Here is a 41,227-nt window from a genome sequence, read left to right as displayed (position 1 = left end):
CGGGCGGGGATAAAAATCTGCCCGGCGGGGGTTGGAGGCAGGGGGCACCCCCAGCGGTAGCTGGGGGAGGGTCCGGGCGGACCCCGGGGAACGGTGGAAGGGCGGGTAGGGGACTCCGCCCCGCAGGGCTAGCGGGACGCAGGGCTAGAGGGTCAGGCCGTGGCCGTGCGGGAAGACCGGGTCGACCGTGTCGTTCGGGACGTCCGGGCGGGAGGCCGCCACGGCTGCCATCGAGCGCGGGAGCTCGAAGGGCAGGCGCCCCCCGGCAGCCGCCCGGCCGAAGGCCACGTCCAGGAGGGCCGCGTCCGAAGCCCCGTAGTCCGCGATCAGCGCAGCCGCCCGCTCCGCGATCTCGGGGATCACCGCGGCCCGCTCCAGGTTGATGCAGACCAGCGTCGGCACCGCGTCCAGGAGGGTCAGGATCTCCGTGAGCTCCGGCTCGGGGAAGGCCAGCGAACCCGAGTGGAAGAAGGACTCGAAGATGTTCGTGCGGGGCTCGTGCGGGGTGCGCAGCCGCAGCACGGCCAGGTCGGCCCCGGCCGGGTCGGACACGAGGTCCCCGTACCCGGCGGCGACGGCCTCGTCCACGCCCTTGACGTACAGCTTCGGCCGCCCGGCCACCGGCAGGGTCCCGCCGGTGTTCGTCAGGACGGTCAGCGACCGCCGCTGCGCCGCCGCGCCGGCCGCCGCGAAGTCGGCCCGGCCGACCGTCTCCGCCGCCGCGTCGGGGTCCACGTACGGGTTCTCGAACAGGCCGAGGACGAACTTCTCGCGCAGGAGACGGCGTACGGACTCGTCGATGCGGGACTCGGGGATCCGGCCCGAGCGGACCAGCTCCACGATGACCTCGGGGCACTGCTCGCCGCCGAACTGGTCCGAACCCGCCTCCAGGGAGCGCGCCGTCCGCTCGGCGACGCTCAGGTGCTCCACGCCCCAGGCGCGGGCCGGGTGCGCCTCGCCGAAGATCACCGAGTCGGTGAGCAGGCCCCAGTCGGTGCAGACGATGCCCTGGAAGCCGAGCTCCTCGCGGAGCAGGCCCGTGACCACGCCCTTGTTGAAGCCGAAGCCGACCTCTTCCCAGTCGGTGCCGATGGGCTGGCCGTAGTACGGCATCATCTGCGAGCAGCCGGCCGCGATAGCCGCCTTGAACGGCTCCAGGTGGTGCTCGCGCAGCCCGCCCGGGTAGATCTGCTCCTTGCCGTGCGCGAAGTGCGGGTCCTCGCCGTCCTTCTGCGGGCCGCCGCCCGGGAAGTGCTTGACCATCGCGGAGACCGAGCCGGCGCCGAGCTCCTCGCCCTGCAGGCCCCGTACGTACGCCCGGACCAGCTCGCCCGTCAGCTTCGCGTCTGAACCGAAGGTGCCCGACTGGCGCGCCCAGCGCGGTTCGGTCGCCAGGTCGATCTGCGGGTGCAGGGCGACGCGGAAGCCGACGGAGAGGTACTCGCGGCGCATGATGTCGGCGAACTCGAAGACCAGCTCCGGGTCGCCGATCGCGGCGAGGCCGATGGCCTCGGGCCAGGCGGAGAAGGCGCCGGCGTTGAAGGAGGCGCCGACGTTGTCCGTGAAGGAGTGCCGGGGGTCCGTGGACAGGGTCACCGGGATGCCGAGGCGGGTGGCGGCGGCCATCTCCTGGACGGAGTTCTGCCACATCGCCATCTCGCGGGCGCCGTAGGAGCCGAGGAGGTTGAAGTGAGTGAGGAAGCGGCCCTCGATGAGCTCGGGGGTGGTGAACGGGAGGATCGAGCCGTCGGTCTCGGTGACCGGGGTGCCGTCCGGGTTCATCATCAGCATCGAGTGGAAGAGCTGGCCGGCCTTCTCCTCCAGGGTCATCCGGGAGAGCAGGTCCTCGACGCGCCGGTCCACGGGGAGCGCGGAGTCCTTGTAGGCGGGCAGGCCGTGGGAGGTGAGCGTCATGGGGTACTCCAGCGTTCGCGCGGTCGGTCTCGTCGCCGACCCGGCTTTTTCACCGTAAGCGCGAAAACCGCGCACCCACTAGGTTTTGGTTTGGTGACCTGGATCACTCTCTCCGCGTGGCCGGAAACGCGCTGCGTCTAGGGTGTTCGGCATGGCAGAGGACAAGGCCCGAACGGCACGGGACAAGGACCGGACGGTCCCGAACGCGACGGCGGCCAGGGGCCGGGGCAGCTACGCGGTGGGCGACGCCCGGCGTCAGAAGATCCTCGACACGGCGGTCGAGCACTTCGCGAGGTGGGGGTTCCACGCCTCCTCGCTGGCCCGGATCGCCAACGACTGCGGGATCACCCAGGGCGGCCTGCTGCACCACTTCCGCAGCAAGGAGGACCTGCTGCTGTCGGTCCTGGGTCAGAGCGAGCAGCACGACACGGACCGGCTCTTCGCCGAACCGGCCGAGGACGTTTCTTCGGTCGCCGCGCACTTCGCGGCCGTGGTCGCCCTCGCGGAGGACAACGCCCGCCGGCCCGGCATCGTGCGGATGTTCAACACGCTGGTCGGGGAGTCCGGGAACCCGGGCCACCCCGCGCACGAGTACTTCCGCCGCCGCTACGCCCGGGTCCTCGGCTACAGCGTCGCCCTGCTGGAGGCGGGAGTCGCGCGCGGCGAGCTACGGCCCGGGACGGACTGCGAGGCCGTCTGCCGGGAAATCCTCGCCGTGATGGACGGGTTCCAGATCCAGTGGGTCCTGGACCCGGAGGGCGTGGACATGGCGGTCCTGCTGCGCGGGTACCTGGACCGGCGGCTGCGGGAGATCACGGTGGCGGGGACGGGGCTCTAGCGGGGCGGTGGCGGGGCGGCTGGGGTTCCGGCGCGGCGGGTGGTTGCCGTGCGGGGCTCATCGCGGGTCGAAGGGCGGCAGTGCGTCCAGGACCTTCGACAAGGCGGGCGGGAGCGTGGTCTGGGCGGCGGCGACCTCGTAGCCGCCGTAAGCGAAGGCGTACGTGAACGCGTCGGCCACGGGCTTGTCGGGCATCGAGATCCGGGGCAGGTGGGCGAAGTCCGCCTCCCGGAGGGCGGTGCGCAGCTTCGCCAGGGCCGCCGCCGAGAGCTTGTCCCCGGAGACCGCCTTGGACTGGGAGTCGAGGCGCAGGAACGATCCGTCGCCCTTGATGACCAGACCGCTCGTCTGCCCCTTCATGCCCCCGCTCCGGGTGACCGTGACCAGGGTCGCGGTGGAGGAGGGCCCCGAGGCGCTGGGGGCGGGAGCGGGCACGGAGCCGCCCGCGGAAGGCTGCGGGGCCGTGCCGGTCGTGCCGGAGCCCGGGCCCGGGGTCGGGCTCGCGCTCACGGTCCCGCCGGGGCCGGGCGTGGCCGTCGCGGTGCCGGAGCCGCCGCTCGGACCCGTACTCAGGCTCTGGCTCGGCGTCGCCTTCGGGCCGGCCCCGTTCTTCGACCCGCCGGAGGAACACCCGGCCAGGGCCGGTGCAAGGGCCAGCGCCACGGTCGCCGCGACCAGACCCACTCGCCATCCACGCGCTCGCACGCCCCACCCCCGCAGGTAATCCGGCTCGAACCCCGAGTATGGAGTCGGCACCACCCGCACGGATAGCACCCGGAGGCCCGACATCCGCCGCTTCGCCCTTTGGCGCTGGCTGCCGCCCCTCGTCGCCCTCGCGCTCGGCCTCTGGGGCCTCTCGCGCGGTGGCGCGATGTGGCGCGACGAGTCCGTCACCTGGCAGGTCGCGCACCGCCCGCTCGGCGGGCTGTGGGAACTCCTCGGCCAGGTGGACGCCGTGCACGGGCTCTACTACCTGCTGATGCACGCGGTCTACGCCGTCCACGCGGTCGCGGGCGCCGATGCCGACGGATCCGCCGGCCTGTGGGCGCTGCGCCTGCCCTCCGTCGCCGCCACCGCCCTCGCCACGGCCGGGGTGGCCGCGGTGGCGCACCGGCTGACGGGTGCCTCGGAGGGCGGGGCGCCGGGGGAGCGGGCCTTCGCGGAGCGGACCCCCGCCGAGCGGGCCGGGCTGTTCGCCGGGCTCGGGTACGCCGTGCTGCCGCCCGTGCAGATGTACGCCCAGGAGGGGCGCTCGTACGCCCTCGTCGCCGCCGCCGTGATCTGGGCGACGTACCTGATGCTGCGCGAACGGTGGCTCGGCTACGCCCTGGTCATGGTGGTGGGCTGCTGGCTGCACGAGTTCGCCGTACTGGCCCTGCCCGCGCACGCCTTCACCGCGTGGCGCTCGCGCGGCTGGCGGTGGGGCGCGGCCGCCGTCGTGGCCGCGCTGCTGCCGCTCGCCCTGGTCAGCGCGCGGCAGGCGCAGCAGCAGCTGGGCTGGCTCGGACGGCCGGGCTGGCAGGACTGGGCGGCGTACGGGGTCCTCGCGGCGGCAGCGCTGGCGTTGGCCAGGGGGGCCGCGCCGGGCCTCGTACGCGTGGCGCTGCCGCTCGCGCTGCTGCCGCCCGGGGTGCTGCTCGCGGTCTCGCTGGTGCACCCCTGGTACGTGGACCGGTACGTGCTCTACGCGCTCGCCGGTCTCGCCCTCCTCGCGGGGAACCGGCTCGCGCGGGTACGGCGGCCCGTGCGGGCCCGGGACTGGTGGCCCTGGCTGCTGGCCGGGGCGCTCCTGGTCCCCGTGGGGTTCTGGTCCGCGTGGCTGCGTACCCCCGAGAGCCGCAAGGACGACGTGCTCGCCGTGGCGGCGGCGGTGCGCGAGCGGGCCCGGCCGGGGGACGCGGTGCTCTTCCTCCCCGCCCGGCGGCGCGAATGGCTGCTGTCCTCGCCGGAGGTCTACGGGTCCCTGCGCGACCTCGCCCTGTCCCGCACCCCGGCGGCTTCGCGGAGCCTCCAGGGGGTGGAGGGGACCGCGCGGCAGATCCGCGAGGCCCTGCTCGACCCGTCCACCGAGCGGGTGGTGGCCCTGCTGGACCCCCCGGGCCAGCCACTGGACGGAGACCCGGCGGAGTCGGTGAAACGGCAGACCCTGGTCTCCTCCTTCGACCTGTGCTCGGTGACGGAGGTCCGCGGCGCCCGCGTGGCCCTCTTCGCCCGGCCGGGGGGCTGCGCGCAGGAGCCGTAGGAGGATGAGCCGGAGGGGGCCGGTGAGCCGGGGCCCGTCGACTTCTGCCGGAGGTGTCGTATGACAACCGCATCCCGTTCCCACCCCCACCCCCACCTCCACTCCCTGGTGCCGCCCGGCCCGCTCGTCGGCGGCGACTGGCTCGCGGAGCGCCTCGGGGCTCCCGGGCTGGTCGTCTTCGACGCCTCCGTCGGCGGTCACCGGGACACCGCCCGCCGCATCCCGGGCGCCCGGCCGTTCGACCTCGACGGCGACCTGTCCGACCACGGAGCCGCCGCCCCGCACACCATGCCGGGCGCCGAGGCCTTCGCCGGGGCGATGCGCGCCCTCGGCGTCGACGACGGCAGCACGGTCGTCGCGTACGACGGCGCCGGGATCTACTCCAGCGCTCGCGCCTGGTGGATGCTGCGCGCCATGGGCTTCGACCGGATCGCCGTCCTCGACGGCGGGCTCCCCGCGTGGCTCGCCGCGGGGCGGCCGGTGGAGGAGCGCGCGGCGGCGTACGAGGGCCCCCGCGGCTCCTTCACCGCCCGCCCCCGCGCCGGGCTCCTGGTGGACGCCGCCACCGTCTCGGCGGCCCTGGCCGATCCGGCCGCCGCCGTGCTCGACGCCCGCACCCGCGAACGCTTCGCCGGTACCGCCCCCGAACCGCGCCCGGGCCTGCGAGGCGGCCACATGCCGGGCGCGGTCAGCCTCCCCTTCGGGGAACTCCAGGACGCCGACGGCCTGATGCGCCCCGCCGCCGAGCTCCGCGAGGCGATCGGGGCGGTGGCGGGGGACCGGGAGCGGCTCTACTTCAGCTGCGGATCCGGGGTCACGGCGTGCGTGCTCGCCCTCGGCGCGGAACTCGCCGGGTACGGGCGGCTCGCGGTGTACGACGGCTCCTGGAGCGAGTGGGGCATGCCGTCACCGGACCGGCCGGTGGTGACGGGGGCCGAAGCCGGTCCGTAGCGGCGGGGGGTGCCTGGGTCCGGCTCCGGGGTGGTGCTAACCCCACCAGGATTCGGGCACGGGCACCATGGCCGCCGTACCCGCCCCGCGGGCACGATCGTAGACATGACGCTGACTGTTCGTACCGCCGCCGCCTCCACCGCCGTCGCCCTCGCCGCGGGCCTCCTCCTCACCGGTTGCTCCCTCTCCATCGGCCCGCAGAAGAGCGCGAGTTCCGACGCCACCGTCTCGGAGGCCGTCACCGCGGTCGCCGTGCCGGATGCCCGCAGCGGTGACATCAAGGTCACCGTCGGCTCCGGTCCGGGGGTCGTCGTCCACCGCACCGTCCACTACCGCGGCGACACCAAGCCCGAGCCCGCCCAGCAGGTCTCGGGGGGCGTGCTGACCCTCACCAACGGGGACTGCTCGAACCAGTGCTCCGTCGACTACCGCCTGGAGGTGCCGGCCTCGGCCAAGGTCGAACTCCACAGCGACAGCGGGGACATCACGGTGACCGGGGTGGCCGCGGCCGGCCTCGAATCCTCCTCGGGCGAGGTCAAGGCCGACGGGATCGCCGGCCCGCTGAAGATCCGTACCTCCTCGGGGGAGATCACCGCCGGGAACCTGTCCGGTCAGGCCGTGGAGGCCCGATCCGATTCCGGCGCCGTCACCCTGGCCTTCGCGAAGGCCCCGGCCTCGGTCGCGGTGGAATCCACCTCGGGCAGCGCGAAGCTGAAGGTCCCTTCGGCCCCGTACCGGGTCGATGTCTCCACCGATTCCGGCGCCCGCAAGATCACCATCCCCACGGACCCGTCCGCCCCGTCCCACCTCTCGGCGAAGACCACCTCGGGCGACATCCAGATATCGGCGGCCTGAGGCCTCCGGCTACCGCCTCAGGGGGCGAACCGCGGAGCCCTACGCCTGCTGCGGCGCGAGGACGGCCCGCAGTTCACCTATCCCGGCCCGCCAAGGCCCGGGCCGTTCCGTCTCCTCCCAGAGCTCCATGAGCTCGGAGGGCCCGGTGACCACCCGGTCGAGGGCTCTGACGGCAACCGTGCGCAGGTCACCGGAGAGCCGGGGCAGGGGCAGATCCGGGCCGTAGGCCGTGGTGACGGGCGTGCCGTCGGGGCACTGCGCGGCAACCAGCGCAGCCGCGGCGACCGCCTTCGCCGCGATGTCCTGGTCGAGGTAGTCAAGAGTGTCGACCACTTCCGCGAGGGCGCCGCGGATGCGGGCCTCGCGCTCGTTCTCCGGCGCGTCGTCGAGGCCTCCGCAGAAGTCCGCGGCGGTGTCGTTGTCGAAGGGGCCGACGTCCCAGGTGCCCATGTTCTTCTCCCGTTCGTGGTGCTCGTGGTGATGTCCGTGGATCGTCGCAGCGGCCACTGACAACGCCGCGGGTTCCTGTGCACCGATGACCGCGACGGTCCGCAGCGGTGCGCGCGCCGGGCGGCCCCTCAGGAATCGGCTGGCGAGCCGGTCTCGGTTCCGGGCAGATCGACCTCGCACCTCTCGGGAGGTGATGGGGGATCAGGCGATGTCCGGCATGCCTTGGACGGGTGACGACCGCGGCCACGACGACGAGGTCCAAGGGCGCCGGCTGCGCCTGCTGAACCGGTCCACGGGCGAGCCCGGCTACCGGGACGACCGGTACTCCGAGCAATGCGGGGAGTGCCGGTTCTGGCTCGCGCTCGGCGGGTAGCACCCGCGCGCGGGGTTACTCGTGGCGGGCGAGCTTGACGGCGGAGACCAGCAGGATCGCGGCCAGCGCGGGGATGAGGAGCACGTCGGGGAAGACTCCGAGCAGCAGCCCGCCCAGGACCGCCCCAGCGATCGAGCCCGCGACCATGACCAAGGCGAAGCGGCGGTTGGCGCCCAGTACGGCGAAGCTGCCGTCGCGGCTGTAGCGGGCGAAGGCCACCAACATCGTCGGCAGCGACACCAGCAGGGACAGGCTCCCCGCGGTCTTGATGTCCTGCCCGAAGAGCAACACGATCGTCGGGATCAGCAGCTCGCCGCCGGCCACGCCCATGATGGCCGCGACCACCCCGATGCCGAACCCGGCCGTCACCCCGAGCGGCACCTGTGCCCACAGCGGCAGGTCGAGGGTCCCCAGCGTGGAGAAGTGCGTGAACAGCAGGGCCCCGGCCATCAGCACCATCAGCGCGGCCAGCACCTCGTAGAGGGTGGAGGAGCGCATCCGCACCGCCCACGAGGCCCCGGCCCAGGCGCCCAGCAGGCTCCCGGCGAGCAGGTTGACCGCCACGCCGATCGCCGCCCCGGCTCCGAACACCACGGGCATCGAGTGCGTCGAGCGCAACGGAGCGAGGGGCCGGTCAGTGGCCATGGCAGGAATCCTCCCCGGTGGTGACCCCCGCCTACTACCAACGGCCCGCACCTTCGGGGGAAGGCACCGCGACCCCTGTTCGCCCCGGGCGAACGGGGGTTGGGGAACATTGGGGGGCGCATGTGCATTGAGTCGGCATAGCTCAACTTCACTGCCGGAGGGAAGATCATGGCTTCGACGTCCGTAACGCTCACTCTGCCCGTGCTGCCGCTCGACGACGAGGTCGTGCTGCCTGGAATGGTCGTACCGCTGGACCTGACCGACTCCGAGGCCCGGGGGGCCGTGGAGGCGGCGCAGGCCGCCGCCGGGAGCGGGAAGCCGCGGGTGCTGCTCGTGCCGCGGGTCGACGGGAAGTACACCGGGACCGGGGTGCTCGGCACCGTCGAGCAGGTGGGACGGCTGTCGGACGGGGACCCGGGGGCGCTGATCCGGGGGCGCGGGCGGGTCCGCATCGGGGCCGGGACCACCGGGCCCGGGGCGGCGCTCTGGGTCGAGGGCGAGACCGTGGACGAGAGCGTCCCGGATCCGCTGCCCGGGGCCGTCACCGAGCTCATCAAGGAGTACAAGGCGCTCGCCACCAGCTGGCTCAAGAAGCGCGGGGCCTGGCAGGTCGTCGACCGGGTCCAACAGATCGAAGGGGTGTCTGCGCTCGCCGACAACTCCGGCTACTCGCCCTTCCTGAGCGTGGCTCAGAAGGTGGAGCTCCTGGAGACCGCCGACCCGGTCGCGCGGCTCAAGCTCGCGGTCAAGGCGCTCAGCGACCACCTCGCCGAACAGGACGTCGCCGAGTCCATCGCCAAGGACGTCCAGGACGGGGTCGACAAGCAGCAGCGGGAGTTCCTGCTCAAGCGTCAGCTGGAGGCGGTCCGCAAGGAACTGCGCGAGCTCGGCGGCGAGAAGGAGGGCGAGGAGTCCGACGACTACCGCGTCCGCGTCGAGGCCGCCGACCTGCCCGAGAAGGTACGGGAGGCCGCGCTCAAGGAGGTCGACAAGCTGGAGCGGTCCAGCGACCAGTCCCCCGAGGGCTCCTGGATCCGCACCTGGCTGGACACCGTGCTCGAACTGCCCTGGAACGAGCGGACCGAGGACGAGTACGACATCCGCGGCGCCCGGGCCGTCCTGGACGCAGAGCACGCCGGGCTGGGCGACGTGAAGGACCGGATCACCGAGTACCTCGCGGTGCGCAAGCGCCGCTCCGAGCGGGGTATGGGAGTCGTGGGCGGCCGCCGCGGCGGGGCCGTGCTGGCGCTCGTGGGCCCTCCGGGGGTCGGCAAGACCTCCCTCGGCGAGTCCGTGGCCCACGCCATGGGACGCAAGTTCGTCCGCGTCGCGCTGGGCGGGGTCCGGGACGAGGCCGAGATCCGCGGCCACCGGCGTACGTACGTGGGCGCGCTGCCCGGCCGGATCGTCCGGGCCATCAAGGAGGCCGGGTCGATGAACCCGGTCGTGCTCCTCGACGAGATCGACAAGGTCGGCTCCGACTTCCGCGGGGACCCGGCGGCGGCGCTGCTGGAGGTGCTCGACCCTGCCCAGAACCACACCTTCCGGGACCACTACCTGGAGGTCGAACTCGACCTGAGCGATGTCGTGTTCCTGGCCACCGCCAATGTCCTGGAGGCCATCCCCGAGGCCCTCGCCGACCGCATGGAGCTCGTCCGGCTCGACGGCTACACCGAGGACGAGAAGGTGGTCATCGCCCGTGACCACCTGCTGCCCCGCCAGCTGGAGCGCGCCGGCCTCGGCGCGGAGGAAGTGGTGCTGGAGGAGGGCGCGCTGCGCAAGCTGGCGGGGGAGTACACCCGCGAGGCGGGCGTACGCACCCTGGAGCGTTCCATCGCCCGGCTGCTGCGCAAGGTGGCCTCCCAGCACGAACTCGGGGAGCGGGAGCTGCCGCTGCGGATCGGGGCCGGCGAGCTGCGGGCGCTGATCGGGCGGCCGCACCACGTACCGGAGTCCGCGCAGGACCCGGCCGAGCGGCGCACCTCCGTGCCCGGCGTGGCCACCGGCCTCGCCGTGACCGGGGCGGGCGGGGACGTGCTGTTCGTGGAGGCCTCGCTGGCCGACCCGGAGACCGGGGCGGCGGGCCTGACCCTGACCGGGCAGCTCGGCGACGTGATGAAGGAGTCGGCGCAGATCGCGCTCAGCTTCCTGCGCTCGCACGGCGCGGAGCTGGAGCTCCCGGTCGCCGACCTGAAGGACCGGGGCGTGCACATCCACTTCCCGGCGGGCGCGGTGCCGAAGGACGGCCCGAGCGCGGGCGTCACGATGACCACGGCGCTGGCCTCGCTGCTGTCCGGACGGCAGGTCCGCACGGACGTGGCGATGACGGGCGAGGTCTCGCTGACCGGGCGGGTGCTGCCCATCGGCGGGGTCAAGCAGAAGCTGCTGGCCGCGCACCGGGCCGGGCTGACCACCGTCATCATCCCGAAGCGCAACGAGGCCGACCTGGACGACGTCCCGGCCGAGGTGCTGGAGGGGCTGGAGGTGCACCCGGTGACGGATGTCCGCCAGGTGCTGGCGCTGGCCCTCGTCGCCGACGCGGTGGCGGTGACCGCGGTCGCCTGATCCGTCGCCTGGCTCGACGCCTGGCCCGACGGCCTGATCCGTCGCCTGGTCCGCCCACGTCACAGGGCCCGGGACTCCGCTCCGGCGGGGTCCCGGGCCCGTGGCGTACCCGCTGCGAAATACTGGTGCCCCACACACCACCGAAGGAGCGGGACACGTGCACGGGAGCGAAGACCAGGAGATCCTTGCCCTGGAGCGGGAGCTGTCCGTCTTCCTCCGGCGGGCCCGCGCCTCTTCCGGGGAGATGGCGCGCGAACTGCACCCCGAGCTGGAACCGGCCGCGTACGGGCTCCTCGTCCGCCTGGAGGCCGCCGGCCAGCAGCGGGCGACCGAGCTGGCCGGGTACTTCGGGGTCGGCAAGGCCACGATGAGCCGCCAGCTGCGGGCCCTGGAGGTGCTGGGCCTGGTGGCCCGCGAACCGGACCCGGCGGACGGCCGCGCCTTCCTGGTCGGGCTCACGGACGAGGGGCGGGAGCGCTTCCTGCGGGTCCGCGGCGCCCGGCGCGAGCAGTACATGCGCAAGCTCGCGGACTGGGACCGCGGGGAGGTCGCGGAGCTGGCCCGGCTGCTGAACCAGCTGAACGCGGGCGCGGAATAGGAGGAGGGGCCGGATTCCCCGCCCCCTACAGCTCCGCGTACACCGCCGACGCGTCGTCGTGCCGTTTGCCGCGCCGGTGCGGCCGGTCCGGATCCGTTTCCAGGGTCCGGACGCGCTGGATCAGGGACCGGGCGCCCTCCTTGCGCAGCACCGCCAGGCACTCGGCCCAGTCGCCCTCCTCGAAGGTGTCCGTCCACCGGCTCGCCCCGTCCGTGAGCGCCGCCACCGCCCGGACCTCCTCGCGGGGGGTGCGCCCGGTCACCGCGCGGGCCGCCACCGCCGGGTCCGCGGCGGCCGTGAAGAAGCCGCCCTCCGCGTTGCGCAGCAGGTCCGCCGAGGCGTTCGTGCGCAGCCGCTCGCGCGGGATCCGGTCCAGCCGGTCGTCGACGACCGCGCGCACCTCGCCCCCGGGCGCCTGGAGGAGGAGTACGGAGTCCGAGAGCACCAGGTGCTCCACGTAGGACTCGTCCCAGCGGACGATGACCACCGTCGCCTGCGGAGTCCGCACGTGAGAAAGGTCACAGGTGTCGCGGTGGGCGTCGGCAGTGGTGCCGATGGCCTCCGCGAGGACCCGGTCGAGGGGCATGTCCCGTCGCGATCCGGACAGTTCGGTCAATCGGCCGCCGAGCCGGGCCGCGAACCAGGGGACTCCGTGCGTGCATCCGACCTCGCCCGGTGGCGGGGTGACCCCGTCGAGGGCGACCAGGACTCCGCCGCCCGACGCGGGTATCGCGGCCGACAGCCAGTCCTCGTTGGGGCGTTCCGGGTCGCCGGGGGCGGAGGAGAGATCGATGCGCATGCGGACATTCTGCCCGTGCGGGGCGCCGGAGGGGCGGGACGGGCCGGGACGGGCCGGGGCGAGTGCGGATCAAAGCGGTACGGGTGGGGCGGAAGGGAATTCCCGGGCCCAGTGGGGTGACCGTCGGTATGTGGGCGGGCATCCTGCCAAACGCCGCATCCATCTTTCAACCACCTGTCCATGGACGGGCACTGACGGCCGTTCGCCGAGTTGGCCGCCAACTCCTCCGTGATGTTCACTCCTTCGTGTGGCCGGGCGGGCGATGTGCGGCCCTCTTCCCGGGGCACTGCGAAGGTCTGAGGCGGTACGGCGGCACAGCAGAGCAAGACGACGGGGGCAGGGGGCGTTTACTTGTTGACCGGCCGTTACCTCGGCCACACGAGTAGACGAGCACGAGCAGCACACGTACAGGATTGCGAGCACCGGTGCAGAAGAAGCGGCCTCGGAAGAACGGCACCGTCGCGAACGGCACCGCACCCGGTGGCACCGCGACCGACCGACCAGCCTCCGACGGCACCGCCACCGACCACGCCCGCAAGGGAGTCCCCGCGGGAGCTCCCGCTGGGCGCCGGGTGCGCGTGCGCCGCAGGCTGGTCATCGGGGTCGCAGTCGCCGGGCTCGCCGTCCTCGCGGCCGGGGCGCCCGCCGTCCTGTCCGCCTCGGCGGACCTGAAGGACTCCCAGCACCTGGTCACCCTCGCCGAGCAGACCGGGGCCACCCTCACCCTCGCGCACCTCCTCGGCGACGAACGCGACGCCGTCACCGAGTACGTGGCCAAGGGCCGCCCCGGCGGAACCCAGGGCGCGCAGGCCGCCGTCCAGGAGCGCACCGCGGGCACCGACCGCCAGCTCGCCGAGGTCCGGGCCGACGCCGACGAGGAACTGGCCCGCGCCCTCGGCCGGGTCCGCACCGTGCGCACCCAGGCCCTCGAAGGCAAGGGCAGCGCCCTCGCCGCCCACCAGGCCTACTCCGGGGTCATCGCCGAACTCCTCGCCCCCGGCGGCCGGCTCGCCGAGCTGACCCCGCCGCGGGCCGCCGACGCCCTCGTCACCACCCGCCCGCTGGCCCCCCTCGGCCAGGCCGTGGAACAGGCCTCCGCCACCCGCGGACTGCTCCTCGCCGCGCTGGACGTGCCCCGCGGCGACCAGTCCCAGAGCTCCGCCGCCATGGACGAACTCACCACCGCCGCCCAGCGGGCGCGGGTACGGGAGCTGGGCGCCCTCGACGACTTCGCGCGGGCCGCGCGCCCCGACGTGCGCCAGACCCTCACCGCCACCGTCGCCGGACCCGAGGTCAAGACGGCCGACGAGTACCTCAAGCGGCTCACCGACCGGCCGACCCTCTCCTCCGCCGACCGCAAGCTCGACTCCGCCACCGTCGGCCCGTCCCTCACCGCCCGCATCGACCGGATGCGCTCGGTCGAGGCCACCCTCGCCGGCCAGCGCGCCACCGCCCTCGCCACGTTGCGGGACGACGACGTGACCGCGCTGGAGACCCTGCTGGCCTTCCTCGGCGTGCTGTTCCTGGTCACCGTCGGCGTGGCCACGGCCATCGCCCGCTCGCTGACCCGCCCGCTGTCGGTCCTGCGGCGCGGCGCGGCGCGGCTGGCGACCCCCGAGGGCTCGGTGGAGCCGGTCCGGTTCACCGGCCGCAACGACGAGTTCGCGGAGGTCGTGCGGAGCCTCAACTCCGTGCGGGACCAGACGGTCTCCCTGCACACCCGGATCGCCGGGCTCGACGCCGACCGCCGCCGCCTGATCGGTCGCAACGAGGCGCTGACCTCGGGCCGCGAGGCGCTGGAGGAGGAACTCGCGCAGCTGCGGGCGGGGCTGGAAGAGCACCGCCGCATCATGTCGACCACGTCCGTGTCGCTGTCCCTGCGCACCCTCGGGCTCGTCGAGCGCCAACTCGCCGTCATCGAGGAGCTGGAGTCCGAGGAGCAGGACCCGGACCGGCTCGCCACCCTCTTCAAGCTCGACCACCTGGCGACCGTGATGCGCCGCCACAACGAGAACCTCCTGGTCCTCGCCGGCCAGGAGCACGGCCACGGGCAGGGCCTGCCGGTGCCGCTGGTCGACGTGATGCGGGCGGCGGTCAGTGAGATCGAGCGCTACGAGCGCGTCGACCTCGGGGCGCTGCCCTCGTACACGCAGATCGCCGGGCACGCGGCCGACGACATCTCGCACGTGCTCGCGGAACTGCTGGAGAACGCGACGACCTTCTCGCCGCCGGACGCCAAGGTGAAGGTGTCCGGCTGGCTGCTGGACTCCGGCGACGTGGTGCTGTCCGTCGTGGACGAGGGCATCGGGGTCACGGGGGACCGGCTGGAGACGCTGAACTCCCGCCTGGCCACGCCGGACGCGTACGACGAGGAGCCGGAGTCGGAACACGGCCTGGGCCTCGGCCTGTACGTGGCCGGGCGGCTCGCGGCCCGGCACGGCGTCACGGCCGAGCTGCGGACCTCGCGGCACGGGGGCACGGAGGCGCTGGTCGCCGTACCGGCGTCCCTGCTGCCGAGTGCTCCGCCGGTTTCGCCGGTCCACACCCTGGGTACCCCGGGGGCCCCCGCGCTGCACCTGCCCGGCGTGGTCGCGGAGGCGAACGAGAACACCCTCCCGTCCCGCCTACGGGGCCTTGCCGCTGCGGCCGCTGCCGACGCCGCCACCGAGCCCGAGACGGCTCCGGCGGAGCAGCGGCCGAGCTGGGCTTCGGAGCCCGAGGAGGCTCCCGAGGAGGCTCCCGAGCCCGAGGCGGTCCCCGAGCCCGAGGCGGTTCCCGCGGAGCAGCCGCGCTGGATCACCGAGCCGATCGGGGAGCCCGCGCCGGTCGACGAGCCCGAGCCGGTCCACGAGTCCGCGCCCGCTCCGGCCGAGGAGCTGCTGGCCCGGGTGGTCCCGGAGCCCGCTCCGGCGGCGTTCGCACCCCCGGCGGACCAGCTGCCCCCGGCCGAGCAGGTCTTCCGCGTCCCGGCCCCGGCCGAGGAGCAGGTCCCCGCCGACCAGGTGTTCACCGTCCGGGCTCCTGCCCAGGAGGCGGACCCCGCCGAGCAGGAGTTCGCCCTTCAGGCTCCGGCCGAGGTACCCGCCGAGCAGGTCTTCCGCGTCCCGGCCCCCGCCGAGGCACCCGTACCCGTACCCGTAGAGGACGAGGGCCTCACCGACAAGGGCCTGCCCAAGCGGACCCCCCGCGCGGTGGCCGCCGGGCGGGGAGGCGACGTACCGGCCCCGCCGCGACGGGTGGACGCCGACGAGCTGCGCCGCCGGCTCGGCGGGTTCTACCGCGGCGCCCAGGACGGGCGGCGCGTCGTGGAGGCCGAGCTCGCCCAGGACCCACGGCAGGGCGGGCCGCAAGGCCAACCGCACGACCAGGGGCAGACCGACCGGGGGGACACCGCACAGGAGGCACGCACATGACCGCGCCCAGTACGTACGGACTGAGCACCCAGGCCCGCAACCTTCAGTGGCTGCTGACCGACCTGGTCGAGGAGGTCCCCGGGGTCAACTCCGTGGCCGTCGTGTCCTCGGACGGGCTCCTGTTGCTGTCCTCCGAGCCGGTGGCACCCGACACGCCCCCGGCCGAGGCCACCGCCGGGGCCCCGCCGGTCCGCCCCAAGGGCCCCCGCGGCGCTTCCGCCGACCTCGCGACCATCGTCTCCGGCCTCGGCTCCCTCACCACGGGCGCGGCCGCCCTGATGGACGGCGGCGCGGTCAAGCAGACGATGGTGGCGATGGAGCACGGCTCCGTGTTCGTCATGTCCATCAGCGACGGCTCGCTCCTCGGAGTGCACGCCACGCCCGACTGCGACATGAGCGTCGTCGCCTACCACATGGCCTTGTTCGTGGGCCGCGCCGGCCACGTCCTGACCCCCGAAGTCCGCAGTGAGCTGCGCCAGTCGATGGAGAAAACCCCGTGAGGAGTCCGGCCTCCGACCGGCTGCCGATACGCGGCGCCGACCGCCGCCCCGCGCGTGTACGCCCGTACTCGCTCACGGGCGGCCGCACCCGTTTCACCCAGGTCCTCAACGTCGAGACCTTCGTCGCCGCCCTCGACACCAAGGTGTCCGCGCCGCGGAAGCCCGACCGGATGCCCGAGATGCCGGCCATAGTCGAGGTCTGCCGCCGCATGCGCACGATCGCCGAGATCGCCGCGCTGCTGAAGCTGCCGCTCGGTGTGGTGCGCGTCCTCGTCAGCGATCTCGCCGACCAGGGAAGGATCCGCGTCTACGGAACCGGGCACGGCTCCGGCCGTCCCGACCGCGCGCTACTCGAAAGGGTGCTCAGTGGGCTCCGCCGTCTCTGAAACCGGCCTCCTCCCGACGGGCGGCCTCTTCTCCCCGAACGGGGCCGGCGCCGCGCAGGACGAACCCGTACAGCCCTGGCAGTACGACCGCTCGCGCGCGCCCGTGGCCGTGAAGGTGCTGGTGGCGGGCGGGTTCGGGGTGGGCAAGACCACCTTCGTCGGGTCCGTCTCCGAGATCACGCCGCTCCGTACCGAGGCGGTGATGACCCAGGCCAGCGTCCCGACCGACGACCTGTCCTCGACCCCGGACAAGCACACCACCACCGTCGCGATGGACTTCGGACGCGTCACGCTCGACGACGACCTCGTCCTGTACGTGTACGGGACTCCGGGCCAGGAGCGCTTCTGGTTCATGTGGGACGACCTGGTGCGCGGGGCCATCGGCGGGATCGTCCTCGCCGACACCCGCCGGCTGCGCGACTGCTTCCCGGCCCTCGACTACTTCGAGAGCTGCGGGCTGCCGTACGCCGTCGCCGTCAACCACTTCGAGGGCACCCGCTCGTACGAACCGGAAGACGTGCGGGAGGCGCTGACCATACCGGCCGGCGTGCCCGTGGTGATCATGGACGCCCGGCGCCGGGTCACGGTAGTTGAAGCCCTGCTGACCCTCGTGGGCCACGCCCTCGACTCGACTCCCGAATAGAGAACGCGCACATGCGGAAGATACTCGTCGTCGGCGCCGGCCAGTCCGGCCTCCAGCTCGCCCTCGGACTCCAGTCGAAGGGGTACGAGGTCACCCTCATGTCCAACCGGACGGCGGACGAGATACGCACCGGGCGGGTCATGTCCACCCAGTGCATGTTCGACACCGCGCTCCGGCACGAGCGGGACCTCCAGCTGAACCTCTGGGAGCAGCGGGCCCCGAAGATCGAGGGTCTGGGCGTCTCGGTCGCCGCCCCCGACGCCGGCCGCGCCGTCGACTGGCTCGGCAGGCTGAAGGGCTTCGCCCAGTCCGTGGACCAGCGCGTGAAGATGTCCGGCTGGCTCGACACCTTCGCGCAGCGCGGCGGCCAGCTGGTCATCCACGGGGCGTCCGTCTCCGACCTGGACTTCTTCTCCCGCACGTACGACCTGGTGCTGGTCGCGGCCGGAAAGGGCGAGCTGGTCTCGCTGTTCGGCCGCAACGCCGCCCGCTCCCCGTACGACGCCCCGCAGCGCGCGCTGGCCGTCAGCTACGTGCACGGCCTCGGCCCGCGCCCGGAGCACCCGGAGACGGAGGCCGTGCGCTGCAACCTGGTCCCGGGCGTCGGCGAGCTGTTCGTCATGCCGACGCTGACCACCTCCGGCCGGGCCGACATCCTGTTCTGGGAGGGTGTCCCGGGCGGTCCGGTGGACGCGTTCACGGGGGTGCGGGACCCGGCCGACCACCTGGCGCTGACGCTGGAACTGATGGAGAAGTTCACGCCCTGGGAGTACGCGCGGGCCACGAAGGTGGAGCTGACGGACGCGGGCGCCACGCTCGCCGGCCGCTACGCCCCCGTCGTGCGCAACCCGATCGGCCGGCTGCCCGGCGGCGGCCTGGTGCTGGGCGTCGCGGACGTGGTCGTCGCGAACGACCCGATCACCGGGCAGGGTTCGAACTCCGCCGCCAAGTGCGCGGCCTCGTACCTGTCGTCGATCATCATGCACGGGGACAACCCGTTCGACGAGGCGTGGATGAAGGCCACCTTCGACAAGTACTGGTTCACCAACGGCCGGCCGACGACCCAGTGGACCAACGCCATGCTCGGCGTCCCGCCGGAGCACGTGCTGAACCTGATCGGCGCGGCCGGGCAGCTCCAGCCGGTGGCGGACCGTTTCGCCAACGGCTTCGACAACCCGGCCGACTTCGACTCGTTCTTCTACGACCCCGAGGACGCGGGCGACTACCTCGCCGAGGTCACGGCCTCGGTCGCGGGTTCCGACGCCGATGGGGACGAGGGCGCTTCGGCCTCCGAGTAACCCGTGTCGTCCCCCGCCGCCCCGCCCGGGGTCTCGGGCAGCGGCGGCGGGGTGAAGGCGGGCAGCGGCGCCCCGTCGGGGTCCGGCCGCACCGCGCCGAGCAGCGGGTTCGCCGCGATCGGCGAGACCTTGACCTTCGCACCCGGCCGCGGCGCCTGGATCACCTTGCCCTCGCCCACGTACAGGGCCACGTGCGTGGCGGTCGGGAAGTACACCACCAGATCCCCCGGACGGAGCTCGTCGAGCGGCACCCTGGGCAGCTGCGCCCACTGCTCCTGGCTGGTCCGGGGGATCGCGCGGCCCGCGTGCGCCCAGGCCTGCGAGGTCAGCCCGGAGCAGTCGAAGGACGCCGGGCCCTCGGCGCCCCAGACGTACGGCTTGCCGAGCTGCGCGGCCGCGTAGGTGAGCGCCGAGCCGCCGGCCGCCGTGGGATTACGGGGCTTCGCGCCGAGCTTCCCCGAATCGACCAGCTCCCGCTGCGCGGTGGCGGTGTCCTCGGCCTCGCGGGTGCGGAGCTCGCCGAGCTGGGCGGGGGTGAGGGAAGCGAGCATCCGCTCGACCTCCTTGAGCTGCGCGGCGGCCGTCTCCTTGCGCTTCTTCGTCTCGGCGGCCAGCTTCTGCTCGGAATCCAGGGCCTTGCGGGCGGCGACGGCGAGCACGTCGGCCTGCTGCTCGCCCCGGCCCAGCCGCTCCAGCGCGGCGGCCCGCAGGACACCCTCGCGCTCCGCGACCCGCCGCTGGTCCAGGGCCCCCTGGGGTTCCTCGGCGAACAGCATCCGGGCGAGCGGGGAGAGCCCCCGGGCCCCCTTGTACTGCTCCCGCGCCAGCCGGCCTGTGGCGGCCCGGGCCTCGGTGACGGCGGTACGGGCCTTCCCGAGCTCGGCGGCGAGCCGGCGCTCCTCGCCCTGGCGGGCGGTCAGCGCGGTCTCGGCGGCGTTGTAGGCCTCGGTGGCCTGCTCGGCCTGCTGGTAGAGGCCCTGGAGCCGCGAGAGGAGCACCCCGACGGGCTCGGCCGGGGCGCCGGGTGCGCCGGGGGTTTCGGGCGCGGCGGGCGCTTCGGGTGCGGCCGGTGCCGCGGGTGCTTCTCGCCCCGCGGGGGCCGCGCCCGCGCCGGGTGCTTCGAGTCCGGCGGGTTCCGCCCGGGTGCCGGGTGCCGCGTGGACGCCGGGGGCGAGCGGCTCGGCCGGCTCGCCGGGTGCGGCCTGTGCGGCGGGGAGCGGGCCCGCCGTGGCGAGGACTGCGGCGACGCAGGCGGCGCGAAGCAGCCGACGCCGAGGTCGACGTGACATGTGGTCACCTCCAGGCGGCCGATGCTGCCACGCCCGGTATGACAATTCGCCCACCCGGGTCGGCCGTGCCGCGCCGCTCACCCGGTCGGCTCAGCCTCCCGGGCTCAGCCTCCTGGGCTCAGCCTCCCGGGCCCAGCAGCCGGGCCTTGGCCGTCGAGAACTCCTCCGTGGTCAGCAGCCCTTCGCGGGCCAGGGCGGCCAGCCGGGTCAGCTGGTCGGTGAGTTCGGCCCCGGCGGGGGTCTGTCCGGAGCCTCGCGGACCGGCACCGGAGGCCGAGGCGGAGGGGACGGGCGAGGTGGCGGGTGAGGCGCCGTACGAGGCGGCGGGCGAGGTGGCAGTCGAGGTGGCGGGCGCGGCCTTCGGCCGGGCCGTGTCCCAGACGTACGCGCCGCGCTTCAGGATCCCGCGCAGCAGCGGGTTGCCCTCCGGGCGCCGGGAGGGGTTGACCACCGAGCCGATGGGGCGGATGAACATCAGGCCACCCCCAGCCGGTCGGCCGGGAGCCGGACCGCGCCCGCGATCCGGCCGCCCGCCGCGCGCACCGCGACGGCCGCGTCCTCGGCCCAGACGTGCTCGATCACCAGGAGGAGGGCGCAGCTGCCGCGTTCCAGCAGGTCCGCCGCTTCCGTGACGTCCTCCGGGCCGATCAGCGGGGCCGCCTCGCGGTGCGCGAGCAGGCCCCTGAGCTCGACGAACTCGTCGAACTCCGCCGCCAGCACCTCGCCGGCCGCCGTCTTGGTGGCCACCAGCCCGTCGATCAGCCGCACCACGCCGGCCTTGCGCAGCCCCATCACCGCTTCGACCGCCGCGACCCGCAGCTGTTCTTCCGGAAAGGCCAGGACGATGAACTCCGCAGGTCCCATGGAAGGCGACTCCTGATCCGCTTACTTCGGCTACTTCGCTTACTTCGCTTCCGACCGGTTCTGACGACTCTTCGGCACACTATGACATAAGCGGACATACGGGCCGCCTGCTTGCTACGTTTCCCCGTATGACCGCTCTGACGGCAAAGGTGGCGGAGCCCGCCCCGCCCTCGCCACCCGGCGCCCACGCCCCCAAGCGTCGCGGTGTCGAGCTGTCGCTGCTCTTCGGCGCCGTGTCGATCGCGGTCCTCGGGCACCTCTACGTGGGCCTCACCACCACCGGCCACATCCCGCGCCCCGCAGCCCACTACGCCGCCGGCCTCGCCGTGGCCGCGCTCGCCGCGCACCTCGCCGTCCGGCTCCGCGCCCCGTACGCCGATCCGCTGCTGCTCCCGATCGCCGTCCTGCTCAACGGGCTCGGCCTCGTCCTCATCCAGCGGCTCGACGCCACCACCCCCGGCCACGTCACCGCCGGGGAGCAACTGCGCTGGTCGGCGCTCGGGATGGCGCTGTTCGTTCTCGCAGTGGTTCTGCTCCGGGACCACCGGGTGCTCCAGAAGTGCGCGTACCTCGCCGCGGCCGTGGCGCTCGCGCTGATGCTCGTACCCGTCTTCTTCCCGGCCGTGAACGGCGCGCACATCTGGATCCGGTTCGGCGGACTTTCCTTCCAGCCGGGGGAGTTCGCCAAGATCCTGCTCGCCGTGTTCTTCGCCGCCTACCTCGCCGCGAACCGCACGGCCCTGGCCCTCACGGGACGCACCCTCTTCTGGAAGCTGAGGCTGCTTCCCGGCCGGGTCCTCGGGCCGATCCTCGCCGTCTGGCTGCTGTCGGTCGGCGTGCTCGTCCTGGAGCGCGATCTGGGGACCTCGCTGCTCTTCTTCGGCCTCTTCGTCATCATGCTGTTCACCGCCACCGGCCGGATCGGCTGGATCGCCATCGGGCTGCTGCTCGCCGCCGTGGGCGCGTACGCCGTCGGGACGTTCGAGCCGCACGTGAACAGCCGCGTGGACGACTGGCTGAATCCTTTCGCCTCCATCGAACGCGGCGACGGCCCCGGCCAGCTCGCCCAGTCCCTCTTCGCCTTCGGCGCAGGCGGGCTCCTCGGCGCGGGCCTCGGCCACGGCCAGTCCTTCCTCATCGGCTTCGCCGCCAAATCCGACTTCATCCTCGCCACCGCAGGCGAGGAGCTCGGCCTCGTCGGCCTCACCGCGATCCTGCTCCTCTACGGGCTCCTCGTCTCCCGCGGTTTCCGCGCCGGACTCGCGCTGCGCGACCCCTTCGGCCGCCTCCTCGCCACCGGACTCGCCTCGATCCTCGCGCTCCAGGTGTTCGTCATCGCCGGCGGAGTCACCGGCCTGATCCCGCTCACCGGCATGGCCATGCCCTTCCTCGCGCAGGGCGGCTCCTCCGTCGTCACCAACTGGATCATCGTCGCCCTGCTGATCCGGCTCAGCGACAGCGCCCGCAGACCCCGGCCCGACCGGGAGCCCGAGGAGGCCGACGCGTGATCCGCTACATCCGCTGGTGCGCGTACTTCTGCGCCCTGCTGCTCGTCGCCCTGCTGGTCAACGTGGCCCGCGTGCAGGTCTGGGAATCCGCCGCCTACGGCGCGAACCCGGCCAACAAACGCCCCGCCATCGAGCGCTACGCCGAACCGCGCGGCGACATCACGGTCGACGGCCGGCCCGTCACCGGCTCCCGGGACAGCCGCCAACTCCTGCGCTACGAGCGGACGTACAAGAACGGCCCGCTCTACGCGCCCGTCACCGGCTTCTCCTCCCAGACCTACGGCACCAGCTTCCTGGAGCGCGCCGAGGACCGGGTCCTGTCCGGCACCGACCCCGGGCTCTCGGCCTTCCCGCTCTGGTACGACCTCGCGCGCGGCCGCCCCGGCGGCGGCAACGCCGTCACCACCATCCGGGCGAACGTGCAGCTGGCCGCGTTCACCGGGCTGGCCGGCAAGAGGGGCGCGGTCGCGGCGGTCGAACCGGCCACGGGCAAGATCCTCGCGCTGGTCAGCAGCCCCTCCTACGATCCGGCGCTGCTCTCCGGCACCGGTGCGAAGGTCAAGGAGGCCTGGGAGAAGCTCAACGCGGACCCGGCCAAGCCCATGCTCAACCGCGCGCTGCGCGAGACGTACCCGCCCGGCTCCACCTTCAAGATCGTGACGGCGGCGGCCGCCCTCGACGCGGGGGTGGTCACCGACGTGGACGCGCCGACCGAGACCCCGGACCCCTACCCGCTGCCGGGTACGAACACCCTGCTGCCGAACGCGGGCACCGGCTGCGCCGACGCCTCGATGGCCGACGCCGTGCAGTGGTCGTGCAACACGGTGATGGCGAAGATCGGCGTACAGGTCGGCCTGCGCGGGATGACGGAGGCCGCGCGCCGGTTCGGGTTCAACGACGGCGGGCTGCGGGTGCCGGCCTGGGTCTCGCGCTCGAACTTCGACACCGACATGAGCCCGGACCAGCTGGCCCTGTCCTCCATCGGGCAGTTCAACACCAAGGCCACGCCCTTGCAGATGGCGATGGTGGCGGCCGCCGTGGCCAACGGCGGCGTGCTCAAGACCCCCTACCTGGTGGACCGTACGACGCAGGACGACGGCCGCCCGGTCCGCCGCACCGACCAGCACACCCTCGGCCGGGCCATGACCCCGCTGACCGCCATGCGGATGCAGGAGCTGATGGTGAAGGTGGTGGAGAACGGCACCGGCAAGAACGCGGAGATCCCCGGCGCGGTGGTCGGTGGCAAGACCGGCACCGCCCAGCACGGGGTCGGCAACGCGGGCACCCCCTACGCCTGGTTCATCTCCTGGGCGGCCAAGGCGCAGGGCGGGGCCCCGCCGGCGGTCGCGGTGGCGGTGGTCGTGGAGGACGCCTCGGCGGTGCGCGGGGACATCAGCGGCAACGGCGCGGCCGCGCCGATCGCGCGGGCGGTGATGGAGGCGGCGCTGTCCACCCCCTGAAACGGCCGGGTGGGGTAGGGGAGTTCCTGGTACTCGTAGGAAATGACCTACGAACTCGCACAGGTGAACATATCCCGCCTCAAGTACCCCCTGGACTCCCCGGAACTGAAGGACTTCGTCGACGGCCTCGAACCCGTCAACGCGATCGCGGACGCGGCGGAGGGCTTCGTCTGGCGGCTGGAGGGCGAGGGGGGCGACGCGACGGACGTGGCCGTCTTCGGCGACGAGTGGATCATCATCAACATGTCGGTCTGGCGGGACTTCGACTCCCTGAACACCTTCATGTACGCGGGGTTCCACCGGGAGCTGATGGCCAGGCGCCGCGAGTGGTTCGAGCACGTCAAGGAGGCCATGACCGCCCTGTGGTGGGTTCCGGCGGGGGAGCGCCCCACGGTCGCGGACGCCGAGGAGCGCCTGACCCACCTGCGGGAACACGGCCCGACCCCGTACGCGTTCACCCTGCGCGAGCGGTTCCCGGCGGGCGGGGCCGCGTAGCCCGTCCGCCTCCCGCGGACCAGTCGGCTCCCCGCGACCCGTCAGCCTCCGGCGGACCCGTCGGCGATGGCCTCGGCCACCTCCGCCACCCGCTCCGCCTCCTCGGCCGCGAACCGCTCGCGGTCGAGGGTCTCGGCTATCTCCTCGTCCTGGCTCATCAGCAGGTCCAGGTTGGAGTTGCCCATCTCGAAGACGCCCATGTCCAGGTACGCCTTCTGGAGCCGCTCGCCCCACAGCCCGATGTCCTTCACGCACGGCACGATCCGGCTGAACAGCAGCTTGCGGAAGAGCGCCAGGAACTCCGACTGCTCGCTGAACTCCTCCGCCTCCTTGCGGGAGATGCCGAAGTTCTCCAGCACCTCCACCCCGCGCAGCCGGTCGCGCATCAGGTAGCAGCCCTCGATCACGAACTCCTCGCGCTCGCGCAGTTCGGCGTCCGACAGCTGTTTGTAGTAGTCGCGCAGCGCCATCCGCCCGAACGCCACGTGCCGTGCCTCGTCCTGCATCACGTAGGCCAGGATCTGCTTGGGCAGCGGCTTGTCGGTGGTGTCGCGGATCATGCCGAAGGCGGCCAGCGCCAGCCCCTCGATGAGCACCTGCATGCCCAGGTACGGCATGTCCCAGCGGGAGTCGCGCAGGGTGTCGCCGAGGAGGCCCTTGAGGTTGTCGTTGATCGGGTAGAGCATCCCGACCTTCTCGTGCAGGAACCGTCCGAAGATCTCGGCGTGCCGGGCCTCGTCCATGGTCTGGGTGGCCGAGTAGAACTTCGCGTCCAGGTCCGGCACCGACTCGACGATGCGCGCCGCGCACACCATCGCGCCCTGCTCGCCGTGCAGGAACTGGCTGAAGTTCCAGGCGCTGTAGTGCCGGCGCAGCTCACCCTTGTCCCGCTCCGAGAGCTTGGCCCAGTGTCGGGTTCCGTAGAGCGTCAGCGCCTCGTCGGGGGTGCCGAGCGGATCGTACGGATCCACCTCCATGTCCCAGGCGATGCGCTTGGCGCCGTCCCACTGCTTGTCCTTGCCCTTCTGGTACAGGGCCAGCAGCCGTTCGCGGCCGCCGTCGTACTCCCAGCTGAAGCGGGCGTCGCCGGACGCGGGGACCGGCCAGACGGTCCCGCCCGGGTCACCGGTGTAGAGCTCGTGCGTCGACACTGACGCCCCCTCGTCTCACGTGGCCGTGTACTTCCGTACAGGACTGGACAGTTGGCAGCGTCACACGTTGGTAGACGCGCGGTCAACAAGTCGGGTGCGAGGGATTGACGGTCTTGCTGACAGGCAGTCTCATAAGGAGTGACCGCCGGTAACTCGACGACGAGGTGTCCGAAGCCATGACCACCGTGACCGAACGTGCCGAGCTGCGCGACGCCCTCGGCCTGCTCAAGGACCGCGAACAGACAGCCGAACGACTCCTCGAATCCTCGGTCAAGCACTCCTTCGACCCGGACCGGGAACTCGACTGGGACGCCCCGCCGATCGAGGGCAAGTACTACTGGCCGCCCGAGTTGCTCTCCCTCTTCGACACCCCGCTCTGGAAGAAGATGGGCGAGGAACAGCGCATCGAACTCTCCCGCCACGAGGCCGCCGCGCTCGGCTCGCTCGGCATCTGGTTCGAGATCATCCTCATGCAGCTGCTGGTCCGCCACATCTACGACAAGTCCCTGACCAGCAACCACGTCCGGTACGCGCTCACCGAGATCGCCGACGAGTGCCGCCACTCGATGATGTTCGCCCGCATGATCAAGAGGGACGGCGCCCCCGAGTACCCGGTCTCCCGCACCAACCACAACCTCGGCCGCGTCCTCAAGACCATCTCCACCACCCCCGGTTCCTTCGCCTGCACCCTCCTCGGCGAGGAGGTCCTCGACTGGATGCAGCGGCTGACCTTCCCGGACGAGCGGATCCAGCCCCTCGTCCGCGGAGTCACCCGCATCCACGTCATCGAGGAGGCGCGCCACGTCCGCTACGCCCGCGAGGAACTGCGCCGCCAGATGCTCACCGCCCCGCGCTGGGAACAGGAACTCACCCGCGTCAGCTGCGGCCAGGCCGCCCGCGTCTTCTCGCAGGCCTTCGTGAACCCCCAGGTCTACGACAACATCGGCCTCGACCGGCGCGAGGCGCTAGCCCAGGTCAAGGCCAGCGGCCACCGCCGGGAGGTCATGCAGACCGGAGCCAAGCGGCTCACCGACTTCCTGGACGACATCGGCGTGATGCGCGGTGTCGGGCGCAGGCTCTGGAAGGCCTCGGGGCTGCTGGCGTGAATTCCGGGGCGGGGATGGCGGCGTGGCTTCGGCCCCGGGACCGCTCGGGTGAATACCTGCCCGGGGCTGCTTGAGTGCGGTCCGGCCGGGACCGCTCGGGTGAAATTCCGGCCCGGGACTTCCCCGCCTGAAGGACACCGGGTCGGGCTACCCTGCGGACATGACCACCGTGCGCGCGTACCGCAGGCTGAGCGTCGAGGAGCGGCGGGCCCAGCTCCTCGACGCGGCCCTGTCGCTGTTCGCGCACCGGGCGCCGGAGGAGGTCTCGCTGGACGACGTGGCCGAGGCCGCCGGAGTCTCGCGCCCCCTCGTCTACCGCTACTTCCCGGGCGGGAAGCAGCAGCTCTACGAGGCCGCCCTGCGCTCGGCGGCCGACGTCCTGCGGCTCTGCTTCGCCGAACCCCAGGCCGGCCCGCTGACCCAGCGGCTCTCCCGGGCCCTGGACCGGTACCTGGCCTTCGTGGACGAACACGACGCCGGATTTTCCGCCCTCCTCCAGGGCGGCAGCGTCGTCGAAACCTCCCGCACCACCGCCACCGTCGACGGCATCCGCCGGGCGGCGGCCGAGGCGATCCTCTTCCACCTCGGCGTCCCGGCGCCGGGCGCGCGGCTGCGGATGATGGTGCGTACGTGGATCACGGCGGTCGAGGCCGCCTCGCTGATCTGGATCGACGAGGGCAAACAGCCGGAGGTCTCCTCGCTCCGGGACTGGCTGGTGGACCAGTTCATCGCCCTCCTGACGGCGACCGCCGCCACCGACGCGGAGACGGCGGCGGCGGCCCGCGCGGCCCTCGCCCTGGAATCGGCGGAAGGCCCGGTCGGGGTGCTGGCCCGGCGGGTGATCCCGGTGGTCTCCGAGGCGGCCCACCTGCTGTGACCCCGGAACCGCGGTGATTTCCGGACTCCTGTGAGACTGGGGGTGTGAGAAGCGAACCCACCTCCTTCGAGGGCGGCCCGATGGACGGCCGGACCCTCCCGATCCTCCTCGGCCCGACCGGCCATCCGCCGAAGTGGTACGAGATCCCGGTCCCGGACCCGGACGGCGGCGCCCCGACGGTGCTGCTCTACGAGCGGGTCCCGGCCGGGTACTCGAAGCGGCTGGGGCTCCAGAAGGGCTGGAAGTACGTCCACTCGCCCGCGGGCGTAAAGCCCCGCCCGCGCTGGCCCTGGACGAAGCCGAAGCCGGAGCCGGAGCAGGAGGCGCAGCCGGAGGGGTGACGGGGAGGGGCGGAGCTCTCGGCCGGGCCTAGGACACCCTGGCCTCGACCAGCGTGAGCACGGCCTCCGCCCCGCCCCCGCCGTCCCGCGCCTGCCGGAACACCAGCCGGGCCCCGATGACCTCGGCCTGCCCGACCGCGATCGTCAGCCCCAGCCCGTGCCCCTTGCCCGCGCCCTCGGTCCGGAACCGCTGGGGCCCGTGGGTCATCAGGTAGTCGGGATAGCCGTCCCCGTGGTCCCGTACCGTCACCACCGGCCCGTCCACCGTCAGCACCACCGGCGCCCGTCCGTGCTTGTGGGCGTTGGCAACCAGGTTCCCGAGCACCCGCTCCAGGCGCCGCCGGTCCGTCTCCACGTGCGCGTCCCGCACCACGACCACCTCCGTGACCGTCCCCGAGGCCCGCACCACCCGCTGCGCGAGGCGTCCCAGCTGGTGCAGGTCGGTCTCCACGACCTCGCGGCCCGAGTCGAGCCGGGAGATCTCCAGCAGGTCTTCCGTCAGCTGCCGCATCGTGCGGACCCGCTCCTGCACCAGTTCCGTGGCCCGGCTGTCCGGCAGCAGCTCCGAGGCCGCCTGGAGTCCCGTCAGCGGAGTGCGCAGCTCGTGTGCGACGTCCGCGGTGAACCGCTGCTCGCTCTGGAGCTTCGCCTGGAGACTGCCCGCCATCGTGTCCAGGGCCCCGGCCACGATGGCCACCTCGTCCTGGCGGCGCGAGGGGTCCTTCGTGCGCGGGTCTCCGACCCGTGCGTCCAGGTCGCCCTGGGTGATCCGCCGGGCCACCGTCGCCGTCTGGTGCAGCCGGCGCGTCACTCGGGTCACGGCGAAGGCACCGACCAGCAGGGTGCCGCCGATCGCCAGCACCGAAGACCCGATGATCGCGTTGTCCAGTCCGTTGATGGCCCGCGCGTTCTGCTCGTAGTCGATGGAGGTGGCCAGCGCCTGCCCGTCGGCGGGGGCCGCCGCCCACATCGTCGGCCGGCCGTCGTGGTCGGCCACGATCGTCCCGCGCTGCCCGGACAGGGCCAGCGCCCGCAGCCTCGCCGGCAGCCCGGCCGGATCCAGCCCGGACTCGGGGGGCAGGGGCTCGCCGGCCTCGTAGGCGCTCACGGCGTCGGTCAGCTTCCCGAGCGCCTTGTCCCGGGACGCCGCCACGGTCTGCCGGGTCACCTCCACGTGCACCAGCGCGCCCAGCACCGCCGCGAGCGAGCAGCACATCACCGCGATGAAGCACGCCGACTTCCAGGTCAGCGTGGCCGTCCAGGAGGGCAGCCGGAGCCTCACGGCGAAGTTCCCGCGGAGGTGGGGGCGGGGCGGGGGCTGGTGGCGGCGCTGGTGCCAGGGCTGGGGCTGGTGCTCGGACCGGTCGCGGGATTTGCGGGATTCGCGGGATTCGGAGGGTTCGGGGGGTTCACTCGTACGATCTGCTCGTAGGTCGGCAGCATCGAGCGCTGCTTGGCGTCCCAGGACCAGGTGGTGTTCACCTCGTAGCCCGCGTTGGCGCTGGGAACGTGCAGGATCACGTCCTCGTCGGCGAGTCCGACGCTGATGACGGTGTCGGTGGTCGCCATGATCCGGTTGAGGCGGCCCGCTTCGTCCGCCGTGTAGACCCGTACGGACATCATCTGATCGGGGAGCTCGATGCCGACGATCAGCTCGTCCTTGCCGTTGCCGGTGAGGTCCTGGTAGTACGGCGTCAGCACCGGGCACTTGGCGGGATCCGAGCCGGGCTTCCCGCACGCCTTGATCGCGGCGGCGGTCTCCCTGGGCATCCCGTCGGGGCCCGTCACGGCGTCCGGGTGCGCCCGTACCTCCGCCTGGATGAGGGTCACCGGGTCGATGCCGTGCACGTTCTGGTCCTGGACGGGCGGGATGCCGGTCACGTACTCGGGCGGCGCGCCCCCCGGATCGGCGGGCGGCACCACGGCACCCTTGCGCCCCGGCCACAGCTGTACGGGCCCGCTCGCGGTCGGGGTCGGCCCGGCCCCGGCCAGGCCGCCGGCGTCACCGCAGCCGGTGGCCAGCGGCAGCAGGAGCGGAGCCAGCAGGCAGAGGGCGAGGCGGCGGCGGGAGGGGACGGGGCCGGGATGGGGGGTGGGATCGGGGCCGGGATCGGGGTTGGGGGTCACGATGGATATGTCCTCCTCTCCCGTGGCCGTGTGAGTGTCCACAGTATGCGGAGGAACATCGTTTCTGCCCGTGTTGCCCCTGCCGTGCGACGGCCGTGCGACGGCTGCGGGGCGGCTGCGGGGAGGTTCGAGACCAGGTCCGGCGGGACGGCCTAAGCCTCTTCCGTGCGCCCCCGGCGCAGCATCGCGAAGCCCAGCCCCGCGGCGCCGATCGCCGCGATGCCGCCGCCCGCGCCGAGCAGCAGCACGCCGCCGCCGGGGCCGTCGGCCAGGGTGTGCAGGCGCAGCGCCTCGGCGGGACGGGAGGAGCCCGCGCGGACGGCCACGGAGGAGGCGGGTACGACCACCCCGTCCCGGCTCGCGGTCTTGTGCCCGGCGCCGCCGACCGCGTGCCCGGCGGTGGGCACGTCGTCCCCGACCCAGGAGCTGAGCCGCCCGTCGGCCTGCAGCGCGAGGTGCAGCTTTCCGGCGTCGCCGAAGCCCGCGATGCCGTCGCTGCTGGTCAGGGTGGCGGTCTTGGTCCCGTCGGCGGTGAGCACGTCGGCCTGGAAGGCGCCCTTGGCTACGCGGTAGACCTTCGCCTTGGAGAAGCCGTCCGCGAGGGAGAGGGTCTGGACCAGGGTCCGCTGAGGAGTCGCGGCGTGCGCGGAAGAAGCGGCCGGCACCCCCTCGGCGAGCGCGGCGGCCGTCGGGAACGCCAGCAACGTGCCGGCGCACGCGGCCACGGCGGCGGCGCGTACGAGAGTGCGGCGGCTGCGGCTCACGGTGTTCACGGGGGCGCCCTTCGGTATTGGTCAGGCCCTGGTCAGGCCCTGGTCGGGCCCTGGTGTGTCCAGGTGGGATAAACGTAAGCAACGGCCGTTGCGGTTGGGCCGCGCATTTGTAACAGCCGTACGGCAGCGACCCGACGGAGTCGTTACACGGCGGGATGTCGGGCCGCGCCCTCGGCGACGGGACATGACATGGCGCGACCGGGGGATTGCCGCCGGGCGCCGGGGCTGCTCCCATGGACGGCGGGGGTGAGGACGATGGCTACGCGGGGACTCGCAGTGGCGCCGGGCGGCCGGCCCGGCCGGGGGCGGTTGTACGTCAATCTGCCCGACGGCCGGGCGGTGGCCTGGTACGACCGGAAGGCCAACCGGATCAGCGTGCTGGCGGACGAGCGCAGGGAGGAGATCCTGACGGCCCTGCGCCCGTACCTGAGCGGAACGGTCTCCATCGGCCCGCCCCCGGTTCCCACGGCCGCGGACCTGCGTCGCCTGGCCCTGCGGCCCGACGACGACCTGGCCCCGAACCGTCCCGGGGAGGCCCTGCTCGGCGAGCTGGCCCACGGCTCCGCCGGCACCCGCGCCCGGCTCCGGCTCCGCCAGGAACTCGCGGCGCAGCAGCGGATCGGCGAGGTGCTGGACGGGCTGTCGGAGTCCGATGACTGGCGGGTCCTTCACTCCCTCGGCGGGATCACGGACCACCTGGTGATCGGCCCGCCGGGCGTCTTCTGCGTCCGCGCGGTGCCGGGGCGCCGGCAGCGCGTAGTGGTCGGCGACCTCCTCCTCACGGTGGGCCGCGCCGAACCCCGCCCGGACCCGCGCGCATGCCGCCGAGCGGCGGCGTATGCGACCCGCGCCCTGTCGGCCACGGTGACCCCGATCCTGGTGGTGGCCGACGCGTCCCGGGTGGACGTGGCCCCCACGCTCCGCGACGTCCGGGTCCTGACCCCGCCGACGCTGACTCCCTTCCTGACGGCTGCTCCCACGACGCTCAAACCTCCGGACGTGGAGGCCCTGTTCGCGGCGGCGCGCGACTGGACGACTTGGTCGTAGCCGCGCCGTCGTTGCCTGGGGATTCCGTTCCCGCCTGCGGCGGTGGCCTTGCGGACCGGGCTGCTGCGGCGCCGTTTCCGTCTGCGGCGCCGTGGCCGCGCCTCAATCGCCGGCGGGGCTTGATTTTGGTGCCGCGCCGCTGCCCTGGTGCGGGGCCGCGCCTGTGCCACTGCCGCACCGTTGCCAGGTGCGGGCCGCGCCTGTGCCGCTGGCGCGCCGCCGCCTGGTGCGGGCCGTGCCTGTGCCGCTGGCGCGCCGTGCCCGTCTGCCGCGCCGTTGCCGGGGGCGCTGCCCCCGGGCCCCCGCGCCTCACCACGCCGGCGGGGCTGACCTGGCTTCGTTGGTGGGCCGGGGCCGCTGCGGATGTTCGTCTCGGCTCGCGGAGCCTCTCGGAGTCGGACAGTGCCTGCGGTGGTGCCCGCTCGGCCTCGACTCACAACCGCAGCACCCCCGACCCACCAGCCACACCTTCGAAACCCGTCGGCCAACTCCCTTCGGGAGCAGCCCACACGACCAGAGACCGGCCCGACAAATTTCAGCCCCGCCGGCGTTTGAGGCGCGGGGTCTGGGGCGGAGCCCCGCCTTCAGCCCGTCCCGGGGGCACCTCCCAGCGGTAGCTGGGGGAGTTTGAGGACCGGGTCCGGGCAGCGCCCGGGGAACGGTGGAAGGGCGGGTAGGGGACACGCCCCGCGCAGCGGAACACCCGCAGCCCGGCGCCGGCATCGCGCAGCGACAGACGGCCGGGGGCCCGTAGCTCCGCGCTGGCCGGGGCAGGTCCCGCGGCGGCGGCACCCGCACGCGCAGCAACCGGCGGCGGCATCCGCAGCGGCCGAGTCGGGCTCCGCGCAGCGGGGTGGCGGCGGGGTCAGGCCCCGACGGCATCCGGCCCCGGAGCCGCCGGCAGCGGCGTCGGTACGACATCCGCGTGTTGGACGTTCGCCGTCGCCGGCGGCAAGCCGTCCGGCCAGTCCTGGCCCCAGCCACTGGCCATGGCCACACCCAGCGCAAGCGCACTCAGTGCCGCCACGGCAAGGTACATCCGAGGTGTCGTCATGCGCGGAGCATCCCAGCCGACTGCCGTCGGAGGGAAGGGTTCGGGCGTAGCGGGCCGCAACCGCGGCCACCGCCCGCGTCCACCCCGCCGGTTCGGGATCCGGAGTGCCGGCGGTGGCGAGCTCCCCGCACGCAGACCCGTACCTCGGGCTCCGTCGGATCAGAGCGGTCCGATCGCCTCGGTCAGCGCCTGCGGGCGCTGGTCGACCGGCAGGTGGTCGACGAACCGGACCCGGCAGCCCAGCGCGGCGGCCCCCGCGTCCGCGACGCGGTCGTCGCCGACCATGAGGACGTCGGCGGGAGCCGGTCCGAGCGCGTCGCAGGCGGCCTGGAAGAGCCGGGGGTCCGGCTTCTGGACCCCGTGTTCGAAGGAGAGCAGGTAGGCGTCGACCAGGTGGTCGATGCCGTGGGCGCGGAAGACGGGGCGCAGGTCCCAGCCGATGTTGCTGACGATGGCCACCGGGATGCCGCGCTCGCGCAGGGTGGTGAGGGTGCGCACCGTGTCGGCGTAGGGCCGCCAGGCCGCGGGGGTGCGGTGGCGGTCGTACAAGGCCTCGTACAGGGCGTCTTGGCCAGCCTCGTGCCCGGCTTCGGACGGGTCCGCGCGGGGCAGCTCCACCTGGCGGGCCAGGGCGGTGTACACGGCCCGGTGCTGCTCGTCGCCCAGGTCGCGCTCCCGCCACAGGGAGGCCAGGTGGGGCGGCAGCGCGCGGGGGTTGGCGCCGCCGGGCAGGGCTCCGGCCTCCTCCAGGCGGGCGGCGCAGGCGAGGAGTTCGGCCTCGGGCACGGAGATCGCGGCCTCCGTCAGCACCGCGCGGAGCCAGTCCTCGGTGGGTTCGATGCGGAAGAGGGTTCCGGAGAAGTCGAACATCACGCCCTTGATCATGTCGCCGATCCTCGTCGCGGCACCGGTCCCGCGCAAGGGTGCGTGAAGTGGACGGTCTCAAGTCGGCGCAATGGGTGGTGGGTTGAGGTGGGTTGGGGCGGGTCTCCGGTGGGCGGGAATCGGTTCCGGAAAATCATGCAAGCACGCTTGATTGTTTTCTCGCGGGCTGTCACGCTTCCCCCACGCCGAGAAGGGGAGCGCACCCGTGCCCGATCCGTCCGTTGTCGCCGTCTTCGTCGATCTCCGCGAGGAGGGTCGTGAACTCGACGCCCTCGTCGCGGAGTTGTCCCCGCCGGGCTGGGCCGAGCCCACGCCCGCACCCGGCTGGAGCGTCGCCCACCAGATCGCCCACCTGCACTGGACCGACCGGGCCGCGCTGCTCTCCCTCACCGATGCCGCCGCCTTCGCGGGCATGGTCGAGGAGGCGCTGAAGGCCCCCGACTCCTTCGTCGACGCGGGCGCCGAGGAGGGTGCCGCGCTGGCGCCCGCCGAGTTGCTGGCCCGCTGGCGGGCCGGTCGTACCGCCCTCGACGCGGCCCTCGCGACGGCCTCGCCCGAAGCCCGGTTCCCCTGGTACGGGCCGCCGATGAAGGCCGCGTCGATGGCGAGCGCCCGTCTGATGGAGACCTGGGCGCACGGCCAGGACGTGGCCGACGCGCTCGGCGTGCGCCGCGTCGCGACGGACCGGCTGCGGCACGTGGCACGGATCGGGGTGCGGGCGCGCGACTACGCGTACGCGGTACGGGGGCTGGCGGCGCCCGTGGGGGAGTTCCGGGTCGAGCTGACGGCACCGGAGGGGGCCGCCGCCCCCGACGAGCTGTGGACGTACGGGCCCGCCGACGCGCCCCAGCGCATCACCGGCCCGGCGCTCGACTTCTGCCTCCTGGTGACCCAGCGGGCCCACCGCGCCGACCTGGCCCTGACGGCGACCGGCCCCGACGCCGAACGCTGGCTCGACATCGCCCAGGCCTTCGCGGGCCCGGCGGGTCCGGGCCGCGAGCCGGGGGCCTCCCGATGACGACGGGACCCGGCGGCCCCCGCCGGCGGCCCGGCAGGCCGCTGCTGATCGGCAACGCGTCCGGCTTCTACGGGGACCGCTTCGGCGCGCTCCGCGAGATGCTGACCGGCGGCCCGCTCGACGTGGTCACCGGGGACTACCTGGCCGAGCTCACCATGCTGATCCTCGGCCGCGACCGTCTGAAGGACCCGGACCTCGGCTACGCCAAGACCTTCCTGCGCCAGCTGGAGGAGAGCCTGGCCCTCGCGCACGAGCGGGGCGTACGGATCGTCGCGAACGCGGGCGGGCTGAACCCGGCGGGACTGGCCGAAGCCGTACGGGCGCTGGCCGCGAAGCTGTCCCTGCCCGTCACGGTCGCGCACGTGGACGGCGACGACCTGATGCGGCAGCAAGGGAACACCGGTGGGTACGGGGAGAGCGGCGCGCTCACCGCGAACGCCTACCTCGGCGGCGCCGGAATCACCGCCTGTCTGCGCGCGGGCGCGGACGTGGTGGTGACCGGCCGGGTCACGGACGCGGCGCTGGTGAGCGGTCCGGCGGCATGGTGGTTCGACTGGGCTCCGGATGACCACGACCGGCTCGCGGGGGCGGTGGTGGCCGGCCACGTGCTGGAGTGCGGGACGCAGGCGACGGGCGGCAACTACGCCTTCTTCACCCGGCACGACGTGTCCCGGCCCGGGTTCCCGCTGGCGGAGATCGCGCGGGACGGGTCTTCGGTCATCACCAAGCACCCGGGCACGGGCGGCGCCGTGACGGTCGGCACGGTCACGGCGCAACTGCTGTACGAGACCCAGGGCGTCCGCTACCTCGGCCCGGACGTGACGGCCCGTCTGGACACGGTCCGGCTGTCCCAGGCCGGTCCGGACCGGGTCGCCGTCTCGGGCGTACGGGGCGAGGCGCCGCCGGAGACCCTGAAGGTGGGCGTGACCCGGATCGGCGGCTGGCGCAACGAGGTGGTCTTCGTGCTGACGGGCCTGGACATCGAGGCGAAGTCGGCGCTGGTCCGGGCGCAGCTGGCGCCGCTCCTCTCCTCCGTGGCTTCCGTCGCCTGGACCCTGTCCCGCACGGACCACGAGGACGCGCGGACGGAGGAGACGGCCAGCGCGCTGCTCCGGCTGGTGGTCCGCGACCCCGATCCGGACCGGGTGGGCCGGGGGCTCACCTCGGCGGCGGTCGAGCTGGCGCTCGGCAGCTACCCGGGCTTCCACGTCACCGCCCCGCCGGGACCGGCCCAGCCGTACGGGGTCTTCGCCTCGGACTCCGTCCCCGCCGCCGACGTCCCCCACACGGCCACCCTCCCGGACGGCACCCGCCTGGATCTTCAAGCCCCGCCGGAGTTTGAGGCGCGGGGGCCCGGGGGCGGAGCCCCACAAGGGGTCGGGGCGGAGCCCCGGCCCGGGGGTCCGGGGGCCGTGCCCCCGGATTCGGGAAGGGGCGGGGCGGGGGAGAGCCCCGCAGGGCCCACCACCCGCGCCCCCCTCGGGGCACTGGCCGGGGCCCGCAGCGGCGACAAGGGCGGGGACGCCAACGTCGGGGTGTGGGTCGAGACCGACGCCGCCTGGAGCTGGCTCCGCGACACCCTCACCGTCGAGGCCTTCCGGGCGCTGCTCCCCGAGACGGCCCCACTGGAAGTGACCCGGCACGTGCTGGCGAACCTCCGCGCCCTGAACTTCACCATCACCGGCGTCCTCGGCGACGGCGTCGCCTCCGGCCACCGCTTCGACCCCCAGGCCAAGGCCCTCGGCGAATGGCTCCGAGCCCGCCACCTCGACATCCCCGTCCACCTGCTGCGCGAAGCCGCGCTTCCCGAAGCCGAAGCCCCGCTCCCGGAAGCCGGGGCCCCGCTCTCCGAGGCCCCGCTCCCCGAGACCGACCCGGAGGGGACCCCGTGACCCGCCTCAAGACCGCCGTCGACCCGCTCGCCCCCGAGCACGCGCAGGCCCGTAGCGCCGCCCTGGAGCGGATCGCCGAGCTCGACTCCGCGCACGGGGCGGCCCTCCAGGGGGGCGGGGAGAAGTACACCGCCCGCCACAAGGCCCGGGGCAAGCTCCTGGCACGGGAGCGGGTCGAGCTGCTGCTCGATCCGGACACGCCCTTCCTGGAGCTGTCCCCGCTGGCGGCCTGGGGCAGCGACTACCCGGTCGGCGCCTCCATGGTCACCGGCATCGGCACGGTCGAGGGCGTCGAGTGCCTGGTCACCGCCAACGATCCGACCGTGCGCGGCGGGGCGAGCAATCCGTGGACGCTCAAGAAGGCCCTGCGGGCCAATGAGATCGCCCGCCAGAACCGGCTCCCCTGCATCAGCCTCGTCGAGTCCGGCGGCGCCGATCTCCCGTCCCAGAAGGAGATCTTCATCCCGGGCGGCGCGATCTTCCGCGACATCACCCGGCTTTCGGCGGAGGGCATCCCGACCGTCGCCGTGGTCTTCGGCAACTCCACCGCCGGGGGCGCGTACATCCCCGGCATGTCCGACCACACCATCATGATCAAGGACCGTTCCAAGGTGTTCCTCGGCGGTCCGCCGCTGGTCAAGATGGCCACCGGCGAGGAGAGCGACGACGAGTCCCTCGGCGGAGCCGACATGCACGCCCGGACCTCCGGCCTCGCCGACTACTACGCCCTCGACGAGTACGACGCCATCCGCCAGGCCCGCCGGGTCGTCGCCCGCCTCAACCACCGCAAGGCCCACCCCGATCCGGACCGGGCGCAGGAGCCGCTGCACGATCCCGAGGAGCTCCTCGGGATCGTCCCGGCCGACCTGAAGACCCCCTTCGACCCCCGTGAGGTCATCGCCCGCATCGTCGACGCCTCCGACTTCGACGAGTTCAAGCCGCTCTACGGCACCAGCCTGGTCACCGGCTGGGCCACCCTCCACGGCTATCCGGTCGGCATCCTCGCCAACGCCCAGGGGGTGCTGTTCAGCGCGGAGTCGCAGAAGGCCGCCCAGTTCATCCAGCTCGCCAACCAGCGCGACATCCCGCTCCTCTTCCTCCACAACACCACCGGCTACATGGTCGGCAAGGAGTACGAGCAGGGCGGCATCATCAAGCACGGCTCGATGATGATCAACGCGGTCTCCAACTCCCGGGTCCCGCACCTGTCCGTCCTCATCGGGGCGAGCTACGGAGCCGGCCACTACGGCATGTGCGGCCGCGCCTACGAGCCCCGCTTCCTCTTCGCCTGGCCCAGCGCCAAGTCCGCCGTCATGGGGCCCGCGCAGCTCGCCGGGGTGCTGTCCATCGTGTCCCGGCAGTCCGCCGCCGCGAAGGGGCTGCCATACGACGACAAGGCTGCGGAGGCCGACGCCGGCATGCGCGCCTTCGTCGAGGCCCAGATCGAGGCGGAGTCCCTGCCGATGTTCCTGTCCGGGCGGCTGTACGACGACGGGGTCATCGACCCGCGCGACACCCGCACGATCCTCGGCCTGTGCCTGTCGGCCGTCCACAACGCCCCCGTCGAGGGCGCCCGTGGCGGCTTCGGCGTCTTCCGGATGTGAGCCCCCAGATGACCCTGACCCCGAAATCCGTGACCCTGAACTCCGTCCTCGTCGCCAACCGCGGCGAGATCGCCGTCCGTGTCTTCCGCACCGCCCGCGCGCTCGGCCTGGCCACCGTCGCCGTCCACTCCGACCCCGACTCCGAGGCCCTGCACGTCCGCGCGGCCGACGCCGCCGTACGGCTGCCGGGCGCGGCCCCCGCCGACACCTACCTGCGCGGCGACCTGGTCATCAAGGCCGCCCTCGCGGCGGGCGCCGACGCGGTCCACCCCGGCTACGGGTTCCTCTCCGAGAACGCCGGCTTCGCCCGCGAGGTCCAGGCCGCCGGGCTCGTCTGGGTCGGCCCGCCGCCCGCCGCCATCGAGGCCATGGCGTCCAAGACCCGGGCCAAGGAGCTGATGCGCGCCGCCGGGGTCCCGCTCCTGGACCCCGTCGACCCGGCGACCGCCACCCCCGCCGACCTGCCCCTCCTCCTCAAGGCCGCGGCGGGCGGCGGAGGGCGCGGGATGCGGGTCGTACGGGACCTGGACGCGCTCAAGGAGGAACTGGAGGCCGCCTCCGCCGAGGCCCGTTCCGCCTTCGGTGACGGCGAGGTCTTCGCGGAGCCCTACGTGGAGCGGGGCCGGCACGTCGAGGTGCAGATCCTCGCCGACTCCCACGGCACCGTCTGGGCGCTCGGCACCCGCGACTGCTCCCTCCAGCGGCGCCACCAGAAGGTCATCGAGGAGGCCCCGGCGCCCGCCCTGCCCGAGGCCCTGCGCGCGAGCCTGCACGAGGCGGCCGTGGCCGCCGCGCGCGCGGTCTCGTACCAGGGCGCGGGCACCGTGGAGTTCCTCGTCACCGCCGACGGGCGTCCGTACTTCCTGGAGATGAACACCCGCCTCCAGGTGGAACACCCGGTCACCGAGGCCGTCTTCGGGCTCGACCTCGTCGCGCTCCAGCTGCGGATCGCCGAGGGCGCGGCCCTGCCGCTGACCCCGCCGCAGGCCGTGGGCCATGCCGTCGAGGCCCGCCTCTACGCCGAGGATCCCGCCCTGGACTGGCGTCCGCAGACCGGGGTGCTGCACACCCTGGCCGTCCCCGGAGAGGTCCGGGTGGACACCGGGTTCGCCGACGGGGACACCGTATCCGTCCACTACGACCCGATGCTCGCCAAGGTCGTCGCCCACGCCCTGACCCGCGCCGAGGCCGTCCGCGCCCTCGCCTCGGCCCTCGCCGGAGCCCGGATCCACGGGGTCACCACCAACCGCGAGCTCCTCGTACGGTCCCTGCGGCACCCGGAGTTCGCGGCCGCGCGCCTCGACACCGGGTTCTACGAGCGCCACCTGCCTCTCCTCACCGAAACCGACCCGGAAGACCCGGCGCCCGCCCTCTCCGCACTGGCCGCGGCCCTCGCCGAGGCGGCCCCCGCCCCGCACGCCCCGCTCGCCGTCCGGCTCGGCGGCTGGCGCAACCTCCGCTCCCAGCCGCAGAGCCGCCGGTACACGGTGGGCGGGACGGAGCACGAGGTCCGGTACCACCCCGCCCGCAGCGGCCCCCCGGAGCTCGTGGACCGGCCCGGGATCCGGGTCCTGGCTGCCACGCCGGAGCTGGTCACCCTCGAAGTCGAGGGCGTCCGGCGCGTGTTCCACGTGAAACGTAATTCGAACACCTCGGGTGCAGGGAGCGTCGTCGGGGCCGAGATCTACGTCGACTCGGTGCTCGGCGCCCACACCCTGACCCCCGTACCTCGGTTCGCGGACCCCCAGGACCGCACCGAACCGGGCTCCCTGCTCGCCCCCATGCCCGGCACCGTCGTCCGAGTCGCCGAGGGCCTCGCCCCCGGCAGCCCCGTCACCGCCGGGCAGCCCCTGCTCTGGCTGGAGGCGATGAAGATGGAACACCGCATCCTCGCGCCCGCCTCCGGCACGCTCACCGCGCTCCACGCCGTCACCGGCCAACAGGTCGAATTCGGCGCCCTGCTCGCCGTCGTCCAGGAGGAATCGTCAGCATGAGCAACACCGTTGTTGCACCTTTTGTCCTCGAAACTGAAGAGCACCAGGCCCTGCGCGCCGCCGTAGCCGCCCTCGGGCAGCGCTACGGCCGCGAATACCTCGCCCGCGTAGCCCGCGAGGGCGGCCACCCCGACGAGCTGTGGGCGGACGCCGCCAAGCTCGGCTACCTCGGCGTCAACCTCCCCGAGGAGTACGGCGGCGGAGGCGGTGGCATCGCCGAGCTGTCCATCGTCCTGGAGGAGCTCGGCGCCGCCGGCTGTCCGCTGCTGATGATGGTGGTCTCGCCCGCCATCTGCGGCACGGTCATCGCCCGCTTCGGCACCGAGGCCCAGAAGCGGGAATGGCTCCCCGGCCTCGCCGACGGTACCCGCACCATGGCCTTCGGCATCACCGAACCCGACGCCGGCTCCAACTCCCACCGCATCACCACCACCGCCCGCCGCGACGGCGACGACTGGATCCTGACCGGCCGGAAGGTCTTCATCTCCGGCGTGGACATCGCCGACGCCACCCTCGTCGTCGGCCGCACCGAAGACGCGAAGACGGGCCGGCTCAAGCCGTGCCTGTTCATCGTCCCGCGCGATGCCCCCGGCTTCTCCCGCTCCGTCATCGACATGGAGCTCCAGGCCGCGGAGAAGCAGTTCGAGCTGGTCCTGGACGAGGTGCGGCTCCCCTCCTCCGCCCTGGTGGGGGACGAGGACGCGGGCCTCCTCCAGCTCTTCGCCGGCCTCAACCCCGAGCGCGTCATGACCGCCGCCTTCGCCATCGGCATGGGCCGCTACGCCCTGGCCAGGGCGGTGGACTACGCGAAGACCCGCCAGGTGTGGAAGGACCCCATCGGCGCCCACCAGGCCATCGCCCACCCGCTCGCGGCCTCCCACATCGAGCTGGAGCTCGCCCGCCTGATGATGCAGAAGGCTGCCCGCCTGTACGACGCGGGCGACGACATGGGCGCGGGCGAGGCCGCGAACATGGCCAAGTATGCGGCTGCCGAGGCCTGCGTCCGGGCGGTGGACCAGTCCGTCCACACCCTGGGCGGCAACGGCCTCACCCGCGAGTACGGCCTGGCCGCCCTGATCGTCGCCTCCAGGGTCGCCCGGATCGCCCCCGTGAGCCGCGAGATGATCCTGAACTTCGTCTCCCACCAAACCCTGGGCCTGCCGAAGTCGTACTAGCCGCGTGCGGCGCCGTCGCCGGGGACCAGCCCCCGGACCCCCGCGCCTCAAACGCCGGCGGGGCTGGATTTTGGCCGGCGCTGGCTGATTCCAGCCT

General features: G+C 73.4%; 37 protein-coding genes. 24 read left to right on the top strand and 13 right to left on the bottom strand.

What is annotated here, in order from left to right; translation table 11 throughout:
* Window positions 1-144: 144 nt before the first annotated feature.
* Window positions 145-1,914 carry a glycoside hydrolase family 3 protein gene (locus ACFXDJ_RS29330; RefSeq protein WP_384850863.1) on the bottom strand — a complete coding sequence of 590 codons (1,770 nt, stop codon included), beginning with the start codon at window positions 1,912-1,914 and terminating at the stop codon, window positions 145-147.
* 151 nt (window positions 1,915-2,065) lie between these two features.
* Here ACFXDJ_RS29330 and ACFXDJ_RS29325 point away from each other — a divergent pair, with 151 nt between their 5' ends.
* Window positions 2,066-2,752: a TetR/AcrR family transcriptional regulator gene (locus tag ACFXDJ_RS29325; protein ID WP_384658587.1), complete on the top strand. Its 687-nt coding sequence runs from the start codon at window positions 2,066-2,068 to the stop codon at window positions 2,750-2,752.
* A 57-nt stretch (window positions 2,753-2,809) separates the two neighbouring features.
* Here the strand turns inward: ACFXDJ_RS29325 and ACFXDJ_RS29320 are convergent, their stop codons facing one another.
* Window positions 2,810-3,436 carry a hypothetical protein gene (locus ACFXDJ_RS29320; protein WP_384658588.1) on the bottom strand — a complete coding sequence of 209 codons (627 nt, stop codon included), beginning with the start codon at window positions 3,434-3,436 and terminating at the stop codon, window positions 2,810-2,812.
* 187 nt (window positions 3,437-3,623) lie between these two features.
* Here ACFXDJ_RS29320 and ACFXDJ_RS29315 point away from each other — a divergent pair, with 187 nt between their 5' ends.
* The 3 genes from ACFXDJ_RS29315 to ACFXDJ_RS29305 all read left to right on the top strand — a co-directional run bounded on the left by ACFXDJ_RS29315 (window position 3,624) and on the right by ACFXDJ_RS29305 (window position 6,800).
* Window positions 3,624-4,994 carry a hypothetical protein gene (locus tag ACFXDJ_RS29315; RefSeq protein WP_384658591.1) on the top strand — a complete coding sequence of 457 codons (1,371 nt, stop codon included), beginning with the start codon at window positions 3,624-3,626 and terminating at the stop codon, window positions 4,992-4,994.
* A 60-nt stretch (window positions 4,995-5,054) separates the two neighbouring features.
* Window positions 5,055-5,945 carry a sulfurtransferase gene (locus ACFXDJ_RS29310; protein WP_384850861.1) on the top strand — a complete coding sequence of 297 codons (891 nt, stop codon included), beginning with the start codon at window positions 5,055-5,057 and terminating at the stop codon, window positions 5,943-5,945.
* A gap of 105 nt (window positions 5,946-6,050) precedes the next feature.
* Window positions 6,051-6,800, top strand: coding sequence for a DUF4097 family beta strand repeat-containing protein (locus ACFXDJ_RS29305; protein WP_384658597.1), 750 nt, complete (start codon window positions 6,051-6,053; stop codon window positions 6,798-6,800).
* A gap of 39 nt (window positions 6,801-6,839) precedes the next feature.
* On the opposite strand, the gene ACFXDJ_RS29300 is transcribed toward ACFXDJ_RS29305, so the two are convergent.
* On the bottom strand, window positions 6,840-7,250 hold the full coding sequence (locus tag ACFXDJ_RS29300; RefSeq protein WP_384658615.1) for a DUF4259 domain-containing protein: 411 nt from the start codon (window positions 7,248-7,250) through the stop codon (window positions 6,840-6,842).
* A 208-nt stretch (window positions 7,251-7,458) separates the two neighbouring features.
* Here ACFXDJ_RS29300 and ACFXDJ_RS29295 point away from each other — a divergent pair, with 208 nt between their 5' ends.
* Window positions 7,459-7,623: a hypothetical protein gene (locus ACFXDJ_RS29295; protein WP_384658600.1), complete on the top strand. Its 165-nt coding sequence runs from the start codon at window positions 7,459-7,461 to the stop codon at window positions 7,621-7,623.
* 15 nt (window positions 7,624-7,638) lie between these two features.
* Here the strand turns inward: ACFXDJ_RS29295 and ACFXDJ_RS29290 are convergent, their stop codons facing one another.
* On the bottom strand, window positions 7,639-8,268 hold the full coding sequence (locus tag ACFXDJ_RS29290) for a sulfite exporter TauE/SafE family protein (protein WP_384850859.1): 630 nt from the start codon (window positions 8,266-8,268) through the stop codon (window positions 7,639-7,641).
* Between the two features lie 168 nt (window positions 8,269-8,436).
* On the opposite strand from ACFXDJ_RS29290, the gene lon reads away from it, so the two are divergent.
* Window positions 8,437-10,833 carry an endopeptidase La gene (lon, locus tag ACFXDJ_RS29285; protein ID WP_384850857.1) on the top strand — a complete coding sequence of 799 codons (2,397 nt, stop codon included), beginning with the start codon at window positions 8,437-8,439 and terminating at the stop codon, window positions 10,831-10,833.
* A gap of 157 nt (window positions 10,834-10,990) precedes the next feature.
* A complete protein-coding gene (locus ACFXDJ_RS29280) occupies window positions 10,991-11,431 on the top strand; it encodes a MarR family winged helix-turn-helix transcriptional regulator (protein ID WP_384658608.1) in 441 nt (146 codons plus the stop codon).
* 25 nt (window positions 11,432-11,456) lie between these two features.
* Here the strand turns inward: ACFXDJ_RS29280 and ACFXDJ_RS29275 are convergent, their stop codons facing one another.
* A complete protein-coding gene (locus ACFXDJ_RS29275) occupies window positions 11,457-12,230 on the bottom strand; it encodes a protein phosphatase 2C domain-containing protein (protein ID WP_384850855.1) in 774 nt (257 codons plus the stop codon).
* A 425-nt stretch (window positions 12,231-12,655) separates the two neighbouring features.
* Between ACFXDJ_RS29275 and ACFXDJ_RS29270 the strand changes: the two genes are divergently transcribed.
* Genes ACFXDJ_RS29270 through ACFXDJ_RS29250 form a run of 5 tightly spaced genes read left to right on the top strand, consistent with a single transcriptional unit; the run spans window position 12,656 to window position 18,470 of the window.
* Window positions 12,656-15,643 (top strand): nitrate- and nitrite sensing domain-containing protein, encoded by a 2,988-nt coding sequence (locus tag ACFXDJ_RS29270; protein ID WP_384850853.1) that lies wholly within the window; start codon window positions 12,656-12,658, stop codon window positions 15,641-15,643.
* Entirely contained in the window at window positions 15,640-16,143 is a 504-nt protein-coding gene (locus tag ACFXDJ_RS29265; RefSeq protein WP_384850851.1) for a roadblock/LC7 domain-containing protein, read from the top strand. Before ACFXDJ_RS29270 ends, ACFXDJ_RS29265 begins: the two co-directional genes overlap by 4 nt.
* Window positions 16,140-16,529, top strand: coding sequence for a DUF742 domain-containing protein (locus tag ACFXDJ_RS29260; protein WP_384850849.1), 390 nt, complete (start codon window positions 16,140-16,142; stop codon window positions 16,527-16,529). Before ACFXDJ_RS29265 ends, ACFXDJ_RS29260 begins: the two co-directional genes overlap by 4 nt.
* Window positions 16,510-17,172, top strand: coding sequence for an ATP/GTP-binding protein (locus ACFXDJ_RS29255; protein WP_384850847.1), 663 nt, complete (start codon window positions 16,510-16,512; stop codon window positions 17,170-17,172). Before ACFXDJ_RS29260 ends, ACFXDJ_RS29255 begins: the two co-directional genes overlap by 20 nt.
* Window positions 17,173-17,183: 11 nt before the next feature.
* On the top strand, window positions 17,184-18,470 hold the full coding sequence (locus tag ACFXDJ_RS29250; protein ID WP_384657317.1) for a styrene monooxygenase/indole monooxygenase family protein: 1,287 nt from the start codon (window positions 17,184-17,186) through the stop codon (window positions 18,468-18,470).
* On the opposite strand, the gene ACFXDJ_RS29245 is transcribed toward ACFXDJ_RS29250, so the two are convergent.
* The 3 genes from ACFXDJ_RS29245 to ACFXDJ_RS29235 form a co-directional block, all read right to left on the bottom strand.
* On the bottom strand, window positions 18,395-19,759 hold the full coding sequence (locus ACFXDJ_RS29245) for an NlpC/P60 family protein (RefSeq protein ID WP_384657314.1): 1,365 nt from the start codon (window positions 19,757-19,759) through the stop codon (window positions 18,395-18,397). The genes ACFXDJ_RS29250 and ACFXDJ_RS29245 overlap by 76 nt on opposite strands.
* Before the next feature lie 118 nt (window positions 19,760-19,877).
* The gene (locus tag ACFXDJ_RS29240) at window positions 19,878-20,234 is read right to left on the bottom strand and encodes a hypothetical protein (protein WP_384850845.1); all 357 of its coding nucleotides are present in this window, start codon (window positions 20,232-20,234) and stop codon (window positions 19,878-19,880) included.
* Entirely contained in the window at window positions 20,234-20,623 is a 390-nt protein-coding gene (locus tag ACFXDJ_RS29235) for a DUF6325 family protein (protein ID WP_371617904.1), read from the bottom strand. Before ACFXDJ_RS29235 ends, ACFXDJ_RS29240 begins: the two co-directional genes overlap by 1 nt.
* A 128-nt stretch (window positions 20,624-20,751) precedes the next feature.
* Between ACFXDJ_RS29235 and ACFXDJ_RS29230 the strand changes: the two genes are divergently transcribed.
* Genes ACFXDJ_RS29230 through ACFXDJ_RS29220 form a run of 3 tightly spaced genes read left to right on the top strand, consistent with a single transcriptional unit; the run spans window position 20,752 to window position 24,086 of the window.
* Complete coding sequence (locus tag ACFXDJ_RS29230; protein ID WP_384657309.1) at window positions 20,752-22,131, top strand: FtsW/RodA/SpoVE family cell cycle protein; 1,380 nt, start codon at window positions 20,752-20,754, stop codon at window positions 22,129-22,131.
* Window positions 22,128-23,591 (top strand): penicillin-binding transpeptidase domain-containing protein, encoded by a 1,464-nt coding sequence (locus ACFXDJ_RS29225; RefSeq protein WP_384657307.1) that lies wholly within the window; start codon window positions 22,128-22,130, stop codon window positions 23,589-23,591. The genes ACFXDJ_RS29230 and ACFXDJ_RS29225 overlap by 4 nt, the downstream gene beginning before the upstream one ends.
* 42 nt (window positions 23,592-23,633) lie before the next feature.
* Window positions 23,634-24,086: a DUF3291 domain-containing protein gene (locus ACFXDJ_RS29220; RefSeq protein WP_384657304.1), complete on the top strand. Its 453-nt coding sequence runs from the start codon at window positions 23,634-23,636 to the stop codon at window positions 24,084-24,086.
* Between the two features lie 41 nt (window positions 24,087-24,127).
* Here the strand turns inward: ACFXDJ_RS29220 and ACFXDJ_RS29215 are convergent, their stop codons facing one another.
* Window positions 24,128-25,237 (bottom strand): ferritin-like domain-containing protein, encoded by a 1,110-nt coding sequence (locus tag ACFXDJ_RS29215; protein ID WP_384657302.1) that lies wholly within the window; start codon window positions 25,235-25,237, stop codon window positions 24,128-24,130.
* Between the two features lie 176 nt (window positions 25,238-25,413).
* Between ACFXDJ_RS29215 and ACFXDJ_RS29210 the strand changes: the two genes are divergently transcribed.
* The 3 genes from ACFXDJ_RS29210 (at window position 25,414) to ACFXDJ_RS29200 (ending at window position 27,561) form a co-directional block, all read left to right on the top strand.
* Window positions 25,414-26,343 (top strand): diiron oxygenase, encoded by a 930-nt coding sequence (locus ACFXDJ_RS29210; RefSeq protein ID WP_384657299.1) that lies wholly within the window; start codon window positions 25,414-25,416, stop codon window positions 26,341-26,343.
* A gap of 160 nt (window positions 26,344-26,503) precedes the next feature.
* On the top strand, window positions 26,504-27,220 hold the full coding sequence (locus ACFXDJ_RS29205) for a TetR/AcrR family transcriptional regulator (RefSeq protein ID WP_384657296.1): 717 nt from the start codon (window positions 26,504-26,506) through the stop codon (window positions 27,218-27,220).
* Between the two features lie 44 nt (window positions 27,221-27,264).
* Complete coding sequence (locus ACFXDJ_RS29200) at window positions 27,265-27,561, top strand: hypothetical protein (RefSeq protein WP_384850843.1); 297 nt, start codon at window positions 27,265-27,267, stop codon at window positions 27,559-27,561.
* A gap of 28 nt (window positions 27,562-27,589) precedes the next feature.
* Here the strand turns inward: ACFXDJ_RS29200 and ACFXDJ_RS29195 are convergent, their stop codons facing one another.
* From ACFXDJ_RS29195 to ACFXDJ_RS29185, 3 genes are all read right to left on the bottom strand, one after another.
* Window positions 27,590-28,843 carry a histidine kinase dimerization/phospho-acceptor domain-containing protein gene (locus tag ACFXDJ_RS29195; protein ID WP_384657290.1) on the bottom strand — a complete coding sequence of 418 codons (1,254 nt, stop codon included), beginning with the start codon at window positions 28,841-28,843 and terminating at the stop codon, window positions 27,590-27,592.
* On the bottom strand, window positions 28,840-29,688 hold the full coding sequence (locus ACFXDJ_RS29190) for a hypothetical protein (RefSeq protein ID WP_384850841.1): 849 nt from the start codon (window positions 29,686-29,688) through the stop codon (window positions 28,840-28,842). The genes ACFXDJ_RS29195 and ACFXDJ_RS29190 overlap by 4 nt, the downstream gene beginning before the upstream one ends.
* Before the next feature lie 152 nt (window positions 29,689-29,840).
* On the bottom strand, window positions 29,841-30,461 hold the full coding sequence (locus ACFXDJ_RS29185; protein WP_384657285.1) for a hypothetical protein: 621 nt from the start codon (window positions 30,459-30,461) through the stop codon (window positions 29,841-29,843).
* A gap of 255 nt (window positions 30,462-30,716) precedes the next feature.
* On the opposite strand from ACFXDJ_RS29185, the gene ACFXDJ_RS29180 reads away from it, so the two are divergent.
* Window positions 30,717-31,508, top strand: coding sequence for a nuclease-related domain-containing protein (locus tag ACFXDJ_RS29180; protein ID WP_384657283.1), 792 nt, complete (start codon window positions 30,717-30,719; stop codon window positions 31,506-31,508).
* A 1,213-nt stretch (window positions 31,509-32,721) separates the two neighbouring features.
* Here ACFXDJ_RS29180 and ACFXDJ_RS29175 read toward each other — a convergent pair.
* Window positions 32,722-33,447, bottom strand: a complete 726-nt coding sequence (locus ACFXDJ_RS29175; RefSeq protein WP_384663776.1) for an HAD family hydrolase — start codon at window positions 33,445-33,447, stop codon at window positions 32,722-32,724.
* 205 nt (window positions 33,448-33,652) lie between these two features.
* On the opposite strand from ACFXDJ_RS29175, the gene ACFXDJ_RS29170 reads away from it, so the two are divergent.
* From ACFXDJ_RS29170 to ACFXDJ_RS29150, 5 genes are read left to right on the top strand one after another with little or no spacing between them, the layout of a single operon-like run.
* Window positions 33,653-34,465: a TIGR03084 family metal-binding protein gene (locus ACFXDJ_RS29170; RefSeq protein ID WP_384663774.1), complete on the top strand. Its 813-nt coding sequence runs from the start codon at window positions 33,653-33,655 to the stop codon at window positions 34,463-34,465.
* Window positions 34,462-36,357, top strand: coding sequence for an acyclic terpene utilization AtuA family protein (locus tag ACFXDJ_RS29165; RefSeq protein WP_384850839.1), 1,896 nt, complete (start codon window positions 34,462-34,464; stop codon window positions 36,355-36,357). Before ACFXDJ_RS29170 ends, ACFXDJ_RS29165 begins: the two co-directional genes overlap by 4 nt.
* Entirely contained in the window at window positions 36,354-37,961 is a 1,608-nt protein-coding gene (locus tag ACFXDJ_RS29160) for an acyl-CoA carboxylase subunit beta (RefSeq protein ID WP_384850837.1), read from the top strand. Before ACFXDJ_RS29165 ends, ACFXDJ_RS29160 begins: the two co-directional genes overlap by 4 nt.
* An 8-nt stretch (window positions 37,962-37,969) precedes the next feature.
* Window positions 37,970-39,955 (top strand): biotin carboxylase N-terminal domain-containing protein, encoded by a 1,986-nt coding sequence (locus ACFXDJ_RS29155; protein ID WP_384663410.1) that lies wholly within the window; start codon window positions 37,970-37,972, stop codon window positions 39,953-39,955.
* Window positions 39,952-41,130 carry an acyl-CoA dehydrogenase family protein gene (locus ACFXDJ_RS29150; RefSeq protein ID WP_384663409.1) on the top strand — a complete coding sequence of 393 codons (1,179 nt, stop codon included), beginning with the start codon at window positions 39,952-39,954 and terminating at the stop codon, window positions 41,128-41,130. The genes ACFXDJ_RS29155 and ACFXDJ_RS29150 overlap by 4 nt, the downstream gene beginning before the upstream one ends.
* Window positions 41,131-41,227: the final 97 nt, after the last annotated feature.

The organism is Streptomyces sp. NPDC059443 (assembly GCF_042750105.1).
In the GTDB taxonomy this organism is placed as follows: Bacteria; Actinomycetota; Actinomycetes; order Streptomycetales; family Streptomycetaceae; genus Streptomyces.
This window is presented reverse-complemented; position numbering and strand designations above follow the sequence as displayed.

Excerpts from the sequence above, each read along its gene's own strand:
- ACFXDJ_RS29330 (WP_384850863.1), bottom strand. The coding sequence starts at position 1,914 with ATGACGCTCACCTCCCACGGCCTGCCCGCCTACAAGGACTCCGCGCTC.
- ACFXDJ_RS29325 (WP_384658587.1), top strand. The coding sequence starts at position 2,066 with ATGGCAGAGGACAAGGCCCGAACGGCACGGGACAAGGACCGGACGGTC.
- ACFXDJ_RS29315 (WP_384658591.1), top strand. The coding sequence starts at position 3,624 with ATGTGGCGCGACGAGTCCGTCACCTGGCAGGTCGCGCACCGCCCGCTC.
- ACFXDJ_RS29310 (WP_384850861.1), top strand. The coding sequence starts at position 5,055 with ATGACAACCGCATCCCGTTCCCACCCCCACCCCCACCTCCACTCCCTG.
- ACFXDJ_RS29305 (WP_384658597.1), top strand. The coding sequence starts at position 6,051 with ATGACGCTGACTGTTCGTACCGCCGCCGCCTCCACCGCCGTCGCCCTC.
- ACFXDJ_RS29300 (WP_384658615.1), bottom strand. The coding sequence starts at position 7,250 with ATGGGCACCTGGGACGTCGGCCCCTTCGACAACGACACCGCCGCGGAC.
- ACFXDJ_RS29295 (WP_384658600.1), top strand. The coding sequence starts at position 7,459 with ATGTCCGGCATGCCTTGGACGGGTGACGACCGCGGCCACGACGACGAG.
- ACFXDJ_RS29290 (WP_384850859.1), bottom strand. The coding sequence starts at position 8,268 with ATGGCCACTGACCGGCCCCTCGCTCCGTTGCGCTCGACGCACTCGATG.
- lon (WP_384850857.1), top strand. The coding sequence starts at position 8,437 with ATGGCTTCGACGTCCGTAACGCTCACTCTGCCCGTGCTGCCGCTCGAC.
- ACFXDJ_RS29275 (WP_384850855.1), bottom strand. The coding sequence starts at position 12,230 with ATGCGCATCGATCTCTCCTCCGCCCCCGGCGACCCGGAACGCCCCAAC.
- ACFXDJ_RS29265 (WP_384850851.1), top strand. The coding sequence starts at position 15,640 with ATGACCGCGCCCAGTACGTACGGACTGAGCACCCAGGCCCGCAACCTT.
- ACFXDJ_RS29250 (WP_384657317.1), top strand. The coding sequence starts at position 17,184 with ATGCGGAAGATACTCGTCGTCGGCGCCGGCCAGTCCGGCCTCCAGCTC.
- ACFXDJ_RS29245 (WP_384657314.1), bottom strand. The coding sequence starts at position 19,759 with ATGTCACGTCGACCTCGGCGTCGGCTGCTTCGCGCCGCCTGCGTCGCC.
- ACFXDJ_RS29240 (WP_384850845.1), bottom strand. The coding sequence starts at position 20,234 with ATGTTCATCCGCCCCATCGGCTCGGTGGTCAACCCCTCCCGGCGCCCG.
- ACFXDJ_RS29235 (WP_371617904.1), bottom strand. The coding sequence starts at position 20,623 with ATGGGACCTGCGGAGTTCATCGTCCTGGCCTTTCCGGAAGAACAGCTG.
- ACFXDJ_RS29230 (WP_384657309.1), top strand. The coding sequence starts at position 20,752 with ATGACCGCTCTGACGGCAAAGGTGGCGGAGCCCGCCCCGCCCTCGCCA.
- ACFXDJ_RS29220 (WP_384657304.1), top strand. The coding sequence starts at position 23,634 with ATGACCTACGAACTCGCACAGGTGAACATATCCCGCCTCAAGTACCCC.
- ACFXDJ_RS29210 (WP_384657299.1), top strand. The coding sequence starts at position 25,414 with ATGACCACCGTGACCGAACGTGCCGAGCTGCGCGACGCCCTCGGCCTG.
- ACFXDJ_RS29205 (WP_384657296.1), top strand. The coding sequence starts at position 26,504 with ATGACCACCGTGCGCGCGTACCGCAGGCTGAGCGTCGAGGAGCGGCGG.
- ACFXDJ_RS29180 (WP_384657283.1), top strand. The coding sequence starts at position 30,717 with ATGGCTACGCGGGGACTCGCAGTGGCGCCGGGCGGCCGGCCCGGCCGG.
- ACFXDJ_RS29175 (WP_384663776.1), bottom strand. The coding sequence starts at position 33,447 with ATGATCAAGGGCGTGATGTTCGACTTCTCCGGAACCCTCTTCCGCATC.
- ACFXDJ_RS29165 (WP_384850839.1), top strand. The coding sequence starts at position 34,462 with ATGACGACGGGACCCGGCGGCCCCCGCCGGCGGCCCGGCAGGCCGCTG.
- ACFXDJ_RS29155 (WP_384663410.1), top strand. The coding sequence starts at position 37,970 with ATGACCCTGACCCCGAAATCCGTGACCCTGAACTCCGTCCTCGTCGCC.
- ACFXDJ_RS29150 (WP_384663409.1), top strand. The coding sequence starts at position 39,952 with ATGAGCAACACCGTTGTTGCACCTTTTGTCCTCGAAACTGAAGAGCAC.